Source organism: Frederiksenia canicola, from assembly GCF_011455495.1.
Taxonomy (GTDB): Bacteria; Pseudomonadota; Gammaproteobacteria; order Enterobacterales; family Pasteurellaceae; genus Frederiksenia; species Frederiksenia canicola.
This window is the reverse complement of record NZ_CP015029.1, coordinates 1960827-2017868: the sequence shown is the minus strand read 5'-3', so window position 1 is coordinate 2017868 and position 57042 is coordinate 1960827. Positions and strand designations below refer to the sequence as shown.

The window sequence follows — 57042 nt, the reverse complement described above, 5'->3', positions numbered from 1 at the left end:
CAAACGTCGTTATGAACGCTATAAATATGCGTTATCGTTATTAGATAAAGAGCCTGATTTAAAAAGCAATGATCAAATTGAAAATGATCGTGAGAAAGCCCCGTTTCCAAAGACGATTGCTGAAGCGGATGAGTTGTGGCAACAACGTGTGAAAAACGATGTTATCAATCTTTATCTGAAAGATAAAAAATGGCCTGAAATTAAAAAAACATTGGTGAAGCGCTACAATTTAGCGATTCGTCGTTTAACCCAAAACAAGGCGGATGATATTTTACAAACTTATCTCAACGCCTTTTCACGTGAAATTGATCCTCACACTAGCTATTTATCTCCACGCTCCGCTCAACGCTTCCAAGAGAGTATGAATTTGTCTTTAGAAGGGATTGGTGCGACATTGGAAATGGAAGATGATGTCACCAAAATTAAGTCTTTAGTGCCTGGAGCTCCAGCGGCATTAAGCAAAAGACTGGCTGCAGGCGATAAAATTGTGGGGGTAGGTCAGTCAGCAGATAAAATTGAAGATGTTGTTGGTTGGCGTTTAGATGATGTTGTCGATAAAATCAAAGGCAAAAAAGGCTCCAAAGTTTATCTTGAAATAGAACCAGCTAAAGCAGGCAAAAATAAAGTAGTGACGTTGGTTCGCGATAAAATTCGCTTAGAAGACAGTGCTGCGAAGCTAACTTTTGATAAGGTTAATGGTAAAAATATTGCCGTCATTAAAATTTCGACATTCTATATTGGCTTAACTGCGGATGTTCGTAAGTTATTAACCCAGATGAAAGAGAAAAAAGCAGATGGGTTAATTATTGATTTACGTGATAATGGTGGCGGATCCTTGACGGAAGTTGTGGAATTGACAGGGCTTTTCATTAAAGATGGGCCTGTGGTACAAGTGCGTGATGCATTTAACCGCATTAAAGTTCATGAAGATCCTGACAACAAGGTTGAATATGATGGTGACATTATGGTGATGATTAATCGCTATAGTGCATCAGCTTCTGAGATTTTTGCTGCGGCAATGCAAGATTACAATCGAGCGATTATTGTTGGGCAACAAACCTTTGGTAAAGGGACTGTGCAGCAAAGCCGTTCATTGAATTTTGTGTACGATCTAGATTCAAGCCCACTTGGCTTCATTCAATATACCATTCAGAAATTCTATCGAATTAATGGTGGAAGTACTCAGCTCAAAGGGGTTGAAGCCGATATTCGCTTCCCTGAAATCATCAATGCGGAAAAAAATGGTGAGGGCTTTGAGGACAATGCCTTGCCATGGGATAAAATCCCAGCTGCACCTTATGTTGAAGTTGGTAATGCTCGCAAAGCGGTTGCAGTGTTAGCGAAAAAACATCAAGAGCGGATTGCGAATGAACCAGAATTTATTACGCTTAATGAAGATATTGCGATCCGTAATGAGCTTGATAAACGTAAATACACATCGTTAAATCTTGAAGAACGTAAAAAAGAGCATCAAGAAGCAGAAGCAAAACGGTTGAAAGATCTCAATGCTCGTTTTAAACGTGAGGGCAAAAAGCCATTAAAGAATCTCGATGCTTTACCGAAAGATTATGAAGGTCCAGATTTCTTTTTGAAAGAAGCAGAAAATATGATGGCCGATTGGTTAGTCATGGATAAACGATAAAAATCATTTATAATGCACAATTTTTAGACCGCTTGTTGGCTACAAGCGGTCAGTTTTATGAAAAATTTTACTTGGAACTTGAATGAACACAATGAAGAAATTATTTACCTTGCCTTTAGTTATGTCGGCTAGCTTTGCGGTGGCAGAGACTCAAATGAGTACTCAGGATAATGTGTTGCCTCAGCTAAGTTTTGAATTACAACAAGAACGGGCAGCGGAATTAGCTAAACAAGCGGAAGAACGCCTAAGAGTTGAAGAAGAAAAACGTATTGCTGCAGAAACGTTACAGCAAGCTCAGCAACGAATCTTACAAGAAGTTGGTGAGAACTCCCTACAACTTTTGCAAGCAACGGCAAATGTTTATTCAAAATTGGATTTTAAACCGATTTGGCAAGATGCAAGTACAACAAAACTTTTTCTCAAAGAATATGCGTTATTTGCAGCAAGTGGTGTATCAGCGAAATCTGCAAATGCTTTACAGCAGATTTTAAATACACCAGAAAGCGTTGCTCGTGATATTTTACTGACAGATAGCTTTTTAGACTATTTATATTACAACAAGGGGGTTAGCCAGTCGGCTAATCAATGGTTATATAAATTAGGTAGCTATAAACCAAAATCACCAGATGAAAATAGTATCGAGCAGTGGGTGTTTGCCATTAATAATCATACAACCCATCAGTTTATTGATACCCTGATTCCGAAAAACCATATTTATCAAGAAATGGCAAATATGCTGTTTACAATGTCACCGACTAGTGAGATTGAACAATCAGGACAAAAGTCTCAGAAAGCAAAATCAGGTAAAAGTAAGTCAGATAATGCTCCAGTTTCCTTCCAAAAATTGGCGTTAAATGCACAGAGATTACGAATTATTCCAAGTTTTAACAATGGGATTTTCGTGAATATACCAAGTTATCAACTGTACTATTTTCGTGATGGAGAATTAGTTCTTCAATCAAAAGTGATCGTTGGACGAAATGAAAGACGGACACCCGTAATGTTTAGTAAATTAAGCAATGTTGTTGTCAATCCACCTTGGAACGTTCCTCCAACGATTAAGAATAAAGATCTTGTTCCTAAAATGCGTCGTGATCCAAGTTATGCAAATTCGCATAGCTATGAAATTATTGACTCTGCAGGTCGAAAAGTAGATCCATATAGCATTAACTGGGCCGCTTATGATAACCCAAATAAAAATTTTCCTTATCATATTCGCCAAAAAGCCGGTGATGATAGTGCATTAGGACGTTACAAATTTAATATGCCGAGTTCAGACGCTATTTATTTACACGACACACCAAATCGTGGCTTATTCAGCAAAACAAATAGAGCGTTAAGTTCTGGTTGTGTTCGTGTAGCGAAATCAGATGAACTAGCAACTTTATTACTTAAAGAAGCTGGTTGGTCAGAACAACGTAAAAAAAGTGTATTGGCGAGTAAGAAAACCACATCGGCTCAAATTCGCTCAGATAATCCAGTTTATCTTTACTACGTTACGGCATGGGTTGAAAATGGAAAGATTCATTCATTACCGGATATTTATCGTTTTGACACGAATTTGCCAAAGGTGCGAATTGATTGGGATCAAGTTAAAAACGTGATCTAATTCACAGAATAAAAAAATTCTCCCTTTTTATTTAAGGAACAAGGAACTTTTCTATTTTATAAAAAACTAAAATTGCTCAAAATATAGTGCTTATAATTTTGGGGATTTATTTCTAGGATAACAAATGGAACAGACTAATTTAGAACGCCGCAGATGGCTATCATTAGGTGGGATCATATTAGGAGCGACCTTGTTGCCTAATTATGTAAAGGCTGCAGTATCAACCCCTAAACCATTTATTTTACGATTAAGAAATATTAACACTGGCGATGCGTTTACCGCTAGTTATGCAACGGGACGTTTTTCAGCCAAAGATCTTGGAAAACTGAACTACTTAATGCGAGATCGTCATACTAATCAAGTTAAAGCGATTGATCCTAACTTATTTATGAAATTAACAAGAATTTTAGCGAAGTTAGGTATGCGTAATTCTGAAATTCAAGTGTTGAGTGGATACCGTTCTGCTCAAACAAATGCCAGAATGCGTCGTCGTAGTCGCGGTGTTGCGAGTAATAGCTACCACATTTTAGGTAAAGCGGTTGATTTTAATATCCAAGGTGTACCACTGGCACGTATTAAAATGGCTGCAGAGAGCTTAAGTAATGGTGGGGTTGGTTATTACCCTCGCAGTAATTTTATCCACGTTGATACAGGCCCTGTCCGTACATGGCGTGGCTAGCAAGCGGTAAGATTTGATGTTTAATTTGCAAATTGTGCCTGTCACACCATTCCAGCAAAATTGTTCAATTATTTGGGATGAGCATAAAGATGCCGCAATTATTGATGCGGGTGGTGAGGCACAAAAAATCATTCAGTTTGTCGAAGGGCAAGGGCTGAATGTTAAAAAATTATTGATTACTCATGGTCATCTTGATCACATAATGGCAGTTGCTGAATTACGTCAGCATTTTGGTGTTGAAGTATTTGGATCTCATCAGGCCGACAAACCACTTTTTGAACAGCTTCCAGAAATTTGTCGTAGTTATGGTTTTCCAGAAGTCCCAGCCTTTTTACCCAATCATTGGCTAAATGAAGGTGACCAAATTCAAGTCGGTCAATTAAACTTTACGGTTCGTCATTTACCAGGACACTCTCCAGGCCATATTGGTTTTTTCGACTTTGAGAATAAGATTACTTTTAGCGGTGATGTATTATTCCAAAACAGCATTGGTAGAACAGACTTATATCAGGGAAGCTTTGATCAATTAATCACAACGATTCGTTCAAAAATGTTTGATTTAGCAGATGATTTTATTGTGGTTTGCGGTCATGGTCCCCATACAACGATTGGCCAAGAAAAAATGTCTAATCCGTTTTTAAAGTAAAGGAATAACGATGATGCATCAATTAAAAGTCATTTTATTTACAAGTCTTTCTCTGTTTCTGACCGCTTGTTCTTCGTCCATTAATCCAGAAACGGGGCAACGCAATGATCCTCTTGAAGGTTTTAACCGTGCAATGTGGAAGATCAATTATGACTATCTTGATCCTTATGTCGTTGAGCCTATTGCAAAAGGTTGGCGAGATTATGTACCAAGCCCCGTGAAAACAGGCTTAGTGAATGTGGCAAACAACTTAGATGAGCCAGCAAGTTTTGTAAACCGTTTACTTGAAGGAGAAGGACAAAAAGCCATGGTGCATTTCACCCGTTTTTGGTTTAACTCCATTTTCGGCTTAGGTGGACTCATTGACTTTGCTAGCCTTACCCCAGATCTAAAATTAGAAAATGGTCATCGAGATTTCGGTGATACGTTAGGGACTTACAATGTGCCAACAGGTGCTTATGTAATGTTACCTGCGTATGGTCCAGCAACGCCACGTCAAGCCGTTGGGGATATCGTTGATACGACCTACCCTGTACTTTCTATGCTCACAACGCCTTGGGCTATTGCAAAATGGAGTGTACAAGGGATTGACGCACGTTCAAAACTGATTGGTAAAGACGAAATATTGAAACAATCGCAAGATCCGTATGTGACTTTCCGCGAAGCTTATTTCCAACATCTTGATTTCAAAGTAAAAGATGGTAAAACGGAAAATGAAGGAAAAGAGACTTTGTCTCAAGAAGAATTAAAAAATATCGACTAAAAAAGAACCCCAAACATAGTTTGGGGTTCTTTTAGATTTCATTAACCGAACAATTTACCAAGTACTGCTTTTGCACCTTGTTGCAAAAAAGCCATTTTGTTGACATTTTTCGATCAGACCTTGCACACCGCCTTGCGATTGTCATAATGCTTGAATGAGCTGAGTTGCTTTGTTTTGACCTTCGCCACCACCGAATACTGATGATGTCATAGCACCTAAAATACGGTTTAACATTGTTTCTCCATAAAGGTGTTTCCATAAAGTTGCAAGCGGTGAGATTTGCAAAAAATGTTGCGAATCTGACCGCTTGTCGTTATTCATCCGCTAAAATTTGGCGGACACGTTCGAGATCTTCAGCGGTATCTACGCCCACTTGCGGGGCTTGTTTGGCCAAGTCTAAATGAATTTTTTCCCCATACCACAAGGCACGCAGTTGTTCGAGGGACTCCAACTGTTCTAATGCTGTTGGCTGCCATGCCACATATCGCTTCACAAAACCTGCACGGTAAGCGTAAATCCCGATATGGCGTAAATAGTTTTGCTGAGAGACAAACTCATCGTCAAGGGTAGCGAAGTGATCCCGTGGGAATGGAATTGGGCTGCGAGAAAAATAGAGCGCCATTCCGTTTGTGTCGGTTAAGGTTTTGACCACATTGGGATTAAGCAACTCTTCTTTGCTGGTGAGTTTGACTGCAAGTGTAGCAAAATTGACGTGATGGCGGTCTAAATTTTCGGCAACTTGAGCTACGATTACGGGGGGGATAAGTGGTTCATCACCTTGAATATTGACGATAATTTCATCATCGTTAATTGCCATTTTTTCGATCACTTCAGCTAAACGTTCCGTGCCAGAGTTATGTTTATCAGATGTTAGGCAAACTTCACCACCGAAATTTTTCACGGTCTGCTCAATTTCGGGGTGATCGGTAGCAACAATCACACGCTTTGCCCCCGCTTGTTGTGCTTTTTCCCAAACGTGTTGGATCATCGGTTTGCCTACAATGTCTAGCAATGGCTTGCGAGGCAAGCGGGTAGAGGCATAGCGAGCAGGAATGATAACGGTAAAATCCATAAAATCTCCTAAATGCGAGAAAGATCAAATTTGGTAAGGTCAATGCTGTTTGGCGTGCCATAAAATTCGCTCAAGGCTTGGCGAAGCTGCTCGGCACGTAAGGGTAATCCGTTTGCTGCGTAATGTTTCACTTGGGCATAAACGGCATTTTTGAAAGCCGTATTATCGCCTGCATTGCCCGTGAGATTGTCGGCACTTGCAAAATAACGGAAATTGGCAGCCGTGGCCAAAATCCATTCGATGGCTTGCGGTTTGACTTCCACCTGCTCAAATTCCCGTTGGCGTTCTTCGGAACGTCCGTCTGGTTCATACCAGTAGCCAAAATCTTCTAATTTACGTCTCTCTTTGCCAGCGACTAGCCAGTGTGAAATTTCGTGTAATGCACTACTGTAGAAGCCGTGGGCGAATAAAATAACATTATATGGACGTTCGCTTGGCACATTGTCTTCATCAATAAATGCAGGCAAGTAAATGGGATAATCGCCACCCCGTTCTAAGCGGGTGTTATAACTTTCGGCAAAGCAGTCGTCAAAAATTTGAATTAAATCGTGGTAGTTATGGTTGTCTTGATTCATTGGGTTGATTGTTTAGTTAAATAGAGCATACAAGCGGTCGATTTTTAAGGATTTTTTGCAAATTAACGAATATAACTCACAACATTGCCAATCTCTTCCGTATGGCTGGCGAGAGAAATGCCGCATTCATCGTCTTGTGGTGAACCAATCATCACTAGGGCTACGATTTTGTCAAATTCACCGCAGCCAAACGCGTTACGTATTGCGGAACCGTTTACCCATTTTCCACTGATCCAGCAAGTTTCAAACCCTTGAGCATTGGCGGCGAGTTGCATCGCATAGGTGGCACAGCCTGCAGTAAGCATCTGCTCCCAAGCGGGTACTTTGGCGATATCTTTTGCAATTTTTGCCACTACACCGATCACCATCGGAGCACGTTCGCTCAATTTACTGGCTTTTTTATACATTTCATCGTCTAAACCAAATTCGTCTACCACCGAACGTAGATATTGATGGAAGGTCTCCATGCCACTTTTTTCGATCACGACAAAATGATAAGGCTTAAGATGTCCATGATCAGGCACTCGCAAACCAGCTTTGAGAATGGCTTCAAGTTGCTCTTTGTTTGGGGCGATGTTGCCGAATTTTTTGCTGGAGCGGCGGTGTTGAAGTAGGTGTAGGGCGTCGATTGAAGATTTCATGTTTTTATATTGAGTTTCGGTTGAAAAAATTGCACGAAGAATAGCATATTTGCCCCTTTTTATGGTAGCTTACGCAGTATTTTTTGTGTGGTCAAAAACAAAAGAGAACAACAATGTTAGTTATTTTTAAAAGTATTTATAAGGTGTTTCGTTGCATTCGAGAGTTTGTAATGAGCCTGTTCTTTATTTTATTTGTGATGATTTGTTTTGCCGTGGTGAGTTTGCTACAAACAGACACTAAAATGGTAAAGCAACCTGTGCCTGTTGAGAAAGGGGCGTTGTTACTGAATTTAGATGGCTATTTGGCGGACAATCATGATGAGTTTGGTGATTTTCATCGCTTTGTTCAATCAGAGTTAGGCGGTAGCAGTGATCCCGTTAAAATTTCAGTATTTGATGTGGTAAGGGCGATTAAAGCGGCTGAGTATGACGATAAGATTACGGGATTAGTTCTCGATCTTCGCTATTTTGAAGGCGGTGATTTAGCATCGCTTCATTTTGTGGGAGATGAAATCACTCGTTTTAAAAAATCAAATAAACCTGTCTTAGCGATTGGTGAATATTACACTCAAAAGCAGTATTTCTTAGCCAGTTTTGCGGATAAAGTGTATTTAAACAAAGCTGGGTTTGTTGATCTTCACGGTTTAAATTACTCAACACTCTATTTCAAAAGTTTATTTGAGAAAATCGAGGCCATCCCACATGTTTTCCGTGTTGGTACCTATAAATCTGCCGTTGAGCCATTTTTGCGGGATGATATGTCACCAGAAGCAAAAGCGAATGCAAGTTTATGGTTAGAGCAACTGTGGGGGCAATTTAGCCAAAAAGTGGCGGAAAACCGCCAAATCAATGCAAAAACGATTGTACCTGAAATTTCCCAATATCTTGCAGATTATAAAAAAGCCAAAGGCGATGATGCTCAATATGCGTTGCAAAAAGGGTTTGTGACAGAATTAGTTGATAATCAGCAATTACAACAAATTCTACTTGAACAGTTTGGTAAACATGTTGATGGTGATTACAACTATGTGAGTTTCTTTGACTATGTCGCCACGCTTTCTGATCGCTTTGATGTGCAAGATAGCAATAAAATTGCTGTTGTGAACGTTGAAGGCGAAATTATTTTAGGTGAAAGCGATGAAAGTAGTGCAGGGAGCGATACCATTGTGAATTTGTTGCGTAAGGCTCGAGAAGATAATGATGTGAAAGGCGTTATTTTACGAGTAAACAGCCCAGGTGGTAGTGCAATGGCGTCTGAATTGATTCGACAAGAAATTGATGCCGTTCAGCAAGCAGGTAAACCCGTAGTGGTTTCGATGGGCGGAATGGCGGCATCGGGCGGATATTGGATTTCTGCAACCAGTGATAAGATTGTCGCCAGCCCGAATACCCTAACCGGCTCGATTGGCATTTTTGGTTTAGCGGTTAGCTTTGAGCAAACAGCCAAAAATTTGGGTATTTCCGAAGATGGCGTTGCCACCTCGCCACTTGCCAAAGATATTGGATTCAAACCCGTTTCCAAGGCACAGGGTGAAATCTTACAAATCGGTATTGAAAATGGGTATGACCGTTTTATTGAATTGGTAAGCCGCGGACGTAAGATGAGTAAATCGGAAGTAGATAAAGTTGCACAAGGTCAAGTTTGGACAGGACAAGCCGCTTTCGAAAGAGGATTGGTTGATGAATTAGGTGATTTCAATCAAGCCTATCAAAGTGTGGTGGAGCTTGTAAATCAGCAGCGTAAAGCAAAAGGCGAGTCTGAAATCGAAGGGTTTTCAACGCAATGGATGATTACTCAAGATGATGACTTACTGAGCCAATTTATGCGTGATTTCAAGTTACAGTTACCATTCAAAGTGAGTACATTATTTGATTTACCGCTCGTTAAGTCAGCTGAAAAACCACTTGAATTATTGAATAAATTTAACGATCCAAAACAGATGTACCTTTACTGCTTAAATTGCGGCACGGTGAAGTAACAACAAGCGGTCAGATTCTCATGGAAATTTGCAAAAAATGCTTAGAAGCGGACCGCTTGTAAATCAATAAAATTTAGGGCAAACGGCGTATTCTAGATTGCAAAATACCCCGTTGCCCTTTAAACTTCCTAACTTATTTTGACCCGAAAATTGACAGCAATGACCGAAAATACTCAAACTTTATCGTTAGGACAACAATTTAAAACGGCTCGAGAAGCTTTAGGGCTTTCGTTAGTTGAAGTCGCTCAACAGACAAATTTAAAGCGTAATCATTTAGAGTCTTTAGAAGACGATGTTTTCATCCTACCGAATATTCCTCCTGCTTTTGTGCGTGGCTATGTCAGAAACTATCTCCGTTTTTTACGGTTGCCTGCGGAATTAATTGATTCTGTTAATTATGGTGAAGTCACCCTTCCTAAGGAAATGAAAAAAGTTGCTGTTTCAGTGCCAGTTAAAACGAACTACAAATCTCAAACTCGTTGGGTAAAAGGGCTTACTTGGTTAATTCTGCTTTGTGCAGTCGGAATGACATTAGCGTGGTGGTGGCAAGAGCATAAAAAAGATCAAGCAAGTAGCGAGCAACTCGTCAATCGTTCGGTTGAAATGGTGCAAACTAATGCGAATGAAGGCAGTGTGGTGATTCCTGTTTCCACAACGACGGAGCCAATGCTCGTAACGCCTGAAGCTCAAACAGTGCGACAACAACCTCAAACGCCCGTTGCTACTGAGATTCCTTTGGTTATTGAACCAACGCCACCAACAGTGGCTGTGAATGTATTACAACAACCCGAGGCCGTTGAGCAAGTGACAACAGAACCAACGAAGCAACCTGAATCTGTGGTAATCAATGATGAATTACGTATTGAAATCACCAACGCAAATAGCTGGATTACTGTGCGTGATGCGAAAAACAAAAAACTTGCTGAAAAACTCTATAACGCAGGTGAAGTACTAACATTTAACGGCAACGAACACTATCGTTTAACCGTTGGGGCACCAGCAAACGTGAAAATTTATTACAAGGGCGAACAAGTGCCATTAAAAGTAGATGGCCGTGTTGCTCGTTTCAAACTCCCTTTAGCGAATTAACTATGTTACAAGAACCGAATATCAAACGTCGTGAATCGACCCAAATTTTTGTGGGAAATGTACCCATTGGTGGCGGTGCACCGATCGCCGTACAATCTATGACCAACACTCGAACCACCGATGTGGAAGCAACGGTTGCTCAAATCAAAGCCCTTGAACGTGTTGGGGCGGATATCGTGCGGGTTTCCGTACCGACAATGGATGCTGCCGAAGCGTTCAAATTGATCAAACAACAAGTGAATGTGCCGTTGGTGGCGGATATTCACTTCGACTATCGCATCGCCTTAAAAGTGGCAGAATATGGCGTAGATTGCTTACGCATCAACCCAGGCAATATCGGCAAAGAAGAGCGGATTCGAGCGGTGGTCGATTGTGCTCGCGATAAAAATATCCCGATCCGTATCGGTGTGAATGCGGGATCACTTGAAAAAGATATTCAAGAAAAATTTGGTGAGCCCACACCAGAAGCGTTATTGGAATCGGCATTACGCCACGTTGACATTTTAGATCGCCTTAATTTCGAACAATTCAAAGTGAGTGTGAAAGCCTCAGATGTCTTTTTAGCGGTGGAATCTTACCGCTTGCTTGCGAAAGCGATCAAACAGCCGATCCACTTAGGTATTACGGAAGCAGGCGGGGCGAGAGCAGGAGCGGTGAAATCAGCAATCGGTTTGGGTTTACTACTTTCAGAAGGTATCGGTGATACCTTACGTGTGTCGTTGGCGGCAGATCCTGTGGAAGAGATCAAAGTCGGCTTTGATATTTTGAAATCGCTACGCATTCGTTCTCGTGGCATCAATTTTATCGCGTGCCCAACGTGCTCACGTCAAGAATTTGATGTGATCGGCACGGTAAATGCCCTTGAGCAACGTTTGGAAGATATCATCACGCCAATGGATGTGTCGATTATCGGTTGCGTAGTAAATGGACCGGGTGAAGCGTTAGTTTCTGATCTCGGCGTAACGGGTAGCAACAAAATGAGTGGCTACTATTTGGATGGCGTTCGCCAAAAAGAGCGTTTCGATAACGACAAGTTGATCGATCAATTAGAAGCTAAAATCCGTGCCAGAGTGGCACAGCAGCATAATCGAATTGATATTGCCCAAGTTTAATTTTTCATTCAGGAGAGCAGATGAAAGTCGCTGTATTTGGTACTAAAAATTACGACCGAAAATATTTAGAACTGGTCAATGTGAAATATCATTTTGACTTGGAGTTTTTCGATTTTATGCTCAACGAACGCACAGCAAAAATGGCAGAAGGTTGCGATGTGGTCTGTATTTTTGTGAATGATGACGGCAGCCGTAAAGTGCTAGAAAAACTGGCAGAAGTGGGCGTGAAAATGATCGCTTTACGTTGTGCTGGTTTTAATAATGTCGATTTAGATGCGGCAAAAGAATTTGGTATTGACGTGGTGCGGGTGCCAGCCTATTCGCCAGAAGCGGTAGCGGAACACGCTGTTGGCTTGATGCTTACTCTCAACCGCCGCATTCATCGGGCTTACCAACGTACCCGTGAAGCCAATTTCTCACTAGAAGGCTTGATCGGATTTAATATGCACAAACGCACTGTAGGTGTGATTGGAACAGGCAAAATCGGTATTGCAACAATGCGAATTCTGAAAGGATTTGGCATGCATATTTTAGCCTACGACCCGTTTAAAAATCCTGAAGCTGAAGCCTTGGGGGCGGAGTATGTTAGCTTTGATGAGCTGTATGCGAAATCCCACGTGATTACCCTGCATTGCCCAGCGACCCCTGAAAATTATCATCTGCTCAACAAAGACACGTTCGCTAAAATGAAAGATGGGGTGATGATCATCAACACTAGCCGTGGTTCATTGATCAACACCCAAGATGCGATCGAAGCGTTGAAACAACGGAAAATTGGAGCATTGGGAATGGACGTATATGAAAACGAGCGGGATTTGTTCTTTGAGGATAAATCCAACGAAGTGATTTTGGATGACGTTTTCCGCCGTTTATCATCGTGCCACAATGTTTTGCTCACGGGGCACCAAGCGTTCTTAACCGAAGAAGCATTGATGAGTATCTCAGATACCACATTATCTAATATCAACTGCTTGGCAAAAGGGCAGCATTGTCCGAATAGCGTGCTAAACGGCTAAACAAGCGGTCAGATTTTCAAAAAGTTTTACAATTAGGAATAACACAATAATGTCAAAAACAATCAAAGCCCTACGGGGTATGAATGATCTTGCCCCAACGGACACACCATTATGGCAATGGGTAGAAGGGCAAATTCAGGCGACCTTCGCCAGCTACGGTTACACTGAAATGCGTAGTCCAATTATGGAGTCAACCAACCTATTCAAACGTGGTGTGGGTGAGGCGACTGACATTGTGGAAAAAGAGATGTTTACTTTCTCGCGTGATGAAGAAGCGGGCGAAAGTTTCACTCTGCGCCCTGAGGGTACGGCTGGTTGTGTGCGTGCTGCCATTGAACATGGCTGGATCTACAATCAAGAACAGCGTTTGTGGTATATCGGGCCAATGTTCCGCTATGAACGTCCGCAAAAAGGTCGCTACCGCCAATTCCACCAAGCAGGTGTAGAAATTTTCGGCATTCCAAACGCTGAGGCCGATGCCGAATTGATTATTTTAACCGCTCGTTTATGGGAAAAACTGGGCATTCGTGAACATGTTACCTTGCAATTAAACTCGATCGGCGGCTTGGAAGTTCGTACGAAATATCGTGAAGCTTTGGTCGCATTCTTACAGAATCATTTAGATGTGTTAAAACAAGATCCAGATAGCGAACGCCGTTTAACCACCAATCCGCTACGCATTTTGGATACCAAAAATCAAGCATTGCAAGCGGTGCTAAACGAGGCACCAAAATTGCACGATTTCTTAGACGAAGAGTCCAAAGCGCACTTCGCCAAACTCTGTTCGATTTTAGATGAAATGGGTATTGCTTACGAAATCAATCAAAAACTAGTACGTGGCTTGGACTATTACAACAAAACGGTATTTGAATGGGTAACCACTGCCCTTGGTGCACAGGGCACAGTATGTGGCGGCGGACGTTACGATGGCTTGGTTGAACAACTAGGTGGACACGCCACTGAAGGTGTGGGCTTCGCGATGGGCTTAGAGCGTTTGGTATTGTTGGTGCAAGAAGTGAACCCAAATATCAACTTGCCAAGAGCGGTAGATATTTATGTCGTTCACACTGGCGAAGGCGCGACTGCTGCAGCATTTCGTTTAGCTGAAACCTTACGCACGGCCTTTCCACAGTTACGCACAATGTTGCACACAAGCGGTGGCAATTTCAAAAAACAATTTAAACGTGCCGATAAGTCAGGGGCAAAAATCGCCTTGGTATTAGGTGAAAGCGAAGTCGCAGAAAACAGCGTGGTGATCAAAGATTTGTTTGGTGAAGCGGAGCAAGTCACTATCGCCCAAGCGGATTTAATCGCCGAACTGGGCAAACGTTTTGCATAAGAGAGGATAGAATGAGCGAATATTACAACAGCACTGAAGAACAACAGTTTAATGAAGCAAAAAACTGGTTTAAAAAGAACGGCACCCCAATTTTACTTGCTATTTGCGTCGTCGCTGGTGCAAGTTTCGGCTGGCAATTTTGGAAAAAGCACCAAATCGAAGTAGCACAACAAACCTCTGAAAACTATCAACAAGTGCTCGACAGCTACTTGCAAAATCCTGACAAAAACGCACCGCTTGTGGAGAAATTCATCAGTGAAAACCAAGGAACATATGTGGTTTTTGCTCAGTTGGAACAGGCTCGCCAAGCAGCCAATAAAGGTGATTTTGTTGCAGTCAAAAGCCAGCTAGAAAAAGCTTTAGCAGCGAGCGAAGATGCCACTTTGCAAAACGTGATCCGCTTCCGCTTAGCCTTAGTGGAATATCAACTTGGCAATTTCGACGGCGCCTTAGCGGTGTTAGCCAATTTGAAAGACAGTGCATGGGATTTACGTAAGCAAATTTTAGTGGGCGATGTGCTAACCGCAAAAGGCGACAAAGCTGCCGCAAAAAGTGCTTATGAGCAAGCGAAAGCGAGCGCCAGCGAGCAAGATAAAATACTAATCGACATTCGCTTGAATAATTTATAATTAATCTTAACTGCTCCTTATTCACTCAGTGTAGTATTTGAGTGTTAAGGAGCTATATGATTGGTTGAATTCCTTGCAGTGGTAGTGGTTCAATTTTCATATAAATTGGAAGCATTGTAGCTCTCAAAATACAATAGGATCACAATCTATAACCGTCATCCGAATAATTACTTTTTTCATTGAACACAAATGGAAACGATAACTTAACCAAAAGAGTTTGTTTCGAATAGAAACGTGCAAAATTTCCCGAAAATCCAACCGCTTGTAAGCCATTTCCGCTATAATTCCCCCAATTTTTTCCAAGAAAAGCAATAATGACCACTTATACCACTTATTTTGCCACCACTGCACGTGGCTTTGAAGAATTACTTAAAACGGAGCTCGAGCAAATTTGTAGCGCAGAATGCAAAGTTGCTCAAGGCGGCGTGCATTTCAAAACCACCCAGAAAGGGATGTATCAAGCCTTAATGCATAGCCGCTTGGCATCTCGCATTTTGCTGCCGTTGATTTCCACCAACATTTTCAGCGACAGCGATTTGTATGCCGCGATTGTGTCGTTTAACTGGCAAGAGCTGTTTGATGCTCGTGATAGCTTTTTTGTCGATTTCAACGGTACGAATCGTGAAATTCGCCATACACAGTTCGGGGCGATGCGGGTCAAAGACGGCATTGTCGATTACTTTGAACGCAAAGGTTCACCACGTCCAACAGTAGATAAAATTTCGCCAGATATTCGCATTCATGTCTATTTAGAACGTGAAAATCTGGTTGTTTCCTTAGATTTAAGCGGCGATGCGTTGCATATGCGGGGCTATCGTGAAGAGACGGGCAAAGCCCCTCTGCGTGAAACCTTAGCGGCGGCGATTGTACTGCGTTCAGGCTGGCAAAAAGGCACGCCGTTTATCGATCCAATGTGCGGTTCGGGCACCTTGCTGATTGAAGCGGCACAAATGCAAGCGAATATTGCTCCGCAGCTCACTCGCAAAAAATGGGGCTTTGATTTCTGGAAAGGACATCAGCCTGCGATGTGGCAGGAAGTTGTACAAGAAGCCAAACAAGCGGTTAATTTAAGCAAAGATTTTGCACATTTCTACGGCATCGATCTCGACCACCGTGTGCTACAAAAAGCGAAGCAAAATGCCGAGAATGCAGGTGTGGCGAGTTTGATCCAATTCCATCAGGGCGATATTGCGACGTTAAAGAATCCGACAACAAGCGGTGAGATCGGAACGATCGTTTGCAATCCGCCTTATGGTGAGCGTCTAGGCACAACGCCTGCGTTGATTGCATTGTATTCGGTCTTTGGGCAACGCCTGAAACAACAATTTGCGGGTTGGAATGCCTCAATTTTCAGTGGTGAACCTGAATTGCTCAACTGCTTGCGGCTGCGTTCTTCTCGCCAATTTAAGGCGAAAAATGGACCGCTTGATTGTGTACAGAAAAACTATTTGATTAGTGAACGCAGCCAAGAGCAAACGGAAGATATGAAATTCGAGCAAAATGCCCAAGTGGCGACTGATTTTGCCAACCGTTTAGCGAAAAATATCAAAAAAGTCGAAAAATGGGCGAAACAGCAGGGCATTGATGCCTACCGTTTATACGATGCGGATTTGCCAGAGTACAATTTAGCGGTGGATCGCTATGGCGATCATATCGTGGTACAAGAGTATGCTGCACCGAAAAACATTGATGAACAGAAAGCTCGTCAACGCTTGTTAGATGCTGTTTCGGCAACCCTTTATGTAACAGGTGTGGAAACCAATAAATTGGTCCTCAAAGTTCGTCAAAAGCAGAAAGGTACCAACCAATACGAAAAATTAGCCAACAAAGGTGACTATTTCTTTGTGAATGAATACGGGGCGAAATTGTGGGTGAATTTAACCGATTATCTCGACACGGGGCTGTTCCTTGATCACCGGCTCACTCGCAAAATGGTCGGTGAAATGGCGAGGAGCAAAACCTTCTTGAATTTATTTGCCTACACGGGGTCAGCAACAATTCACGCTGCGTTAAATGGGGCGAAATCGACCACCACCGTAGATATGTCGAACACCTATCTCAACTGGGCAGAGCAAAATTTAGAGTTAAATGAATTAAACGGCAGAAATCACCGTTTGATCCAGGAAGATTGCTTACAGTGGTTGGTAAATTGCCGTGAGCGTTTTGAGCTGATTTTCGTCGATCCGCCAACCTTCTCCAACTCCAAACGGATGGAAAATACCTGGGATGTACAACGAGATCATATTGAGCTAATGAAACAGCTCAAACGGATCTTAACTGCCAATGGCACGATCATTTTCTCCAACAACAAACGGGGTTTTAAAATGGATTTTGATGGTTTAGCGGAACTTGGTTTAACCGCTGAAAACATCTCGCATAAAACGTTGCCATTGGATTTTGAACGCAATCCACAAATTCATAATTGTTGGATAGTGAAACATATCGAAGGATAGAAAATGTTAGATATTGTGTTATTTGAACCCGAAATTCCGCAAAATAGCGGCAATATTATTCGACTTTGTGCCAACTGTGGTTTTCGTCTGCATATGATTGAGCCTTTTGGTTTCACTTGGGATGATAAAAAACTCCGTCGTTCAGGGCTGGATTATCACGAATTTGTGGATATTAAAAAGTACAAAAATGTTGATGAGTTCTTAGCCACGGCAAAGCCAAAACGCCTTTTTGCACTCACGACTAAAGGTGAGCCAAATCACAGTGATGTGCAATATGAGTTGGGCGACTTTTTGATGTTCGGCCCTGAGAGCCGAGGCATTCCAAAACCGATTTTAGATAGTTTGCCGATGTCGCAAAAAATCCGTATTCCAATGGTGGCGGGCAGCCGTAGTATGAATTTATCGAACTCGGTTGCCGTCGTGGTGTATGAAGCGTGGCGACAATTCGGTTATCAAAATGCCGTGCCACGAGAGCCAATTTAACAGGATAACAAGCGGTCAGTTCCGCATAAAATGTTGCAAATTTTTGTACGGATCTGACCGCTTGCTGTAAATGTAAAGCCCTTAATCCGTAGATTAAGGGCTTTGTTTATTGCAAGCTGAATTTAACTGGCACAGTTAAATCAGTTGGGAAGCCTGCGGGTGGCGGTGAGTTCATCTTCGTGCTTTGTGCTGCACGGCTGGCAGCAGCATCGAGATTGCTGTTGCCTGAAGATTTTACTACGCTGACATTGGTGACCTGCCCGTTGCCAGAAAGTGTGAATCTCAGGGTAACTATACCCGTTTTACGCATCATCTTTTCCCGTTGAGGATAAGCGTTATTGGCTCGTTGCTGTAACGCTCGCTGCAGCTGAGCCTTATAAGCATTGATTTCACCGCTTGCAGCCGCATTATTACTGTTTCCACTGCCTGAAACAGCGGTCTGTAATTTTGAGCCTTGTACAGCATCAGGAATGGCTTTTGCGACAATACCTTGTTTGACTTCTGGCCCTTTTTCCACGGCTTTTATCGGTGGTTTGGGTTTGTCGGCTTTTGGCTTCTCTTTTGGTTTATCCTTTGGCTTTTCCTTCGGTTTCTCTTTTGGTTTCGGCTTTTCTTTCGGTTTCTCGATAGGTTTTGGCTGTTCAACTGGTTTCGGTTCAGGAATGGGTTCAGGTTCAATTTCTGGTTCTGGCTCTTTTATTTCTTCTGGCTCAGGTTCTTTTACTTCTTCTGGCTCTGGCTCAGGCGCGACCGCCACTTGTGGCTGCTCTAAAATTGCCGTCATCATTTCCATTGAAATACTTGTCACTTCCTCAACCGCTTTTGTTGGGCGAGTGGCGTGCATCGCCCACCAAATGCCTGCGAACAGGGCACTGTGTAGGGCTAACGAACCGAGCAAACCAAGGCGAGAATGGTGTTTCTGCATTATCTATCCTACTTTGCTCGTTATTTCGCGGTTTCTTTTTTGGTAACGATTGCCACGTTTTTAATTTCGTTGGCAGCCAAAATATCAGTCAGTTCCACAAATTTCTCAAACGCAACAGCCCCATCAACTTTCAACGTCACTTTTTGCGTTTTATCCCAAGTGGCAATTTCAATTTTGAGCTGATCTTGGTCGATTAGTTTATCGTTGTAGAAAAATTCGTTGTTTTCGGTGATAGTTAATAATTTAGCTAATTCATCGGCTTTGATCGCTTGCGTCGTGGAAGCTTTTGGCACATTAACTTGAATTTTACCTTGCGAGATAAAAGAAGCAGTCACCAGCACAATCGCAAGCAATACCAACATAATGTCGATGAACGGAATAATGTTAATTTCGTCAAACTTTTTCATTGGGAGTCCATTGGTAAAATGTTCGCAGGAAGTGACCGCTTGTTAGCCACGTTTGGCGGCAAGGGCTTGCCATTTGAGTTTGTTTTCTTCCACTTTACGACCGAAACCGTTGTAGAACATCATCGCAGGAATGGCAACTAAAATCCCCACTGCCGTCGCTTTTAATGCGAGGGATAAATGTACCATAATAGACGCAGCATCAATGTCGCCGCCTGAGTGCCCCAATTCATAGAAGGTCAGCAAAATACCGATTACGGTACCGAGCAAACCGATGTAAGGGGCGTTTGAGCCGATAGTTGAAATGGTGGTGAGATTGTGAGTGAGATCGATTTCTAGCTCTTGTAGTGTGTCGTACTGACTCACATTCACTTTTTTATAGAACAGCACTCGTTCAATCACTTTGGCGAATAAAATGACGCTCATTAAGGCGAGCAAACCTAGAATGATGTAGTCGATGTATTGTTGTAAAAATTGAAAAAGCTGTTCCATAAAAGCAATCCTTAAAGCCTAATAAAAATAGGGGTAATTTTTGATAATGGTTCGTATTATAGAAGTTAATCATAAAACTGCAATAAAATTCATCATCACAATACCTGCACAATGAGCGATTTGATGATATATTTCGCACTTTATCTGCAAGCTTAGAGCAAAAAATGGAAGAAACCTTTAAAGAAATCACTCCACAAGAAGCATGGGAGATGATGCAAAACGAAGATGCGGTATTAGTCGATATTCGCGACAGCATTCGCTTTAGCCACAGCCATCCGCAAGATGCGTTTCATTTAACCAATCACAGCTACGGCAAATTTTTAGATGAATACGATTTTGATCAACCGATTTTAGTTAGCTGTTATCACGGCATCAGTAGCCGTAATACCGCCCAATTTCTTGTCGAACAAGGCTTTGATCGTGTGTATAGCGTCAAAGGTGGCTTTGAGGGCTGGGTGAGAGCGGAGTTACCTGTAGAAATGGGATATTGATTAAATAAGTAGGATGGGGGTTGCCCCACTATGATGATTTGCAAATGTTTAATCAAAACTAACCGCTTGTCATCGTGATGAGTGGGGCAAGACCCGCGCTACACCGTAAAGCAATAGGTGGATACAAAGGTTCCCCCCTACAAGTTTAAAGAAAAAGGACAAAACAATGTGGAAAGAAATTTTACTTAACTACGGCATTTTCTTATTGGAATTGCTGACGGTGTTTGGCGTGGTTGCGGTTATTGTGATGTTGATTCTAGATAGCCGTAAACAGCCTGAAAATGGGTCAATTACGATCACTAATTTAACCGAGAAATATAAAGATCAGGTCAAAATTTTATCGAGTTTTTTCTTAAGTGAAGCAGAGCTGAAACACCAAGAAAAGTTAGACAAAAAAGCAGAAAAAGAGAAAGCGAAAGCAGAGAAAAAGCGTTTAAAAGAAGGCGAAGAAAATCTCGAACAAAGCAAATCTCGCCTGTTTGTGTTGGATTTCCATGGCGATATTCATGCAAGTGATGTCAGTGCATTACGCAAAGAAATTGATGCGGTGATTAGCCTTGCGAACCCAGAAAAAGATGAAGTGTTGCTCAAATTAGAAAGTCCAGGTGGCGTGGTACACGGCTATGGCTTAGCGGCATCGCAATTACAACGTTTGAAAGCGCATCAAATTCCGCTTACCGTTGCCGTGGATAAAGTCGCCGCAAGTGGTGGCTACATGATGGCGTGCGTGGCGGATAAAATTGTCTCTGCACCTTTTGCAGTGATTGGGTCGGTCGGTGTGGTCGCTCAAGTGCCCAACATTCACCGCTTGTTGAAAAAGCACGATGTTGATGTGGATGTAATGACAGCGGGGGAATATAAACGTACTGTCACCTTAGTGGGCGAGAATACCGAAAAAGGCAAACAAAAATTCCAGCAAGAATTGGAAGAAACGCACGAGTTATTCAAACAATTTGTGGCAGAGCATCGCCCACAATTAGATGTGGCGAAAATTGCGACAGGCGAACATTGGTTCGGGCAGCAAGCGATCAGTTTGCAACTCGTTGATGCGATTTCTACCAGTGATGATTTAATTCTTGACGCGGTGAAGGAAAAAGACGTTATTGAATTGAAATATCGCCACAAAAAGAAACTTCGTCAACGATTAGGCGATCAAATCGAAAGCCATTTAGAACGTTTAATTGCAAAGCTCTTGCATAAGAGCCATTCGCCAATGTTGTAAAATAGTATGAAAATGACAATAATTTTGTAAATTTTAATATTTCTTAAAATTGTCGAATAAATAGACTTCCAAAATACGCAAAAAATGCGTATCATACGTCCCCTTAGGTGAAAAAGCTTTGGCTTTTTTACTGTTGGAAAGAAATGAGAAGTACGGTTTTTGACCGTACTTTTTATTTGGGGACGTCTCTCATTAAATCTGTATTAAACTTAATCAATGGAACTTCGATGCGTATAGGACAGTATGAAATTAAAAACCGTATTTTCCTCGCACCGATGGCAGGAATTACTGATCAGCCGTTTCGTCGATTATGTAGCCAACTTGGTGCAGGTTTAACCTTTTCAGAGATGATGTCCACTAATCCTGATGTATGGCATACCGAGAAATCGAAGTTGCGATTGTCGCATCATCAAGAAATCGGAATTAACGCTGTGCAAATAGCAGGATCTGATCCCACAGAAATGGCGATGGCGGCAAAAGTAAATGTGGAATATGGGGCAGAGATTATTGATATCAATATGGGCTGCCCAGCTAAAAAGGTGAACAAAAAAATGGCTGGATCAGCCTTGTTGCGTGAGCCTGAATTAGTGAGTCGCATTTTAGATGCTGTCGTAAATGCTGTTGATGTTCCTGTGACGCTAAAAATTAGAACGGGTTGGGATCCTGAAAACCGAAATTGCTTAGAAATCGCTAAAATTGCAGAACAAGCAGGCATTTCCGCTCTTACTATTCACGGACGAACTCGTCGCTGTCTGTTTGAAGGAGAAGCAGAGTATGACTCAATTAAGGCAGTGAAGCAGGCAGTTTCGATTCCAATTATTGCGAATGGTGATATAACCACTGCGGAAAAAGCTCAACAAGTATTAGCTTATACTCAAGCTGATGCAGTAATGATTGGACGTGGAAGTTATGGTCGCCCTTGGCTGTTTGAGGAAATTGGAGACTTTCTAGAGCACGGACAGATTAACGAGTTACCGCTCGAACAAAAATGCCAATTGATGTTGAAGCATATCGAAGATCTTCATCAGTTTTACGGTGAAGAGAAAGGTTATCGAATTGCACGTAAGCATGTCGGTTGGTATAGCGAAAACTTAAGTCCAAACTCAAATTTTAGACGTACTTTTAATGCTTTAGAGACGACAAAAGATCAACTTAAGGTGTTAGAAGATTTTGTAAAATCGATTCGCTAGAATCTCAAAGTTGGATAAATAACAATGTTAGAACAAGAAAAAACAAGTCCATTAACAGTGTCAATGTTAAATTCACATGCACAACAAGTGAATAAACCATTGCGTGACAATGTTAAACAAGCCGTAAGAAATTACTTAGCACAATTGAATGGTGAAGATCCAACTGAATTATATGAGTTGGTACTTTCTGAAATTGAACATCCAATGTTAGATATCGTAATGCAATACACTCGTGGTAACCAAACCCGTGCGGCAACAATGTTAGGCATCAACCGTGGGACATTACGTAAAAAGCTAAAAAAGTACGGTATGGGCTAATTTTTGACGATTAGTCTGCAAGAATTACAAAAAAATCTCACTGAAAACAGTGAGATTTTTGTTTTTACAAGCGGTTAGTTTATCGAATTTTTTTGCAAATGAGCATTTGCAAAATTTGGTGAGAATCTAACCGCTTGTTTATTTATTTCACTTCCCGAATCATAATTTCTGACGGAATGACGGAACCTTGCCAGTAAAGTTCGGCGGCAACCTTGGCAGCGAGTTCAGCGTAGGCTTGGCTAATTTCGTGAGTTGGATCCGCGACCACTGTAGGGGTGCCGTTGTCTAAATCTTCACGCAGACGAATGTGGAGCGGTAGCTGCCCTAACACGTTAGTATTATATTTTTGAGCAACTTTATTCGCTCCACCTGTACCGAAAATATGTTCGTGGTGTCCACAGTTTGAGCAAATATGCACACTCATATTTTCGATAATTCCCAACACGGGGACTGACACTCGTTCGAACATTGCAATGCCTTTAATGGCATCGAGTAACGCAATATCTTGCGGCGTGGTAACTACCACTGCTCCAGTGACTGGAATTTGCTGCGATAGGGTGAGCTGAATATCGCCCGTACCTGGTGGCATATCGATCACCAAATAATCCAAGTCAGGCCACCACGTTTCTTGCAATAATTGGCTTAAAGCACTACTCGCCATGGGGCCACGCCAAATCGTTGCGTTGTCAGGCGACATTAAATAGCCGATGGAATTTGAGAATAACCCGTGGGCTTCAATCGGCACGATGTGTTTGTTATCGGGCGACGTTGGACGTTGATCAGCCGCACCTAACATATGTGGAATAGACGGACCGTAAATATCCGCATCTAAAATGCCCACTCTTGCTCCTTGCGCTTTTAATGCAAGGGCTAAATTGACTGAGGTTGTCGACTTGCCTACACCGCCTTTACCTGATGTTACTGCAATGATGTTTTTCACCCCATTTACCGCAGGGTGATTATTCGCCCGTTTAAGCGTAGCGATTTGGTAATTCATCACCCATTTTACCTCACTGACTTGGGCAATCTGTTTTAATTTTTCTTCGGTCTCCGCTTTTAATTGCTCAAAACCGCTGTTCCACGCAAACGGCATAGCAAGTTCAATGCGTAAGATCGTACCGCCGATCTCGGCTTTCTTGAGTGCATTTAATGCGACTAAATCTTTTTGTAGGGTTGGATGTTGGAATTGCTGTAAAATCCCTTTAATTTCAGCAAGTTGCTGTTCATTAAGTTGGTTCATTGGTTTATCCTTATTGTCGGTATAAATCTTTGCTATAAATCACTTCGCTGCTGTTATTGGGGTCTATGCCACGTATGTCAGGTGCAATAGTGAGACGTCTTTGATATTGGAAAAGCGGTAAAATGGCGACGTCATTTTCTAATTGTTGCACAATTTTGGTAATAAGTCGTTCCCGCTCTTTCACTGTTTGTGTTTGTTGAAGCTGTTCAAGTAGTTTATCGACAACTGGATTTGCATAGCCACTTTTATTATCAGGGCTTGTGGAATGGAACGGCATCAAAAACAAAACTGGATTTGAATAGTCTCCACACCAGCCTGAGCGAATCAACTGGAAGTTATGTTGCTGACGCTTTGTTAAAAGCTGTTTCCACTCAACCGCTTGCAACTGTACACGGAAAAGATCCGAACGGCTTAACGTAAGAGCCATACGGTTAGCAATGATATTGTGCTGACCATGATTATCATGCGTTAACGTGAGCTTCAGTGGATTATGAGCATCAAAACCGAGTTGGTGAAGAAGCTGCTCGGCACTATATGATGATGGATGATGATCATCACTGACCGCCAGCGATTTTGGCAGCACGGAATGTATTGGAATTCCTATACCACGGCTAATTTCAGAAGGCGAAATCATCGCTCGAATTGCTTGGCGAATTTCTTTTTTTCGTAGCAGTGGATCTTCAAAATTGAATTCATAGAAATAATTACACAACTTCGGTAAATGAACGATATCTCGTCCGTAGTTTTCTAATGGATTTTCAACCAGATCAAACCGATCAACATTTTGCACTGTGGTTAATAGCCGATAACGAACAGTTTGGAATCGTTGTTCAGGGAAGCGAGCCTCTAGCAATAGTAATAATTTTTCATGGGTACGAACTTTATAATAACCATTACTGATAAAGGCTTGATTTGGCTGTGGTTTTTTACCTTGATACGTTGGCAACAATGCCAAGTGAGCTAACATTTTCGGAAGCTGAAAATTGGCTGTGTGTAACGTAATTTGCAAACTGGTTGGATTTAATGCTGTGACACCAAGTTCCGTTGGTGGTAATTCGCCTTGCAAAATAGCTTTTGCATTTTGAATGCCCATATAGTTCAAATAAGGGGAAAGTGGGGAGGCATTAGCAGGATCAGCAAGACGTTGCCAACTTGCCACAAAGTCTTGAGCAGTTACTGGTTCGCCATTCGACCATTTGGCTTTCTCGTCCAAAATAATCAACCAATTTTTCCCATCCTCACTGAAAAATTCTCGTCCAATGGCAGGAACCACTTCGCCTTGTGGATTGAACATCATCAATCCAAGCAAAAGATCACGAACAGGGGCCGCATCGGCAATCGCTTTGACAAAATGTGGATCAAGCTGTATGTGGGCAGAGTAGATAGCACGGGTCAGCTCCGTAGGCGAATGCAATTCAACTAACGGTTTTTGATGACGAGTGACTGACTCTTGCTCGCAGCTGACGGTAACGAGCAAGCAAGCACTCAGATAAAGCCAATTTTTTGCAAAAGATTTCACGGATCTAACCGCTTGTGATAATAACATCATGCTTAATTCATCGAAGTGAGTCCAGGAAACAGATTGCTCAGCCCTGCGACAATAATTTCAATACCAAGTGCCATCAAAATCAAGCCCATAATACGCGTAACGATATTTGAGCCTGTTTTACCTAAGCGTTTAACCAACGGTGCTGAGAAGCGGAATAGCACATAACAGATCGTCGCAAATAGAATAATAGCGATGCTAAAGCCGATATAATCAACCCACGAATGATAGCGAGTCCCCCACACAATCGTTGAACCAATTGCTCCGGGGCCTGCCATAATTGGCATGGCTAATGGCACCACTCCGATATTTTCATATTCAGATAAATCGGCATTTTTTTCTTCTTTATTTTGTTTATGTTCACCGAGTTTGCCGCTGATCATCGTCATCGCAATACTCACAATTAGAAAGCCACCGGCAACGCGGAAAGAGTTTAGCGAAATACTGAAGGCATCTAAAATCACTTTTCCGAAATAGAGACTGACCAACAAAATCACCCCCACGGAAACGGATGTGATCAAATTGGTGCGATGGCGATCTGCCTCGTATTGATGGGCAGTCATACTAAAGAAAATCGGCAAAGTGCCGAACGGATTGACGATTGCAAACAGCCCGATAAAGAACTGCAAATAAATCGCAAAGTTGATAACGAGATCCACAACAAACTCAAAATAAAGCCAAAAATAGTTGGCTATTATATAGGGAATCTTTCTTGAATAATGTAAGGCTTGCAAAAATTTACAAGGTGGTAAACGAAATTGGAGTATAATTCTCAGCATAATTCAGTACGAGCTTGGTAAAGGAAAATTATGCGTTTAGATAAATTTATTGCCGAAAATACGGGGCTGACTCGTTCCCAAGCAACTAAAGCGTTGCGGGCGGGGCAAGTCACTGTCAATGGCAAAATGGAAAAAAACAGTGCATTGAAAATCAACGAGCAAGATGAGATTTGCTTTGATGGCGAGCCGTTGGCGTGGGTAGAAGATGGGCAATATTTTATGCTGTATAAACCGCAAAATTGCGTTTGTTCTCATGATGATGGCGAGTATCCAACGGTGTTTCAGTTTTTCGACTATCCGCTGACCACTAAATTACATTGTGCGGGACGGTTGGATGCGGATACCACTGGTTTGGTGCTGCTTACTGATGATGGCAAATGGTCACACCGTATTACATCCCCTAAACATCATTGTGAAAAAACGTATTTAGTGACCTTGGCGGATCCCGTTGAAGAGTGCTATGCGGAAAAATTTGCCGAGGGAATTATGCTACGGGGCGAGAAAACGCCAACTAAACCAGCTCAGTTAGACATTTTGGATGATTACCATGTTAATCTCACCATCAGCGAAGGCCGTTATCATCAGGTAAAACGCATGTTTGCGGCGTTAGGAAATAAGGTTGAGGCTTTACATCGTTGGCGGATTGGTCATGTGATTTTAGATGAAAATTTAGTGGAGGGGGAGTTCAGGCCTCTCACCGTAGAAGAGGTTGAGCGTTTTAAATGAAAATAGCACTTCGCCCAAATACCTTTTTTGTTGTGATTCTCGGAATGCTATCAATGTTTCCGCCGTTAGCGATTGATATGTATTTACCTTCTTTTTTAGATATTGCTCGAGATCTCAATGTTTCTCAAGAAAAAGTGCAAGCCACTCTTGCGGTGTTTACTTTTGGCTTTGCAACAGGCCAACTTTTTTGGGGACCCGTTGCGGATAGTTTTGGGCGTAAACCTATTATTTTATGTGGCTTAGCAGGTGGAGCGGTTGCATCTTTTTTCTTAACACGATTAGCAGATATTGATACCTTCTATCTACTACGATTCATTCAAGGGCTTTTTGGTGCTGCACCGACAGTGGTTGTTGGTGCTCTGGTTCGAGATTTATTTGATCGAAATCAGTTTGCCCGCATGATGTCAACGATCACTATTATTACCTTAGTTGCTCCTTTACTTGCTCCGATTGCAGGGGGCTATATGGCGAAATGGTGGCATTGGCACTCCATTTTTTATGCTTTAATGGCGATGGGGGTGATTTGCTTTGGTTTATTTGCTTGGCGTGTGCCAGAAACATTAAAAGCGGAACATCGAATGCCACTCAGTTTTGGGAAGGTACTACGTAACTTTGTACGTTTAATTTCTCATAAAGCTACCTTGGGCTATGTATTAGTTGGTGGGCTTTCTTTTTCAGGGATGTTCACTTTTTTAACCTCAGGCTCATTAGTCTATATCGGACTATATGATGTAGCGCCACAGCATTTTGGTTATTTCTTTATGCTCAATATTGCCACCATGGCAACAATGACGTTAATCAATGGACGTCTTGTCATGAAAATTGGCTCAGAGAAGATGTTACAAGTAGGCTTAGGGCTTCAACTGATCGCAGGTATTTGGCTGATGATAGTTGGCATCTTTCAACTAGGTTTATGGCCTATGGTGATTGGGATTGCAGTTTTTGTCGGAATGATCTCAACGATTGGCAGCAATGCATCAGCAGCGATTTTAGATCGCTATCCTGAAATGGCGGGAACCGCCAATGCACTCGCAGGGACCGCTCGTTTTGGATTAGCCTCCTTAATTGGGTTAGGGGTATCTTCTATTCCGCTTACTACCGAGCGACCAATGGTATTTACAATGGCAATCTGTACATTGTTAGCGTCAACTCTCTATTATTTTCTCTGCTTACGGGGACAAAAGTCGTAAAGATTAATAGGATTTTCCTGTTAATTTTATTTTAAATAAAAATTTTCTTGTCCATAAATCGACTGTAAAGCCTTTAAAGCTGTGGATAATTTTCTACCTAATTAGATAAAAACAGAATAATTCACTTTTTTGATTCTGTTTTTATCTATTTTCAGCTTTTTACATAGAATAATAATATGAAATTTAGCTAAAAATAGCATTTTACTTTTATTTTGAGAGTCGTTATAGTCGAGCCATTCCACAAGCGGTGAGATGGTTTTGTTATTTTGCAAAATGTAATCCAGAACTGACCGCTTGTATTAGCTTTAAATATAATGAGTTGGCATACCTATGAAAAAGACCCTATACGAAAAATTGTTTGATGCACATATCGTCCACGAAGCACCAGGCGAAACGCCATTGCTTTATATCAATCGCCATTTGGTACATGAGGTAACTTCTCCACAAGCCTTTGACGGACTACGTGCAATGGGGCGTGAAGTTCGCCAGCCGAGTAAAACTGTGGCAACGATGGATCATAACGTACCAACGGACAGCCGTGATCTTGGCGGTTCTGGCGAAATGGGGCGGATTCAAATGGTCGAGCTTTCAAAAAATACCGACCAGTTTGGCATCCAACTTTATGATATTAACCATATTAATCAAGGGATTGTACACGTGATGGGGCCTGAGCAAGGCTTAACTTTGCCAGGTATGACGATTGTTTGTGGCGATTCCCACACGGCAACCCATGGTGCATTCGGAGCATTAGCTTTCGGGATTGGTACATCCGAAGTAGAACACGTTCTCGCCACACAAACGGTCAAGCAAGCTCGTGCTAAAAAGATGAAAATTGAAGTGCGAGGCAAAGTGCGTGAAGGTATCACTGCCAAAGATATTGTGTTGGCGATTATCGGCAAAACCACTATGGCAGGCGGCACTGGCCATGTTGTTGAATTCTGTGGAGAAGCGATTCGGGATCTCTCCATGGAAGGACGAATGACGGTTTGCAATATGGCAATCGAATTAGGGGCAAAATCGGGCATTATCGCACCAGATGAAACCACCTTTGCGTATTTAAAAGGTCGTCCCTCTGCACCGAAAGGACAAGATTGGGAAGATGCTGTCGCGTACTGGAAAACTTTGCATACTGATGATGGTGCAGAATTTGATACAGTCGTGACGTTAGAGGCGAGTGAAATCGAACCGCAAGTAACTTGGGGAACCAACCCTGGACACGTTATCGGCGTGAACGATGTGATTCCAAATCCAGCAGAAATGGCCGATCCGATTGAGCGTCAATCAGCGGAAAAAGCCTTAGCCTATATGGACTTACCGCACGGCATTAAATTGACCGATGTGGCTATTGATAAAGTCTTTATTGGCTCTTGCACGAATTCCCGCATTGAAGATTTGCGAGCAGCAGCGGCTGTGGCGAAAGGTCGCAAAGTCGCTAACGGCGTGCAAGCCTTAGTCGTGCCAGGTTCAGGTTTGGTTCGAGCTCAAGCGGAAAAAGAAGGCTTAGACAAAATTTTTATCGAAGCGGGCTTTGAATGGCGTCAGCCTGGTTGCTCAATGTGTTTAGCGATGAACAATGATCGCTTAGCTCCAGGTGAACGTTGTGCTTCCACTAGCAACCGTAATTTTGAAGGTCGCCAAGGCAGGGGCGGACGTACTCACTTAGTGAGCCCCGCAATGGCAGCCGCTGCTGCAGTTTACGGTAAGTTCGTCGATATTCGTAAGGTAGAACTGCATTAACGTACAAACAAATTGATATGCATTGTAGGGGAGGGGTTGTGTCCTCCCGAACAAGCGGTCATTTTCACCAAATTTTTTGCAAATGACAAACGGGTGGAGACATCAGTCCGCCCTTAAAAGAGATAAGAACTTATGGCACGAGAATTCAAACAACACACGGGCTTAGCCGTTCCATTAGATGCGTCACACGTTGATACGGATGCAATTATCCCCAAGCAGTTTTTACAGAAAGTCAATCGCACTGGCTTTGGGGCACATTTATTTCACGAATGGCGATTTTTAGATGATGAAGGTAAACAGCCAAATCCCGATTTTGTGCTGAACTTCCCTCGCTATCAAGGGGCGAGCATTTTATTAGCTAGGGAAAATTTTGGCTGTGGCTCTTCCCGTGAACACGCCCCGTGGGCATTGGACGATTACGGTATTCGGGTGATTATCGCCCCAAGTTTTGCGGATATTTTCTACGGCAACAGTTTAAACAATCAGATGTTACCAATCCGCTTAAGTGAAGAAGACGTTGATGAACTGTTCAAATTTGTGGTAGCAAATGAAGGGGCGGAAATTACGGTTGATTTAGAAGCCCAAACCGTCGTCGCAAACGGCAAAACCTACCTTTTTGAAATCGATAGCTTTCGCCGCCATTGTTTGCTAAACGGCTTGGACAATATCGGTTTGACCTTGCAACATGCCGATAAAATTGCGGAGTTTGAAAGTAAAATTCCTGCATTTTTACGATAAGTGAAAAAGGCGAGAATATTCTCGCCTTCACGCTTTACTCTTTGGTGAGCAACTTATTCAACGCTTGTGCGTAATCCGCAGACAGGGGGCCAAAAATGGCTTGAACACCTGATGAAACGTTTACCACTTCAGCGGCACCCAGTGTTTTCAACGCTTCACTATCGACTTTCGACAAATCTTTCAATTTGGCTCGTAAACGAGTGATACATGAACTGATTTGTTCAATGTTTCCTTCTCCTCCAAGGGCTTTCAAGAGGTCTGCAGGATCTATCGGCAATGTTTCGTTGCTTTCAGTTTTTGTCGTTTTTTTGAATAAACCAAACATAATGGCTCCTATTAAAAATGAAAAATTGATGGCGATATTTTACGCCTTTTTGCCTAACCCCGCAGCGTTTTTGCAAATTTTTTGCCGAAACTGACCGCTTGTAAGTGCTTGAACTTTGCTCTTCCACAAGATTTTATGCTAAAATTTGGTCACTTTTGATCGTTCATTGTGGGAACGAGCGTAGAGTAAATTTGCAAAATTTTGCAAGAATCCGACCGCTTGTAGGCGGTTTTTTATTTCATCAACTATTTAATGAACAAGTAGCCTCTCGTATGGGCTACCACTGTAAAGGAAACATTATGCCAATTATTACCCTTCCAGATGGCTCACAACGCCAGTTTGATAATCCAGTTTCAGTCTTAGACGTTGCTCAAAGTATCGGTGCAGGTCTTGCCAAAGCAACCATTGCTGGGCGTGTGAACGGTGTACGTCGTGATGCATCAGACATTATCAGTGAAGATGCAACCCTTGAAATTATTACCGCCAAAGATGAAGACGGTTTGGAAATTATCCGTCACTCAACGGCTCACTTATTAGGTCATGCGATCAAACAGCTTTTCCCAGATGTGAAAATGGCGATCGGCCCGACCATCGACAACGGTTTCTACTACGATGTGGATTTAGACCGTTCGTTAACCCAAGAAGATTTAGATAATATTGAAAAACGGATGTTGGAGTTGGCGAAAACCAACTACGATGTGGTGAAAAAAGTCGGCAGCTGGCAAACTGCCCGTGATACCTTTGAAGCCCGTGGCGAGCCGTACAAAATGGCGATTTTAGATGAAAATATCGCTAAGGATGATCAACCAGCCTTATATCATCACGAAGAATATATTGATATGTGCCGTGGCCCACACGTGCCAAATATGCGTTTTTGCCACCACTTCAAAATTATGAAAGTGGCGGGAGCTTACTGGCGTGGCGACAGCAAAAACAAAATGTTACAACGCATTTATGGTACCGCTTGGGCAGACAAAAAACAGCTTGCGGACTATTTGCATCGCTTAGAAGAAGCCGCAAAACGTGACCACCGTAAAATCGGTAAAGCGTTAGATTTATTCCATATGCAAGAAGAAGCACCCGGTATGGTGTTCTGGCACAATGATGGCTGGACAATTTTCCGCGAACTTGAAACTTTTGTGCGTACCAAGTTAAAACAGTACGATTATCAAGAAGTGAAAGGTCCATTTATGATGGATAGAGTGTTGTGGGAAAAAACCGGTCACTGGCAAAACTACGGTGATTTGATGTTTACCACTTCATCAGAAAATCGTGAATATGCGATCAAACCGATGAACTGCCCTGGTCACATTCAGATCTTCAACCAAGGTTTAAAGTCTTACCGTGATTTACCGTTGCGTATGGCGGAATTTGGTTCTTGCCACCGTAATGAGCCATCAGGTTCATTACATGGCATTATGCGTGTGCGTGGTTTCACTCAAGACGATGCCCATATTTTCTGTACCCCAGAACAAGTAGAAAGCGAAGTGACTTCGTGCATCAAAATGGTATATGACATTTACAGTACCTTTGGCTTTGAAAATATCAAGGTGAAACTTTCCACTCGTCCAGAAAACAGCATCGGTACCGATGAAATGTGGGCGAAAGCGGAAGCTGACCTAGCGGCTGCATTAGTGGCAAATGGCTTGGAATATGAAATCCAAGAAGGAGAAGGGGCATTCTATGGGCCGAAAATTGAGTTCACCCTACACGATAGCTTAGATCGTGCTTGGCAGTGCGGTACGATTCAGCTCGACTTCTTCCTACCAGAGCGTTTAAATGCGTCTTATGTGGCAGAAGATAACGATCGCAAAACGCCTGTGATGATCCATCGTGCGATTTTAGGCTCACTAGAGCGTTTCATCGGTATCATCACCGAAGAATATGCAGGTTTCTTCCCTGCGTGGCTTGCCCCAACTCAAGCGGTCGTGATGAACATCACCGACAGCCAAGCGGATTATGTTCAAAGCGTGGTGAAAGCCCTTTCTGATGCAGGTATTCGTGTTAAAGCCGATCTGCGTAACGAAAAAGTGGGCTTTAAAATCCGTGAACACACCCTACGCCGTGTGCCGTATATGTTAGTCTGTGGCGATAAAGAAATCGAAGTGGGCAAGGTGGCAGTGCGTACTCGTAAAGGTGCGGATCTCGGCACCTTCACCGTGGCAGAGTTTACCGAAATGCTCAAAAATCAAATCAAACAGCGTGAGTTGAAACTGTTTGGTGAGGGAGAAGAGTAAGAAAAATGCGGTCGTTTTGACCGCATTTTTTATGGAAATGTGTGACTGACTATTGCATAACCAGTCGAAATTTCGTAGAATTTCGCCCGTTTTTTGTCTTGCTGGACAGTAAGCAAACCCGAAATCATATCTTCTGCAAGCGGTATGATCGTAATAAAAATTTACTAGAGGAATAGTACTATTAAACCTGTAAAACGTGTTCAGACAAATCGTGCACATCGTCTCAATGATGAGATTCGTGGTGTAAAGGAAGTTCGTTTAACTGATCAAGATGGCGAACAATTGGGAATCGTTTCATTGCAAGTGGCTTTAGCTAAGGCGGAAGAAGCAGAGTTAGATTTAGTTGAAATCAGCCCAAATGCCGAGCCGCCTGTTTGTCGCATTATGAACTATGGTAAGTTCATTTACGAGAAAGAAAAAGCCGCGAAAGAGCAGAAGAAAAAACAGAAAGTTGTGCAAGTGAAGGAAATTAAATTCCGTCCAGGCACAGACGAAGGGGACTATCAGGTAAAACTACGCAGTCTGATTCGCTTTTTAGAAGATGGGGACAAAGCCAAAATTACCGTTCGCTTCCGTGGTCGTGAAATGGCTCACCAAGATATTGGTTTAGAGGTATTAGAGCGTGTTAAAAACGATTTAGCCGACATTTCTATCGTAGAATCTGCACCAGGTAAATTGGAGGGGCGTCAAGCCGTCATGGTGTTAGCCCCTAAGAAAAAATAATAAAAAAGTACAAAAGCAGCCTATCGGCTGCTTTTGCTATTTAAGTTCTTTTGCTTCTCTACATGCAGCTTTTTCTCCCCATTCACAGGCTTTTTGGTAATAATATTTTGCCTTTTTAGTGCTATCTTCTTCATTATAATAAAGCACAGCCAAATTATAAGCAGCTTTAGGGTGTTTATATTTGAACGCTTTTAAATACCATTCTTTTGCTTTAGGAATATTTTGGGGAACAATGTCGCTTTCATAATGAATCAAACCAGCCATTACTTGACTATCTGTATCGCCCTCTTTTCCTAATTTTTCAAATGTATCTAAAGCTTTAGCGTGTTCACCTTTATGATATTGCGATAGTGCTACACTATAAAAATGTGCAATATGCATGCTATCTGGGGAGTATGGCGTTCTATGTTTTTCAGCATAGAGATTGCGATATAATGTTTCTGCCTCTTTGGATTTTGGTGCATATTCTTGTTTTTTATCTATTACCACACTTAAAATGTCTAGTGCTTTATCAGGATCTTTTTTTACCCCATTGCCCTGATAATACATCATTCCATAAGTGTAGATAGCTTTGCCGTATAACTCCTCGAAACCTGATATTTCATGAGAATGGTGATCGAGATATTGATGCGTTTTTTCTAACAAAACCTTGGCTTGCTTAAAGTTTTGTTGGGTGCCTTTGCCTTCAGCATAAAGCAAACCAAGTAGGGGACCTGCAAAAAAATAGCGTCCATCTTTATAACGAACTCTTTGTTTTTCGTAAGATTTTTTTGCCCATTCAAATGCTTTTTGGTCATTTTTGTTGACTAATTTGCCGTCGTAATAAGCTTTAGCTAATAAAAATTGAACATAATCAGAATCAACTTGTTGAGCCGTTTGCTCCAAAACTTGAAAGCTAGGGTAATCGTATTCTGTCTTATAATTCCAAGATTGGCGTTCTAATGGATTTTGTGGTGTCCAATACTCTACATCTAGCCCACCTTGTGCATTTTTCTGACCATAAAAATAAACGTTTTCTCCTTGATAAGGGGTAGGACTTACTCCACACACAATGTTATTACTTAACACCACATTCAAACTTTCTTCTTCATCTTTGAGTAGCAGTTCATTCCACAAAGCATCAGCCACAATGCTATTTTGAGGAAATACTTTTCCTTTTACCTTTAATCTAGCTCCTTTAGAAGCCGATTTTGCTTGCTTAAGTGTGGATGTCGATAAGTTGAGATACGGTGATTTGACTTCCATCGCATTAAATTCTCTATCGGCAAAACGACATTTTGCTTCACTTACCGATCCCATTACTATCACGCCACCGATAACGGCCCCAGCACGAATAGGATCAACATTAGCTTGGCTAGGCATTACACAAGATAGTCCTAGGGCCATAATAGCTATGAATTTAGTTTCCATAAGGATTCCTCTAAATAGACTTCAGCATAATACATATAAGTAGTATTACATTCTGATATTTTTATCACATCATTTCTAAAAGAACGACAAATTTTTGTAATTATATTGAAAAAATAAAAAAAAACAGTATACTTCTCAAGTTTCCCTTTAAAGGGAAATTAAGCAATCCACAGGCATATTTCGCAGCCTGATTTGCTTTGCAAGTTTCGACTTGCCGTGATGAAAATCGCTTTCATTGTGTCATTAGTGCAGTCAAGTAAACAAGCGGTTAAATTTCAATATTTTTTTGCAAGTTTCGCCTAATGGCTAATTTTAAACAAACAATGCGGAGTTATTAAACAATGCCAAAAATCAAAACAGTACGTGGTGCTGCTAAGCGTTTCAAAAAAACAGCTTCAGGCGGTTTCAAACGTAAACAATCTCACTTACGTCACATTTTGACTAAGAAAACCACTAAACGTAAACGTCACTTACGTCATAAATCCATGGTAGCGAAAGCAGACCAAGTTTTAGTAGTTGCGTGCTTGCCATACGCATAAGCGTTTGATTAAGTACAACGTACGGTTAGTTAATTTTAGTTTTAAAAATGTGGGCAAACGCCCAATAGACAATTAGGAGATTTAATAATGGCTCGTGTAAAACGTGGTGTTATTGCAAGAGCACGCCATAAGAAAGTTCTTAAGGCTGCTAAAGGTTATTATGGTGCACGTTCACGCGTGTATCGCGTTGCTTTCCAGGCAGTAGTTAAAGCTGCACAATATGCTTACCGTGACCGCCGTCAGCGTAAACGTCAATTCCGTCAATTATGGATTGCTCGTATTAACGCAGCAGCTCGTCAAAACGGTTTATCATACAGCAAATTCATCAATGGCTTGAAAAAAGCATCTGTTGAAATCGATCGTAAGATCCTTGCTGATATCGCAGTATTTGATAAAGTCGCTTTCGCAGCATTAGTTGCTAAAGCAAAATCTGCTCTTTAATTTTTAAAGAATAGAGAATAAGGACGTTTTTTAAACGTCCTTTTTTTATTTTAAGGTATAAAATGAACGCACTTATTTTAATTGATGTCCAACAAGCATTCTTTGATCCAAAATGGGGGAAAAGAAATAATCCATTAGCGGAACAAAATATGTTGTGTTTACTCGATTTTTTTCGCCAACAGAAGCTACGGGTGATCCATATTCAGCATATTTCAGATAATCCTCTGTCTTGCTTTCATATCACAACTGGGCAGGGCTTTAAGCAAGGTTTTACACCGCAAATAAATGAAAAAGTATTTCGAAAACGAGTCAATAGTGCATTTATTGGTACTGATTTAGAGCAATACTTGAAACAACAGGGGATTACGGATTTAACCATTGTAGGCTTAACACTCCCACATTGTGTTTCAACCACTACGAGAATGGCATCAAATCTAGGTTTTAATGTAACCTTAATTGAAGATGCAACAGCCTCTTTTCCATTAAAAATGCCAAATGGGGAAGAGATCTCAGCAGAAGATATTCATAAAATCAATATTGCGACATTAAATGACGAATTTGCAACAATTCTTTCAACTGCGGAGTTTTTAGAAAAATTGAATAGATAGGAGTTAAGAAGATGAACAAAATAATAGTGACTTTGTTCGTGTGCGGTTTATGTGCGTGTTCTACCCCCCCACAACAGAGCAGTGTACCAATGGATATGAAAGCAGTTGAAGAGTACCAACAAAAAATTGCTAGTGGGAAAACCGTTGGACCAGCGACACATTTTGATGACAGTGATTTAAATCACAGTGATCGTAAGCCAAAAGTGCAGGTGTATCACCACTATGAAAGAGTGCCTGTTTTAGTTCCCCACATAGGATATGAAAGGGCGTGGGGAAATCCTCGCTCAGGTGGAAGTATTGGCATTGGATTTGGCGGGTTTTATTAATCACAAAATGGACGCAACTGCGTCCATTTTAGTATCACAAGCGGTCAGTTACTGTGAGTTTTTTGCAAATCAGCTAAGTAGCAAGCCGTCATCACTCAGCTTTTCATGCCGATTCTGTTCAAATAAATGCAATAAATCAGGCACATCCATTTTCTGCCGTTCTTCTCCTGCCACATCAAATGCGACTTGCCCTTGATGCAACATCACAGTGCGATCGCCATAATCCAATGCTTGCCGCATAGAGTGTGTGACCATCAGGGTGGTAAGTTTTTGCTCTCGCACTATTTTATTAGTGAGTTCCAACACAAATGCGGTGGTTTTGGGATCCAACGCGGCGGTGTGTTCGTCCAACAATAAAATACTAGAAGGCTGTAGCGATGCCATCAATAAACTAACGGCTTGGCGTTGCCCGCCTGAAAGACGTCCCATTTGATCCGTGAGACGATTTTCCAAGCCTAAACCGAGCAGAGAAAGCTTTTCTCGAAACAGTTCACGCCGTTTGCGATTTAACGCAAAACCTAAATCCCGTTTTTGTCCACGTTGATAAGCTAACGCCATATTTTCTTCAATGGTGAGCGACTCACACGTACCAGCCATTGGATCTTGGAACACTCGAGCAACCAAGTTCGCCCGCTGCCAGCTACTTTGTTGGCTGACCTCTTGCCCTTGAATTAAAATGTTGCCCGCATCAATCGCACAATCACCGCTAATTGCATTGAGCATCGTCGATTTTCCTGCCCCGTTGCTGCCGATCACACAAACAAATTCGCCTTCTTGAACGGTCAGCGAAAGTCCTTTTAACACAGGATTTTCGATTGCTGTACCACGATTAAAGGTGATAAATAGATTATCCAATTCGATCATTATCGCCCCCGTTTTTGTGCGAATTTGTGTTTAAATTTCGGAAAGACAAGCACAGCCACCACGAGCAAAGCGGTGATTAAATTGAGATCTTGCGGACCTACGCCAATACCGTTTAATGTGTCATTATTTAACGCTAAAGCGATGAAGAAGCGGTATAAAATCGAGCCGATAATCACCGCCAAAGTGAGCCAGACAATCCGTTTGGCGGAGAAAATCGCTTCACCGATAATCACGGCAGCTAAACCAATTACGATAGTACCAACACCAATCGAAATATCAAAACCGCCATTACTTTGCACATACAAAGCTCCTGCTAAGGCAATTAAACCGTTAGAAATCGCCATGCCGAGTAGTGTCATTTTATTCACCGCAATGCCTTGTGCTTTTGCCATTCTGGCGTTCGTGCCTGTTGCTCGAATCGCCAAGCCCGTTTGTGTCGCAAAAAAGAGATCGAACAACAATTTTGCAATCACTACCACAAAGATGGCAATCAACAAGCGGACAATCGCTAGTTGTAGATCGTCATTTGCAGTGATACTGTCATAAACAGTGGGATCGCCAAGCAGAGACACATTCGGCTTGCCCATAATGCGTAAGTTGATCGAATAGAGTGCGATCATCATCAAAATACTCGCTAACAATTTTTCGATCTTAAAACCAATGTGTAAGCTTGCAGTGAGCATGCCAGCTATCGAACCTGCCAACATACCGCACAATGTTGCCAGCCAAGGATCGACATGATTCAAAATACAAAGTACGCATACGCCTCCACCTAACGGAAAGCTACCGTCCGCAGTTAAATCAGGGAAATCGAGAATTTTATAAGAGATCAGTACGCCAAGTGCAACTAAGGCGTAAATCAGTCCGAGTTCTAAAGCACCAATCCAAGTGATGTTGGTGAGAAAGGAAGATAAATATTGCAGTATAATGTCCATAAATACTACTTAACTAGTACAAATATGAATGCATTGTACGTCATTTATGCCAAAAAAACAGTGTTTTTTGTAAATTTTTTTCACGCAAACCTTTGCGTTCAGTACCACCTGCCGACAAGCTAAAAAAGAACAGGTAAAATACGACCAATTTTATTTTTTAATAAGAAGGGCATAAAATATGAATGTAGTTGAAATCTTAGGCTATGTAGCGATGGTACTTGTTGCAACGTCTTTTTTACTTAAAGATATGATTAAATTACGTTTAATGAATGCTGTAGGAGCAATTTGTTTCGTGATTTATGGATTTTTAGTCGGCTCTTATCCCGTTGCAGGATTGAATGTTTTTGTCACCTGTGTCAATGCCTACTATATTTGGAAAGGCTTGCAAGAGCGTAAAGCCTAAAAAAATCGCCTAGAAAGTGATTTCTAGGCGATTTTTGTTTCTACAAGCGGTCACTTCCTTCCTATTTTTTGCAAATTTCTGGCAGGAACTGACCGCTTGTTATTAGTAGTCAACAAGGGATTCTTGTTCCGCCCCTTCTTTTTCTACCACTGGCGGTGTCATATGTTCGCGTTTCAAACCGAGTTGTAACGCTACGCCAATGGCAATATAAATCGAGGAGTAAGTCCCAAATCCAATACCAATTAATAAGGCAAGCGAGAAGCTGTGTAGTGTTGGACCACCAAGCCAGTATAGTGCTAATACCACGAATAACGTTGTTACCGAGGTCATTAATGTCCGAGAGAGCGTTTGGCTAAGTGAGATGTTGATCACTTCTACCGCAGTACGACGACGAATTTTAGGGAAGTTTTCGCGTACACGGTCGAAAACCACGATACTGTCGTTCAACGAGTAACCAACTACGGATAAAATCGCCGCAACGAAGGTGAGATCAACCTCAATTTGTAATAATGAAAACACGCCAAGCGTGACGATGACATCGTGGAAAAGCGCTAAGATCCCGCCAACAGCCAAACGCCATTCAAAACGAATGCCCACATAGAGTAATAACATGGCAAGAGTGGCTAGGGTGGCATAAATGGCACCTTGAGTTAATTCTTCACCCACATTTGGACCCACAAATTCAATACTCTTAATCGTAGCATCGGCATCGAGTTTTTGATGGATCAAGCCCATGACTTGGTTACCAAGTTTGGTATCTCCCGCAGAGGCGGGCAAACGAATGATGACATCTTTTTGTGAGCCAAAAGTTTGCACCGTCGCACTGTGATAACCATTCTCGTCCAAAATAGCACGCATTTTGCCAAGATCAGCGGGTTGTGAAAATTGCGTTTCAATAACGGTTCCGCCAGTGAAATCTAATCCCCAATTGAACCCTTTGGTTGCAATAGTGAAAATACACGCTATCGTCAGTAAGATAGAGAATACAAAAGCCGCCATTCTGAATTTCATAAATGGCACCAAACGGTATGGTAGTTTGAATTCTACCTCTTTTTCAATTTGTTGCATTTTGCCTTGTTCCTCTTAAATCCAAAGTTTTTTCACTCGTTTGCCGCCATATACCCAGTTCACGAGCATTCGTGTTCCAGTAATTGCGGTAAACATGGAAATAATGACGCCTAATGCAAGCGTAATAGCAAAGCCTTTGACAGGGCCTGTACCCACGGCATAGAGAATAAAAGACGTGAGAACAGTGGTTAAGTTCGAGTCAAAAATACTGGTAAACGCCCCGTTGTAGCCTTCATGGATGGCTTGTTGGATCGAGCGGCCATTGCGAATTTCTTCTTTAATTCGTTCATAAATCAAGACGTTTGCATCAACAGACATCCCAACAGCAAGTACGATCCCTGCAATCCCTGGCATTGTTAAAGTCGCACCAATAAGCGACATCAGCCCAATAGTTAGTATAAGATTGGTGATTAACGCCATTGTGGCGAAAATACCGAAGACTTTATAGAACACCAAACAGAAAATAACCGTAAGCACTAAACCTAAAATACCCGCTTGCATGCCTTGTTCAACGTTATCTGCACCAAGAGATGCCCCAATGGTACGCTCTTCCACAATGACAATCGGGGCAATTAATGCACCAGAGCGAAGTAATACAGCTAGGTTCTGTGCTTCTGCTGGGCTATTAATGCCAGTAATTTGGAATTGGCTACCTAAGCGAGCCTGAATGGTCGCTACGTTGATGACTTCTTCATGTTTTTCCAAAATCACTTTACCATTCGCATCTTTACGGCCACTATCTTTATATTCGCTATAAAGGGTTGCCATTGGTTTACCTACGGCACTTTTGGTCGCTGCCCCCATTAAATCACCGCCAGCACCATCAAGATTGATGCTAACTTGTGGTAAGCCTTTATCATCAAGACCTGAGCTTGCATTAATAATATGCTCACCGCCTAAAACGGCTTTACGGAATAAGACGGTTGGCTCGCCATTACGAGTGAACTTCACTTCAGAATCAGCAGGAACAATGCCACGAGCGGCTGAATCTGGGTTTGCTGTGGTATTGACTAAACGGAATTCTAAGGTTGCCGTTGCACCGAGAATTTCTTTTGCACGAGCCGTATCCTGAACACCAGGCAGCTCCACCACGATTCTGTCCGCACCTTGACGTTGAATAGTAGGTTCCGAAACGCCCAATTCTTCTACACGCTTACGCAAAATGGATAAGTTTTGCTCAATAGCAGCATCACGAGAGGCTGCCAATGCAGTGGCAGAAGGCGTAAAAGAGACGACGGTTGGATTGATGAAATTCGCTTCTAAATCGGTATGGGTACGGCGAACAAAGCGAACCGCTTTCTCAGCCGTATCTGCATCCGCAAACGCAATGTCAGTTGCAAAATTTTCCCCTTTATTGACCGCTTTATATTGCAATTTTTCACGACGAAGTTCAGTGCGTAGCGTATCTTGCAATTGTTGTTGCTGTTTGGTTAATGCGGTGTTCATATCCACTTCCATTAAGAAGCGAACGCCACCACGCAAATCCAAACCTCGCTTCATCGGTTCACCACCGATTGAAGTGAGCCATTCAGGTGTTGCTGGGGCAAGATTGAGAGCAACGGAGAAATTGTTGCCGAGGGCTTCAGAAATTTTATCTTTTGCTGGCAGTTGTTCTTCATCTTTATTTAAACGCACTAAAATTGAGCCATTTTCAAAGCTCATTGCTTTAGGCGTGATATTGATAGAACTGAGTACAGTTTGTACTTTAGAAAGGGTTTCCGCAGTTGCTTGTTGTCCACGGGTACCAGAAATTTGTACGGAAGGATCTTCACCATAAAGATTTGGCAAGGCGTACAAAACGCCGATGGCGACCGTAAAGATCACCATCAGATTTTTCCAAAGAGGGAAACGGTTTAACACAATAAGTCCCTATATTTGAAAGGAAAGAAAATTACATTGATTTCAATGAGCCTTTTGGTAACACAGCAACCACGAATGCACGTTGAATTGTTACTTCAGTGGTATCGTTTAATGCGATAACGATGTTTTCGTCATCTGGAGATACTTTGGTAATTTTGCCAACTAAGCCGCCATTGGTAAGCACTTCGTTACCTTTTGCAAGGCTTGCCAATAATTCACGTTGTTGTTTTTGGCGTTTTGCTTGTGGACGGTAAATCATAAAATAGAAAATTAAACCGAAAATAACCAAAATAAAGATCATTTCCATTCCGCCGCCTTGTTGCATATAAGCTCCTTATAATAAAAATAAATGTAGATAAGACAATTTCCGTTTTAAGCGGAAAAACAGTCGATAAAATAGCATAAATTCAATGATTAAACGAGAAGAAATTCCATTCAAGCAGAGAGATCGGCTTTGTTGATTTTCTTTTTTCGTTATAGACTGACAGATATTGTTGCCAGCTAGGCGAAATTCAATCATAAAAAGGAAAAAAGATGAAAAAATTTTTATTACAAGCGGTCACTTTAGGCGTGTTTTTTGCAAATGGTGCTTGGGCTCATAATGTGCAGCTAAATCATGCTTTACCTGCTGTGAGCGTTGCAACAGATGGAGAGCTTGTCGTTCAAGGTAAAAGTGTGAGCTATAAAAATTGGTCATCTGCGACATTGGCTGGAAAAGTGTGGGTGCTACAACATATTGCAGGCAGAAGCAGTGTGAAAGAGAAAAATGAGCCGCTGATGAATGCGATCCGCCAAGCCAATTTTGATCGTTCAAAATACCAAACCACGACGATCATCAACGCAGATGATGCGATTATTGCGACAGGATCTTTTGTAAAAAGCTCAGCAGAAGAAGGTAAGTTGAAGAATCCACATACCTTAGTGGTGTTAGACCAAGCCAGTGCGGTAAAAAAGGCGTGGGCGTTGAAAGAAAAAGAGAGTTTTATCGCCGTATTAGATAAAAACGGCAAAGTGCAATTTGTGTCGGAGGGAAAATTATCTGCCGATCAAATTCAGCAAGTAGTTGATTTAACTAAAAAATTGATCGAGCAGTAAGATTTTTGCAGTAAGTTGAAGGCAAGTGGTCACTTCCGAGACAAATTTTGCAAATGGCAAAAAAGGCGACGGAAGTAACCGCTTGTTGCTATCTGGCGATTGGGTTCACCTTCGCTTTCTGTACTTTTTGGTAAGCACCAAGCAATTTTTGGTGAGCGGCGAGACTTTGCAAACTTTCGTCTGCGGCTTGTAAGCCGTGGAATGGGTTGCCACCTTGAATGGCTGACCACGCCAAATCGACCGCATCGATGCCGTACATTCGTTCAAAGACCTTGCGATATTGGGCTGGTTCACGGCGTTCATCTAAGAACAGTTCAAGGGATTGAATTAAGCAGCGGTAGTAGTTATTGCGTTCGGCACTAAACACGCTGGCATTCATATTTGCCGTCCAGTTCGACCAATCTAATGCCTGTTCCAAATTACCCAGAGCTAAGTGCAACATTGATTTCAACTCGCCAATGCGTAAGGTTTGCATTGCTGAGCCTTTTTCTGCCACGATGCCGATAAATTCACGCACACGGGTCATATCATCAATGCTTTGTTCGTCGAATTCATCCAGCAACTCTTGGTAGGTTTCCGCATCGTGATGGAAATGTGGTAAATCAAGCAGAATTTCTCGCCAGTCCATTCCCATATTATTGTTGGCGTAGATCAAATCATCGGAAGGATAAATGTTAGACATTCCTGGAGCAAGAATGCGGCAAGCGTACACACCTAAATGTTCGTAATCCATAATGTACACTTCTTGTTCGTATTTGTTAAAAATCGCCATTAAGTTGGCAAATTCCTGTTCGGTAGTGCCAGAGAAATCCCAATGCACGAAGCTGTAATCGGCATCAGATTTGAAAATATCCCACGAAATCAGACCGCTTGAGTCGATGAAATGGGTTTCTAAGTTGGCGTGATCGGCAACATCGTCATTGTTAAAGGATGGCGGAGCGAAGACATCCAAATCTTTCAAACCACGCCCTTGCAATAATTCAGTTACGGTGCGTTCAAATGCCACTTGGAAATTCGGGTGGGCTCCAAACGACGCAAAACAAGTACCGTTATTGCGGTTGAGTAAAATCACACAAATCACAGGAAATTCACCGCCGAGAGAAGCGTCATAGCAGAAAATCGGGAAGCCTTCTTCTTCCAATTTCTCGATAGAGGCTTTGATGGTTGGATAGCTATCAATGACCCTTTGTGGAATTTCAGGCAGGCTGATCGCTTCGGTGATGATGCGGTTTTTTACAAAACGCTCGAACACTTCCGACAAACCTTGCACTCGGGCTTCATTCTTACTGTTGCCCGCCGACATTCCGTTTGATACAAACAAATTCGCCACAATGCTTTGCGGAATATAAACTGTTTGTTGATCCGACTGGCGAGTGTAAGGCAATGCGACTATACCACGATCGTAGTTACCCGACTGCAAATCGACTAACAAATCAGGCGTGAGATCGCCATTTGGATCGAAATAGTCGAGCAAAAAAGGATCGAGAATGCCTTCAGGCAAGGCTTCTTCATCTTCAATTGGAAACCATTTTTCAGACGGATAATGCACAAATTCGCTCTCCGCTATTTCGCTGCCGAGATAGAAATCCGACCAAAAATAGTTAGTGGAAAGACGCTCAAAATATTCGCCCAACGCCGAAGCAAGTGCTGCTTTTTGCGTTGCTCCTTTGCCGTTGGTGAAACATTGCGGGCAGTCTTTATCACGAATATGCACTGACCACACATTCGGCACAGGGTTGAGCCACGAGGCTTCTTCAATATTAAAACCGAGCTGCTTCAACTTGGTTTGAAAATTCGCAATACTGTCTTCTAACGCAGCATCTTTGCCGATGATAAAGGTTTGTTGAGACATTGGTGTCCTTGTAAATGGTGAGATAAGAAAAGTCGGCTATTCTAACAAAGAAAATGGAAAGATTTGCAAAATTTTAGGCGGAAGTAACCGCTTGTTATGGTTTTTTAAACAGTGTTGTGTAAAATTGAAAGGCAAATTTTTATCAAAAAAACGAGTTATTGAGGAAAAGAGATGAAACTATTTTTATGCTCTCATTTTGCGAAAGTCGGAACCTTGTTAAAAGAAGATGTAGTAGGTAAAAATGTGCTGTTTATTCCAACTGCCTCCATACATGAAAGTTATAAAGGATATGTAGATGAAGCTCGAGCCGTTTGGCACAATCTGAATACCCATCTGATTGAGCTTGAAATTTCAACGGCTTCTCTTGAGGACATTCAGGGGGCCTTTGATAATGCAGACATTCTTTATTTTACGGGAGGAAATACCTTTTTCTTAATTGATCAAATCAGAAAAACAGGTGTGGATAAATTGATTAAACAGCATGTGGAAAGCGGAAAATTATATGTGGGGGAATCGGGCGGTGCCATTATTTGTGCTGACGAACTCTCTTATATCAAGCCAATGGACGAGGTGCCGAGCGATTTTTCCCAAGCAGACTATTTGGGATTAAATTTGATCGATTTTTATGTTGTGCCACATTATTTATGTTTCCCGTTTGAGAAATGCTCGCAGCAAATTGTTGATGAAAATCCTGATTTGGCAATTTGGGTGATCAATAACGAACAAGCGATTTTGGTTGAAGGAGATATAAAAAGGGAGCTTTGCATATCAGAATAGCCGATTTGCAAAATGTTGAGCGGAAGTGACCGCTTGTAGTGGAGAAAAGATGGGCTTTTGCCCATCTTTCGGTTGATTATTTTTCAGTGTATAACCGATTTAAATCGGTTTTAAGTAGCACCAGCCCTGCACCGATCAATAAAATATCTTTAAAAATAAAGCCATTAAAACCGAGTTGAAGCATCATACTCAACGTTACAAAGCCAGTTCCTAATACGGTAATTGCCCCCACGATTCCCCATTTAGGTTGCCAAAATCCAACGAACAATCCTACATACGCAATTCCTTCGACTACACCAAGAAAATAGCTGGCGCCGTGATAACCAAACCAATCGTACAGAAAATTGAGCCACGTTGGCGAAATGAGCGGTTTGAGTAATTGCACTTCAAATTCAAACCATTTTGCCACTCCAAAGGCTAAGAAAACGATAATGACGCTTAGGCGTAATACGGCGATGTCAATTTGTGAGTGTCGGAAAGCGTTGATTAATTTCTGCATACAATATCCTATCAAAATCAAAAAAATCCTTATTAAAGTCGGTAAATTTAGGTTTTTCTTACATTGAAATTGACGTTAGTGATAGAATTTCGCCATTTCTAGCTGAAAAACAATGGAATTGAAAATGGCTCAAGCAGAATTATTAGTCAATGTGACCCCAAGCGAAACCCGTGTCGCTTTGGTGGAAAATGGGATTTTGAAAGAAGTCCATATTGAGCGAGAAGCGAAGCGGGGGATTGTCGGTAATATTTATAAAGGAAAAATTACCCGGGTGTTACCCGGGATGCAGTCGGCATTTGTCGATATTGGCTTGGAAAAAGCTGCATTTTTGCATGCGTCCGATATTGTTTCACATACGGAATGTGTCGATGAAAATGAGAAAAAACAGTTCGTGGTGAAAAATATCAGCGAGCTGGTACGGGAAGGACAGGATATTGTGGTACAAGTGGTGAAAGATCCCCTTGGTACAAAGGGGGCAAGGCTCACTACCGATATTACGTTGCCTTCTCGTTATTTAGTTTTTATGCCTGAAAATAGCCACGTTGGCGTGTCGCAACGGATTGAAAGTGAAGCGGAGCGGGAGCGATTGAAATCCCTTGTTGAGCCTTATTGTGATGAGCTAGGTGGCTTTATTGTGCGAACAGCAGCAGAAGAGGTGAGTGAAGAAAGTTTGCAACAAGATGTGGCATTCTTAAAACGCTTATGGCGAAAAGTATTGGAGCGCAAGGCAAAATATCCTGCAAAATCAATGCTATATGGTGAGCTGGCACTGGCCCAGCGAGTGTTGCGAGATTTTGTCGGTACGCACATTAAATCGATTCAGATCGATTCCAAAATGACGTACGAACAAGTCAAAGAATTTTTGAGTGAATTTATGCCTGAATTGACCGATAACGTCAGCCTGTACAGCGGGACACAACCGTTGTTTGATGTTTATCGAGTTGAAGACGGCATTCAAAAAGCCTTGGATAAACGAGTCGATCTCAAATCGGGCGGTTATTTGATTATCGAACAGACAGAAGCGATGACCACGATCGACATCAATACAGGGGCATTTGTGGGGCATCGCAATCTCGCCCATACCATTTTCAACACCAACATTGAAGCGACCCAAGCGATTGCTCACCAACTGCAACTTCGCAATTTGGGGGGGATTATCATCATCGACTTCATTGATATGCAGGAAGAAGAGCATCGCCAACGCGTGTTAGAATCGCTCGAACAAGCGTTAAAAGGCGACCGAGTGAAAACCAATGTAAACGGTTTCACCCAGCTCGGTTTGGTGGAAATGACCCGCAAACGCACCCGAGAAAGCCTTGAGCGTGTGCTGTGCTGCGACTGTGCATCGTGCAAAGGGCGAGGCACAATCAAAACGGTCGAAACCGTCTGCTACGAAATTTTGCGGGAAATCGTGCGAGTGCATCATCTCTACCGTTCCGAGCGTTATGTGGTGTATGCCTCTCGCTCTGTGGCAGAGTATCTGATTAACGAAGAATCTCACGCCTTACTTGCTGAGCTGGAAGTTTTCCTCGGCAAAAAAGTCGAAATCAAAATCGAACCTTACTATCATCAGGATCAATTTGATGTGGTGGTGATGTAATAAGCGGTCAGATCCTTAAAACGTTTTGCAAATAGAAATTTGCAAAAAAATAGCCTGAAGTGACCGCTTGTAAGTGAAATATACGTCGATTTTTTCGTCTTGATAGCCTAAAAAATCACCACTTTTACAATAAAAGGCTTGCAAAATGTAGGGGGGGGCTTAGAATGCCCCCGTTCTTTTTTGTGAAGAACTTGTAAAACTTTGGAGTAATCCAACCGCTTCTTTTTACTCATTATTTGGAGAAAACTTAAATGAAAAAATGGGCTGTGGCTTTAACGTCAGGTATGGTTATGTTCAGTGCAAACACAATGGCAGCAAATGAAACTGTGCACCTTTACACTTGGACTGAATATGTGCCTGAAGGTTTGTTAGACCAATTTACCAAAGAAACTGGTATTAAAGTTGAAGTTTCTACCCTTGAATCAAATGAAACAATGTATGCAAAATTAAAGATTCAGGGCAAAGATGGTGGATATGATGTTATTGCACCAACAAACTATTTCGTTTCAAAAATGGCTCGTGAAGGAATGTTAATGGAACTTGATCACAACAAATTACCTGTGATTAAAGAACTTAACCCAGATTGGTTGGATAAACCTTACGATAAAGGTAACAAATATTCACTGCCACAATTATTAGGTGCACCAGGTATTGCATTCAATACTAACGATTACCAAGGTAGCAAGTTCAGTTCTTGGGCAGATTTATGGAATCCAGAGTTTAAAGATAAAGTACAACTTTTAGATGATGCTCGAGAAGTGTTCAACATTGCATTGTTAAAATTAGGTAAAAATCCGAACACGACTGATCCAGCAGAAATCAAAGCGGCTTACGAAGAGTTGTTAAAATTACGTCCAAACGTATTAGCGTTCAGCTCAGATAATCCTGCAAATTCATTTATTGCTGGCGAAGTAAGTGTGGGTCAATTATGGAATGGCTCAGTACGCATTGCAAAAAAAGAGCAAGCTCCAGTCGATATGGTATTTCCGAAAGAAGGCCCAGTTTTATGGGTAGATAACCTTGCAATTCCATCGAATGCGAAAAATCCAGAAGCTGCGCACAAATTAATTAACTATTTATTAAGTGCCCCTGTTTCTGAGAAATTAACATTAGAGATTGGTTATCCAACATCGAATGTGAATTCTTTACCGAATCTTCCGAAAGAGATCACAGAAGATCCTGCGATTTACCCAACTTCTGAAGTGCTACAAAAAAGCCACTGGCAAGATGATGTCGGTGATGCAATCGAACTTTACGAAAAATATTATCAAGAGTTAAAAGCGGCAAAATAAGCCTTTAACGAACAACGTTAAAACCCTTGGGCAAGGCTCAAGGGTTTTTTTATACTTAAATCCTACAATCAGGAGAACTTTATGAAAAAATGGGCGGCTCTTTTAGCTGGTATTGTAATGTTTGCCACGGCGAATGTGAAAGCGGACGATAACACCGTCTATCTTTATACTTGGACAGAATATGTGCCAGAAGGCTTACTGGAAGAATTTACCAAACAAACGGGCATTAAAGTGATGGTTTCTAGTATGGAGTCGAACGAAACGATGTATGCCAAACTGAAAACAATGGGTAAAGACAGTAGCTACGATATCGTAGCTCCAACTAGCTACTATGTGTCAAAAATGGCTCGTGAAGGGATGTTAAAAGAGTTAGATCATTCCAAACTTCCTGTTTTGGCAGAGCTTGACCCGCAAATGTTGGATCGCCCGTTCGACAGGGGCAATAAATTCTCCATTCCGCAATTATTTGGCGCAACGGGTTTGGCGTATAATAGTGAAACGCAAAACCCAGCGAATTTGCAATCGTGGGCGGACTTATGGAAACCTGAATTTAAGGACAAAGTACAGATTTTAGACGACCCACGTGAACCGTTTAATATCGCCTTACTCAAAATGGGTCAAGATCCAAACACACAAGATCCTGAAGTGTTGAAAGCCGCTTATCAAGAGTTACTCAAATTGCGTCCAAATGTTTTATCGTTTAACTCAGACAACCCAGCGAGCTCATTTATTTCAGGCGAAACAGAAGTCGGTTTGCTGTGGAATGGTTCGGTGCGAATTGCCAAAAACGAAGGGGCGAAAATTGGGATGATCTATCCAAAAGAAGGTACAACGTTATGGATAGACAACTTAGCGATTCCAGCCACGGCGAAAAACCCAGAAGGGGCGTATAAGTTGATCAACTATATGTTGTCAGCCCCTGTTGCCGCTAAGCTCACAGAAGCAATTGGTTATCCAACTTCAAACAAAGAAGCATTGAAATTGCTACCCAAAGAATTAACGGAAGATCCTGCTGTGTTCTTAACACCTGATGTCATTGAACGTAGCGTATGGCAAGTCGATGTTGGTGATGCTGTTGAGATCTACGAGAAATATTATCAAGAACTCAAAGCTGCAAAATAGTCTCTACAAGCGGTCCGTTACGGGTAATATTTTGCAACTCGAAAACCCTAAGGTACCCTTAGGGTTTTCGCTTTTTACAAAACTTTTTTGTCGGTAGCTGTTCTATATTCGCATTAAAAACTGTGCTAGAATTCAGCGTTAAATTTGAATAAAGTAGAGAAAAAATGAACATTCGTTTAACCATCATTTTGTTGGTGATTGCCGCTATTTTAGGTGGCTGGTATTTCAGTCAACAACATAAAGAGAATCATGATTTAGCGGATTTGATTAAACGTGAAGGTTCGCCAGAGTACGTTGGACAGCAAATTTCGACAATGGTCTATGACCTAAAAGGTAAGCCGCAATATTTTGCAAAAGCACAAGAAATAAAACGTTTTGAAACTACGGAACGAACAGAATTTTTAAAGCCTTTGCTCGATTTATTTGATACCGAAAAGCAATTAAAACAGTGGCAAGTTACTGCAGATATTGCTGAAATTACCAAAGACAAAATGTTGCATTTAAAAGGCAATGTCAGAATCGAAAATGTAGAACCCAACTCTCGTTTAAGTTTCATTGAAACAGAAGAATTGTCGATTAATTTAGCAACTTATGATATTTCAAGTGATAGCGTTGTAAAATCTCAAGGAATGGGATTTACGACAACAGGCACAGGTTTAACGGGCAATTTGAAAAAGCAAGTTGCCACCTTGACGAAAGATGTCAAAACATATCTTGAACCAACCATTATTCAAAAAACCAAGAAACAAGCTGAGCCATCAAGCAATGCTGCACAATAAGGAACATACAATGAAATTTGTGAAAAACGTATTACTGCTCACTGCGTTATGCTCAATGAGTGTATCTGTGTATGCGTTAAAAGGTGATACGGATCAGCCGATTGATATTTCATCAGGTAGCCAATCATTAGATTTGGAAAAAAATATTGTCGTTTTAACTGACAATGTGTTGATTACCCAAGGTTCTATCAAAATCCAAGCGGCTAATGTGACTATCACTCGCCAAGAAGGGAAAAAGGAAAAAATCGAAGCGAGTGGCTCGCCCGTGACTTTTCAACAGACTCTAGATAGTGGAAAGCCAGTAGATGGAAAGGCAAACAGCGTGTCTTACGATCTTAATCAAGAATTTCTCACGCTGACTGGAAAGGCTGAGTTAAAGCAGATAGATAGTTTTGTTAAGGCCGATAAAATTACTTATGACGTTAAAAAACAACAGCTTAAAGCAACAAGTAGCACACAGGGCAGAGTAAAAACTGTCTTAATTCCAACCCAATTACAAGAAAGTAAACCGAAAAAATAGGTATGGTAATGCCAATTCTTTATGCAGAACATTTAGCGAAAAGTTATAAAAATCGTCAAGTAGTCAAAGATGTTAGTCTGAATGTGAAATCAGGCGAAATCGTTGGTTTGCTTGGTCCAAATGGTGCAGGGAAAACCACGACTTTCTATATGGTTGTCGGTTTAGTTCGCCACGATCATGGCAAAATTCGGATCGATGACCACGATATCAGTGTACTACCAATGCACGATCGAGCTAAACAAGGTATTGGTTACTTGCCACAAGAAGCATCAATTTTCCGTCGTTTAAGTGTTTACGATAATCTGATGGCGGTGTTGCAGATTCGTAAAGATTTGAACGAACAGCAACGCAAAGATCGTGCTAATGAATTGATTTCAGAATTTCACATTGAACATATTCGTAATAGCCTTGGGCAGTCCTTATCTGGAGGCGAACGTCGCCGTGTTGAAATTGCACGAGCATTGGCGGCAAACCCGAAATTTATTCTCTTGGATGAACCTTTTGCAGGCGTCGATCCTATTTCGGTGATAGACATTAAAAAGATCATCGTCAATTTAAAAGAACGGGGCTTAGGTGTCTTGATTACCGATCACAATGTGCGAGAAACGTTAGATGTGTGTGAGCGAGCGTATATTGTTGGTAGCGGACAGATGATCGCAAGCGGCTCACCAGAAGACGTACTTGAAAATCCAGATGTAAAACGTGTCTATTTAGGCGATCAATTTAAACTTTAATTAGCAAGCGGTGAGTTCCTTGCAGAAATTTGCAAATTTTTCTTAGGAAGTGGCCGCTTGTTTAGCAACATTATGAAACTCACCGAATTTTTACAGCCTGAAAATATTCATACAGGTGTATTTGCCTCAAGTAAGAAACGTGCCTTAGAGCTAATTGGTAAAATGGTTGCGGATTCACTCAATCAACAGATTGAATGCGAGTCTGAGCAACAAATCTGCTCTGTCGCTTGTTTTAGCCATCTCTTTCAACGAGAAAAGTTAGGCACAACCGCACTTAATAACGGCATCGCCTTACCGCATGCAAAATTGCCCTATCATCCAGATGTCCGAATTGAAAAGCCGATAGCCGTCTTTTTGCAATTAGATAATCCGATTGATTTTGAAGCCGATGATCACAAAGAAGTGGATTTGATTTACGCTATTTTGTTTCCTGAACAAGTGTGCAGTGAGTTAAAAGGCTGTTTGGTGGATTTAGCTGAGCGTTTAAGTGATAAAACATTATTGAAGCATCTCCGATCAGCAGAAAATGCAGAAGATATTTGGCAAATTTTGAGCTATGCTGATCAGCATTCAGAACAGAGTCAGGAGTCATAATGGAATTAGTGATTATTAGTGGACGTTCTGGTGCAGGTAAGTCAGTTGCTTTGCGTGCATTAGAAGATGTGGGCTACTATTGTGTGGATAATATTCCGTTAGCGTTGATTCCCCAGTTAGCGGAATACTTTTCTAAATCAGATCAAGCGACGGTAGTCAGCCTTGATGTGCGAAATTTACCGGATGATCCCACATTATTGGAAAGCGTTTTGAATCAGCTACCTGACTCTATTCAAACAAAACTGATTTTCTTAGATTGCGGACGTAAAACATTGATCCGTCGTTATAGCGATTCTCGCCGCTTACATCCACTCTCAAATCACGATCTTTCTCTGGAAGCGGCTATCGATCTTGAAAGCAAACTTCTTGATCCGCTTATCCAACAAGCCAACTACGTGATTGATACCACCTATCTTTCAGCCCATGAACTTGCGGAAAACTTACGCGAGTTATTGCGTGGGTCCGCAGAAAAAGAGTTGCAAATTGTGGTTGAATCTTTTGGGTTTAAATATGGATTGCCACCAGATGCTGATTATGTGTTTGATGTTCGCTTTTTGCCAAATCCCCATTGGAATCCCGAATTACGTCCAATGACTGGGCTTGAACAGCCCGTGATTGATTTTTTAGAACGGCAAACAGAAGTGCATAATTTCATTTATCAAACTCGCAATTATTTAGATATGTGGTTGCCACTTCTCGAGAAAAATAATCGCAGTTATCTCACTATTGCGATTGGCTGTACGGGTGGTAAACATCGTTCCGTCTTCATTGCGGAACAGCTCGCTCAATATTTTGCAAGCCGTAATAAAAAAGTGAAAGTTCGCCATCGCAGTCTAGAAAAGCACCATAAAAAAGCGTAATGAAAGGATAAATGAATGAAACATGCAGATCTTGTCATTGTGGGTGGTGGTATGGTTGGTTTGGCTTTGGCAGCATTATTAGCGGATGCTAACTGCCAAATTAAAATGCTGGAAAAACATCCGCCCAAGCCACTTGATGATGCCTTTTCTCATCGTGTCAGTGCGATTAATTTTGCCAGCCAGCAGATGCTACAAGCGGTCGGTTCTTGGCAAAAGATTGCAGCTGAACGTCTCTCACCTTACACTCAAATGGCAGTTTGTGAAAAGGACAGTTTTGCTAAAATTCATTTTGATAATCATGATCCACTGATTAAGCAATTGGGATTGGAGCAACTTGGTGTGATTGTTGAAAACGATCGCATTCAAACCGCCCTTTGGGAAACGGTCAGCCAGCAAGCGAATGTGGAATTATTGCAAGATAGCCCTAAAACGTTAGGCGTTAGCGAAACAGGGGCGTTTTTAACCCTTGAATCAGGTGAAATGCTTTCGACTAAATTAGTGGTTGGGGCTGACGGAGCGAATTCTTGGGTAAGAACGCAGAGTCATATGCCACTTATCAGCCAAGATTATCAACATACGGCATTAGTGTGTAATGTCAAAACCGTAGAGCCCCATGAAAAAACCGCTCGTCAGATTTTTTCGCCAGACAGCATATTGGCATTTTTACCAATGGCAGACCAGCATCTCTGTTCAATTGTTTGGTCTTTGCCGCCAGAGCAGGCTCAAGCTCTGCAAACGATGGATGAAACATTATTCAACCAAGCAGTAACGATTGCATTTGATAACCAGCTAGGTTTATGTGAGTTGCAAAGTTCTCGTCAGATCTACCCGCTTGTTGCACGTTACGCACGTGATTTTGTCAAACCGCGTATTGCATTAGTGGGAGATGCAGCACATACTATTCACCCTTTGGCGGGACTTGGTGTCAATTTAGGATTTGCAGATGCCATGACACTGGCGAGTGAGCTAAAACACCATTTAGCACAAGGTCATGATATTGGTGAGCAACGCCATTTACGCTATTTTGAGCGGAAACGTAAGACAGAAGCAATTAAAGTGTTAGCGGCAATGAAAGGGTTAAAAGAACTCTTTCATGGCGATAACCCACTCAAAAAGTTCGTGCGTGGCGTGGGGTTATCACTCACGAATCAAAATGCCCTCGCGAAAAAGTTTTTTATTGAACAGACATTACATTTCTGATTGTTTTTTATTCAGTTGGTGCCTGTTTAGTGAAAGTCGTTGAACGAATAGGAATTTTACCTGTCTATCAGCGAGCAAATTAGCCTGCTTTTTTAAGCAGTTTTTCTTTATATTTGAGGATTCTTAAATGACTAAATTTACTAAAATCAGTGCGGCAGCACTTTTTGCTCTTTTCTTAACCGCTTGCGACAAACCAGCAGATAAAGCCGCCGAGCCAGCAAAACAAGAAACCAAGCAAACAATGGAAGCACCGAAACCTGAAGCGACACCAGCTCCAGCAGCAACGGTAACAGAAACACCAAAAGCAGAAGAGGCGAAAGCAGATATGTCTGCGGATGCACAAGGCGTGGAAGATTTCAAAAAATTACTTGAGTGGAACCAATCTCAAGAAGTGATGCTAGCTCAGGCACAAGCTGAACTTCAACAAAGTGTGGCATCACAAGATAAAGCGAAAGTAGAAGAAGCCTTCAAGGCATTCAAAGGCAAAGTAGATGAAGTCCTAAAAAGCTTAGATTCACTTGAAATCAAAAACCAAGAAGTGAATGCATTTAAAGCAAAAACTAAAGAAAGCTTAATGTTATCAAGCGATTTAATCACAGACTCAGTGAAAGTGATGACCGCTCCAACACCAGAAGCTCAAGCGGCAATTCAAGAAAAAGCTCAAAAATTGATGCTTTTAGGGGCAGAATTACAAAAATCGCAAATCGAATTACAAAATAAATTCGCAAAATAATTTCTGATTAAACGAAATATGAAAGGTTAGCAGTAATGCTAACCTTTTGTTTTATATAGCCAGTTTAGTAATAAACGGGCTGTTTAGATCGGCAATCGGCAAATCACTACCTTGCCAGGATCGCAAGAGTTGTGATTGCATTAAATTGAGCGTATCTAATCCAGGTGTTGTATTCGGGGTATATTGATGAGCAAGGCGGGCGAGTTGCGTCAGTCCAAGGCTTGATTCAATACTTGAGCTAATCACTGCGGTCATTCCTTGCTGATGAATCTGTTCGATCAGCTTGACACATTTTTCGATAGATCCAACTAAGGTTGGTTTGATAACACAAGCGGCCAGATTTGGCTCTTTTTTTACCACAAAATCAGGCTCTCGCACGCTTTCGTCCCACGCAATCGCAATGCCAGTTTCTGCGGCAAATTGGCGTGAAAGATCAGCGGTTTGGCAAGGTTCTTCAATAAATTGAATGCGTTTTCGATTTTCCAGAGAAATTTTACGGGCGAACAGCAACGCTTTTTCGAGCGTCCACATTCGGTTGGCATCAAGGCGTAATTTCAAATCAGGAATAGCGGTTAAGCACATTTCCGCCAGTAAGCCATCACGATTCGCCTCATACAAGCCGACTTTCATTTTGGCGACTTTTTCACCTTCTATTCGGTTTAATTTGGCATAAAGTGCATCAGGATCGCCATAGCAGAGCGGTGCGGTGCGATAATTGCCGTGGTCGCCCAATGTATTCCGCAATTCCGCCAACGCACAGCTAATCCCAAAGGCGACACTCGGTGCAAGCGGTTCGATCTCGGCCTTTTTTTGCAAAAGCCAGTCTGCGATCCAAGTTCGAGTTTGTTGCTCTGCGGTGATCAAGTCTTCTTGGCTAAATTCAGGCAACGGAGCAATCTCTCCCCAGCCGGTATTACCATT

Annotated in this window: 59 protein-coding genes (2 of these 59 running past the window's edge); 40 read left to right on the top strand and 19 right to left on the bottom strand. The window is 41.8% G+C overall.

Annotation, left to right across the window (positions count from 1 at the left end; genetic code table 11):
• The 5 genes from prc to A4G17_RS09625 form a co-directional block, all read left to right on the top strand.
• Nucleotides 1–1642, top strand: partial view of a carboxy terminal-processing peptidase gene (gene prc / locus A4G17_RS09645; RefSeq protein ID WP_123955801.1) — the 3' portion only. Its footprint begins 365 nt before the window's first position; 1642 of the gene's 2007 nt are visible here — the last part of the coding sequence; its start codon lies off the left edge, out of view; it ends in the stop codon at nt 1640–1642.
• Nucleotides 1643–1733: 91 nt separating this feature from the next.
• A complete protein-coding gene (locus A4G17_RS09640) occupies nt 1734–3251 on the top strand; it encodes a L,D-transpeptidase family protein (protein ID WP_207948580.1) in 1518 nt (505 codons plus the stop codon).
• A 124-nt stretch (nt 3252–3375) separates the two neighbouring features.
• Nucleotides 3376–3930, top strand: a complete 555-nt coding sequence (mepK, locus tag A4G17_RS09635; protein ID WP_123955803.1) for a peptidoglycan L,D-endopeptidase MepK — start codon at nt 3376–3378, stop codon at nt 3928–3930.
• Between the two features lie 16 nt (nt 3931–3946).
• Nucleotides 3947–4576 carry an MBL fold metallo-hydrolase gene (locus A4G17_RS09630; RefSeq protein ID WP_123955804.1) on the top strand — a complete coding sequence of 210 codons (630 nt, stop codon included), beginning with the start codon at nt 3947–3949 and terminating at the stop codon, nt 4574–4576.
• Between the two features lie 13 nt (nt 4577–4589).
• Nucleotides 4590–5339 (top strand): MlaA family lipoprotein, encoded by a 750-nt coding sequence (locus A4G17_RS09625; protein ID WP_123956675.1) that lies wholly within the window; start codon nt 4590–4592, stop codon nt 5337–5339.
• Nucleotides 5340–5652: 313 nt separating this feature from the next.
• Here A4G17_RS09625 and kdsB read toward each other — a convergent pair whose 3' ends face one another.
• The 3 genes from kdsB to A4G17_RS09610 all read right to left on the bottom strand — a co-directional run bounded on the left by kdsB (nt 5653) and on the right by A4G17_RS09610 (nt 7627).
• Nucleotides 5653–6411, bottom strand: a complete 759-nt coding sequence (kdsB, locus tag A4G17_RS09620) for a 3-deoxy-manno-octulosonate cytidylyltransferase (RefSeq protein ID WP_123955805.1) — start codon at nt 6409–6411, stop codon at nt 5653–5655.
• An 8-nt stretch (nt 6412–6419) separates the two neighbouring features.
• Nucleotides 6420–6986 (bottom strand): elongation factor P hydroxylase, encoded by a 567-nt coding sequence (locus A4G17_RS09615; RefSeq protein ID WP_123955806.1) that lies wholly within the window; start codon nt 6984–6986, stop codon nt 6420–6422.
• Nucleotides 6987–7048: 62 nt separating this feature from the next.
• Nucleotides 7049–7627, bottom strand: coding sequence for an NAD(P)H nitroreductase (locus tag A4G17_RS09610; protein ID WP_207948550.1), 579 nt, complete (start codon nt 7625–7627; stop codon nt 7049–7051).
• A gap of 113 nt (nt 7628–7740) precedes the next feature.
• Between A4G17_RS09610 and sppA the strand changes: the two genes are divergently transcribed.
• The 8 genes from sppA to trmL all read left to right on the top strand — a co-directional run bounded on the left by sppA (nt 7741) and on the right by trmL (nt 17727).
• Complete coding sequence (sppA, locus tag A4G17_RS09605; RefSeq protein WP_123955807.1) at nt 7741–9606, top strand: signal peptide peptidase SppA; 1866 nt, start codon at nt 7741–7743, stop codon at nt 9604–9606.
• Between the two features lie 138 nt (nt 9607–9744).
• Entirely contained in the window at nt 9745–10695 is a 951-nt protein-coding gene (locus tag A4G17_RS09600) for a RodZ domain-containing protein (RefSeq protein ID WP_418886390.1), read from the top strand.
• Nucleotides 10696–10697: 2 nt separating this feature from the next.
• The gene (gene ispG, locus A4G17_RS09595) at nt 10698–11807 is read left to right on the top strand and encodes a flavodoxin-dependent (E)-4-hydroxy-3-methylbut-2-enyl-diphosphate synthase (protein ID WP_123955809.1); all 1110 of its coding nucleotides are present in this window, start codon (nt 10698–10700) and stop codon (nt 11805–11807) included.
• Nucleotides 11808–11827: 20 nt separating this feature from the next.
• Nucleotides 11828–12823 (top strand): 2-hydroxyacid dehydrogenase, encoded by a 996-nt coding sequence (locus A4G17_RS09590; protein WP_123955810.1) that lies wholly within the window; start codon nt 11828–11830, stop codon nt 12821–12823.
• 49 nt (nt 12824–12872) lie between these two features.
• Entirely contained in the window at nt 12873–14162 is a 1290-nt protein-coding gene (gene hisS / locus A4G17_RS09585; protein ID WP_123955811.1) for a histidine--tRNA ligase, read from the top strand.
• 11 nt (nt 14163–14173) lie between these two features.
• Nucleotides 14174–14791 (top strand): YfgM family protein, encoded by a 618-nt coding sequence (locus A4G17_RS09580; RefSeq protein WP_123955812.1) that lies wholly within the window; start codon nt 14174–14176, stop codon nt 14789–14791.
• A gap of 314 nt (nt 14792–15105) precedes the next feature.
• On the top strand, nt 15106–17244 hold the full coding sequence (gene rlmKL / locus A4G17_RS09575; protein ID WP_123955813.1) for a bifunctional 23S rRNA (guanine(2069)-N(7))-methyltransferase RlmK/23S rRNA (guanine(2445)-N(2))-methyltransferase RlmL: 2139 nt from the start codon (nt 15106–15108) through the stop codon (nt 17242–17244).
• A 3-nt stretch (nt 17245–17247) separates the two neighbouring features.
• Complete coding sequence (trmL, locus tag A4G17_RS09570) at nt 17248–17727, top strand: tRNA (uridine(34)/cytosine(34)/5-carboxymethylaminomethyluridine(34)-2'-O)-methyltransferase TrmL (protein WP_123955814.1); 480 nt, start codon at nt 17248–17250, stop codon at nt 17725–17727.
• 106 nt (nt 17728–17833) lie between these two features.
• On the opposite strand, the gene A4G17_RS09565 is transcribed toward trmL, so the two are convergent.
• The 3 genes from A4G17_RS09565 to exbB are packed head-to-tail and all read right to left on the bottom strand — an operon-like array spanning nt 17834 to nt 19548.
• The gene (locus tag A4G17_RS09565) at nt 17834–18652 is read right to left on the bottom strand and encodes an energy transducer TonB family protein (RefSeq protein ID WP_123955815.1); all 819 of its coding nucleotides are present in this window, start codon (nt 18650–18652) and stop codon (nt 17834–17836) included.
• A gap of 20 nt (nt 18653–18672) precedes the next feature.
• Entirely contained in the window at nt 18673–19059 is a 387-nt protein-coding gene (gene exbD / locus A4G17_RS09560; RefSeq protein ID WP_123955816.1) for a TonB system transport protein ExbD, read from the bottom strand.
• A 42-nt stretch (nt 19060–19101) separates the two neighbouring features.
• Complete coding sequence (gene exbB / locus A4G17_RS09555; RefSeq protein ID WP_123955817.1) at nt 19102–19548, bottom strand: TonB-system energizer ExbB; 447 nt, start codon at nt 19546–19548, stop codon at nt 19102–19104.
• A gap of 164 nt (nt 19549–19712) precedes the next feature.
• Here exbB and glpE point away from each other — a divergent pair, with 164 nt between their 5' ends.
• The 4 genes from glpE to fis all read left to right on the top strand — a co-directional run bounded on the left by glpE (nt 19713) and on the right by fis (nt 22769).
• Entirely contained in the window at nt 19713–20039 is a 327-nt protein-coding gene (gene glpE / locus A4G17_RS09550; protein ID WP_123955818.1) for a thiosulfate sulfurtransferase GlpE, read from the top strand.
• Between the two features lie 166 nt (nt 20040–20205).
• Complete coding sequence (gene sohB, locus A4G17_RS09545; protein ID WP_123955819.1) at nt 20206–21261, top strand: protease SohB; 1056 nt, start codon at nt 20206–20208, stop codon at nt 21259–21261.
• Nucleotides 21262–21488: 227 nt separating this feature from the next.
• Nucleotides 21489–22451, top strand: coding sequence for a tRNA dihydrouridine synthase DusB (gene dusB, locus A4G17_RS09540; RefSeq protein WP_123955820.1), 963 nt, complete (start codon nt 21489–21491; stop codon nt 22449–22451).
• 24 nt (nt 22452–22475) lie between these two features.
• Nucleotides 22476–22769, top strand: coding sequence for a DNA-binding transcriptional regulator Fis (gene fis, locus A4G17_RS09535; protein WP_123955821.1), 294 nt, complete (start codon nt 22476–22478; stop codon nt 22767–22769).
• Nucleotides 22770–22911: 142 nt separating this feature from the next.
• On the opposite strand, the gene apbC is transcribed toward fis, so the two are convergent.
• From apbC to A4G17_RS09520, 3 genes are read right to left on the bottom strand one after another with little or no spacing between them, the layout of a single operon-like run.
• The gene (gene apbC / locus A4G17_RS09530; protein ID WP_123955822.1) at nt 22912–24009 is read right to left on the bottom strand and encodes an iron-sulfur cluster carrier protein ApbC; all 1098 of its coding nucleotides are present in this window, start codon (nt 24007–24009) and stop codon (nt 22912–22914) included.
• Between the two features lie 10 nt (nt 24010–24019).
• A complete protein-coding gene (locus A4G17_RS09525) occupies nt 24020–25558 on the bottom strand; it encodes a peptide ABC transporter substrate-binding protein (RefSeq protein ID WP_123955823.1) in 1539 nt (512 codons plus the stop codon).
• Between the two features lie 2 nt (nt 25559–25560).
• Nucleotides 25561–26214, bottom strand: coding sequence for a YchE family NAAT transporter (locus A4G17_RS09520; RefSeq protein ID WP_123955824.1), 654 nt, complete (start codon nt 26212–26214; stop codon nt 25561–25563).
• Between the two features lie 150 nt (nt 26215–26364).
• On the opposite strand from A4G17_RS09520, the gene rsuA reads away from it, so the two are divergent.
• The 4 genes from rsuA to leuD all read left to right on the top strand — a co-directional run bounded on the left by rsuA (nt 26365) and on the right by leuD (nt 30725).
• A complete protein-coding gene (gene rsuA, locus A4G17_RS09515; RefSeq protein ID WP_123955825.1) occupies nt 26365–27060 on the top strand; it encodes a 16S rRNA pseudouridine(516) synthase RsuA in 696 nt (231 codons plus the stop codon).
• A complete protein-coding gene (locus A4G17_RS09510) occupies nt 27057–28250 on the top strand; it encodes a Bcr/CflA family multidrug efflux MFS transporter (RefSeq protein ID WP_123955826.1) in 1194 nt (397 codons plus the stop codon). Before rsuA ends, A4G17_RS09510 begins: the two co-directional genes overlap by 4 nt.
• Before the next feature lie 330 nt (nt 28251–28580).
• The gene (leuC, locus tag A4G17_RS09505) at nt 28581–29987 is read left to right on the top strand and encodes a 3-isopropylmalate dehydratase large subunit (protein WP_123955827.1); all 1407 of its coding nucleotides are present in this window, start codon (nt 28581–28583) and stop codon (nt 29985–29987) included.
• Between the two features lie 132 nt (nt 29988–30119).
• The gene (gene leuD / locus A4G17_RS09500) at nt 30120–30725 is read left to right on the top strand and encodes a 3-isopropylmalate dehydratase small subunit (RefSeq protein WP_123955828.1); all 606 of its coding nucleotides are present in this window, start codon (nt 30120–30122) and stop codon (nt 30723–30725) included.
• A gap of 34 nt (nt 30726–30759) precedes the next feature.
• Here the strand turns inward: leuD and A4G17_RS09495 are convergent, their stop codons facing one another.
• Nucleotides 30760–31050 (bottom strand): PTS sugar transporter subunit IIB, encoded by a 291-nt coding sequence (locus A4G17_RS09495; protein WP_123955829.1) that lies wholly within the window; start codon nt 31048–31050, stop codon nt 30760–30762.
• A 299-nt stretch (nt 31051–31349) separates the two neighbouring features.
• On the opposite strand from A4G17_RS09495, the gene thrS reads away from it, so the two are divergent.
• Together thrS and infC are read left to right on the top strand one after the other, a co-directional pair.
• On the top strand, nt 31350–33287 hold the full coding sequence (gene thrS / locus A4G17_RS09490; RefSeq protein WP_123955830.1) for a threonine--tRNA ligase: 1938 nt from the start codon (nt 31350–31352) through the stop codon (nt 33285–33287).
• A 180-nt stretch (nt 33288–33467) separates the two neighbouring features.
• Nucleotides 33468–34010 (top strand): translation initiation factor IF-3, encoded by a 543-nt coding sequence (gene infC / locus A4G17_RS09485; RefSeq protein WP_123955831.1) that lies wholly within the window; start codon nt 33468–33470, stop codon nt 34008–34010.
• 36 nt (nt 34011–34046) lie between these two features.
• Here the strand turns inward: infC and A4G17_RS09480 are convergent, their stop codons facing one another.
• Entirely contained in the window at nt 34047–35420 is a 1374-nt protein-coding gene (locus tag A4G17_RS09480) for a tetratricopeptide repeat protein (protein WP_123955832.1), read from the bottom strand.
• Between the two features lie 341 nt (nt 35421–35761).
• On the opposite strand from A4G17_RS09480, the gene rpmI reads away from it, so the two are divergent.
• The 4 genes from rpmI (at nt 35762) to A4G17_RS09460 (ending at nt 37334) form a co-directional block, all read left to right on the top strand.
• Nucleotides 35762–35959: a 50S ribosomal protein L35 gene (rpmI, locus tag A4G17_RS09475; RefSeq protein WP_005596065.1), complete on the top strand. Its 198-nt coding sequence runs from the start codon at nt 35762–35764 to the stop codon at nt 35957–35959.
• A gap of 87 nt (nt 35960–36046) precedes the next feature.
• On the top strand, nt 36047–36400 hold the full coding sequence (rplT, locus tag A4G17_RS09470) for a 50S ribosomal protein L20 (protein WP_005714486.1): 354 nt from the start codon (nt 36047–36049) through the stop codon (nt 36398–36400).
• 62 nt (nt 36401–36462) lie between these two features.
• Nucleotides 36463–37008, top strand: coding sequence for a cysteine hydrolase family protein (locus tag A4G17_RS09465; RefSeq protein WP_123955833.1), 546 nt, complete (start codon nt 36463–36465; stop codon nt 37006–37008).
• An 11-nt stretch (nt 37009–37019) separates the two neighbouring features.
• On the top strand, nt 37020–37334 hold the full coding sequence (locus A4G17_RS09460; RefSeq protein ID WP_123955834.1) for a hypothetical protein: 315 nt from the start codon (nt 37020–37022) through the stop codon (nt 37332–37334).
• A gap of 69 nt (nt 37335–37403) precedes the next feature.
• Here the strand turns inward: A4G17_RS09460 and A4G17_RS09455 are convergent, their stop codons facing one another.
• Both A4G17_RS09455 and A4G17_RS09450 read right to left on the bottom strand, forming a co-directional pair.
• Nucleotides 37404–38198: an ABC transporter ATP-binding protein gene (locus A4G17_RS09455; protein WP_123955835.1), complete on the bottom strand. Its 795-nt coding sequence runs from the start codon at nt 38196–38198 to the stop codon at nt 37404–37406.
• Entirely contained in the window at nt 38198–39133 is a 936-nt protein-coding gene (locus tag A4G17_RS09450; RefSeq protein WP_123955836.1) for an ABC transporter permease, read from the bottom strand. Before A4G17_RS09450 ends, A4G17_RS09455 begins: the two co-directional genes overlap by 1 nt.
• Before the next feature lie 178 nt (nt 39134–39311).
• On the opposite strand from A4G17_RS09450, the gene A4G17_RS09445 reads away from it, so the two are divergent.
• The gene (locus A4G17_RS09445; RefSeq protein ID WP_123955837.1) at nt 39312–39536 is read left to right on the top strand and encodes a YgjV family protein; all 225 of its coding nucleotides are present in this window, start codon (nt 39312–39314) and stop codon (nt 39534–39536) included.
• A 102-nt stretch (nt 39537–39638) separates the two neighbouring features.
• Here the strand turns inward: A4G17_RS09445 and secF are convergent, their stop codons facing one another.
• Genes secF through yajC form a run of 3 tightly spaced genes read right to left on the bottom strand, consistent with a single transcriptional unit; the run spans nt 39639 to nt 42789 of the window.
• The gene (gene secF, locus A4G17_RS09440; protein ID WP_123955838.1) at nt 39639–40604 is read right to left on the bottom strand and encodes a protein translocase subunit SecF; all 966 of its coding nucleotides are present in this window, start codon (nt 40602–40604) and stop codon (nt 39639–39641) included.
• 15 nt (nt 40605–40619) lie between these two features.
• The gene (secD, locus tag A4G17_RS09435) at nt 40620–42464 is read right to left on the bottom strand and encodes a protein translocase subunit SecD (RefSeq protein WP_123955839.1); all 1845 of its coding nucleotides are present in this window, start codon (nt 42462–42464) and stop codon (nt 40620–40622) included.
• A 31-nt stretch (nt 42465–42495) separates the two neighbouring features.
• Nucleotides 42496–42789, bottom strand: a complete 294-nt coding sequence (gene yajC, locus A4G17_RS09430) for a preprotein translocase subunit YajC (protein WP_123955840.1) — start codon at nt 42787–42789, stop codon at nt 42496–42498.
• Nucleotides 42790–42998: 209 nt separating this feature from the next.
• Between yajC and A4G17_RS09425 the strand changes: the two genes are divergently transcribed.
• Nucleotides 42999–43559, top strand: coding sequence for a YtfJ family protein (locus tag A4G17_RS09425; RefSeq protein ID WP_123955841.1), 561 nt, complete (start codon nt 42999–43001; stop codon nt 43557–43559).
• A gap of 88 nt (nt 43560–43647) precedes the next feature.
• Here the strand turns inward: A4G17_RS09425 and ycaO are convergent, their stop codons facing one another.
• A complete protein-coding gene (gene ycaO, locus A4G17_RS09420; protein WP_123955842.1) occupies nt 43648–45411 on the bottom strand; it encodes a 30S ribosomal protein S12 methylthiotransferase accessory factor YcaO in 1764 nt (587 codons plus the stop codon).
• A gap of 171 nt (nt 45412–45582) precedes the next feature.
• Here ycaO and A4G17_RS09415 point away from each other — a divergent pair, with 171 nt between their 5' ends.
• Nucleotides 45583–46188 (top strand): Type 1 glutamine amidotransferase-like domain-containing protein, encoded by a 606-nt coding sequence (locus A4G17_RS09415; protein WP_123955843.1) that lies wholly within the window; start codon nt 45583–45585, stop codon nt 46186–46188.
• A gap of 76 nt (nt 46189–46264) precedes the next feature.
• On the opposite strand, the gene A4G17_RS09410 is transcribed toward A4G17_RS09415, so the two are convergent.
• Nucleotides 46265–46687, bottom strand: a complete 423-nt coding sequence (locus A4G17_RS09410) for a DUF417 family protein (RefSeq protein WP_123955844.1) — start codon at nt 46685–46687, stop codon at nt 46265–46267.
• Nucleotides 46688–46811: 124 nt separating this feature from the next.
• Between A4G17_RS09410 and rng the strand changes: the two genes are divergently transcribed.
• The 10 genes from rng (at nt 46812) to A4G17_RS09360 (ending at nt 56121) form a co-directional block, all read left to right on the top strand.
• Entirely contained in the window at nt 46812–48287 is a 1476-nt protein-coding gene (rng, locus tag A4G17_RS09405) for a ribonuclease G (RefSeq protein WP_123955845.1), read from the top strand.
• Between the two features lie 284 nt (nt 48288–48571).
• Nucleotides 48572–49579, top strand: coding sequence for an extracellular solute-binding protein (locus A4G17_RS09400; RefSeq protein ID WP_418886409.1), 1008 nt, complete (start codon nt 48572–48574; stop codon nt 49577–49579).
• Nucleotides 49580–49660: 81 nt separating this feature from the next.
• The gene (locus tag A4G17_RS09395) at nt 49661–50701 is read left to right on the top strand and encodes an extracellular solute-binding protein (RefSeq protein WP_123955847.1); all 1041 of its coding nucleotides are present in this window, start codon (nt 49661–49663) and stop codon (nt 50699–50701) included.
• A 164-nt stretch (nt 50702–50865) separates the two neighbouring features.
• Nucleotides 50866–51480 (top strand): LPS export ABC transporter periplasmic protein LptC, encoded by a 615-nt coding sequence (lptC, locus tag A4G17_RS09390; RefSeq protein ID WP_123955848.1) that lies wholly within the window; start codon nt 50866–50868, stop codon nt 51478–51480.
• A gap of 10 nt (nt 51481–51490) precedes the next feature.
• The gene (gene lptA, locus A4G17_RS09385; RefSeq protein WP_123955849.1) at nt 51491–52000 is read left to right on the top strand and encodes a lipopolysaccharide transport periplasmic protein LptA; all 510 of its coding nucleotides are present in this window, start codon (nt 51491–51493) and stop codon (nt 51998–52000) included.
• 8 nt (nt 52001–52008) lie between these two features.
• Entirely contained in the window at nt 52009–52734 is a 726-nt protein-coding gene (gene lptB, locus A4G17_RS09380; protein WP_123955850.1) for an LPS export ABC transporter ATP-binding protein, read from the top strand.
• A gap of 72 nt (nt 52735–52806) precedes the next feature.
• Entirely contained in the window at nt 52807–53328 is a 522-nt protein-coding gene (locus tag A4G17_RS09375; RefSeq protein ID WP_123955851.1) for a PTS sugar transporter subunit IIA, read from the top strand.
• Nucleotides 53328–54188 (top strand): RNase adapter RapZ, encoded by an 861-nt coding sequence (gene rapZ, locus A4G17_RS09370; protein WP_123955852.1) that lies wholly within the window; start codon nt 53328–53330, stop codon nt 54186–54188. Before A4G17_RS09375 ends, rapZ begins: the two co-directional genes overlap by 1 nt.
• Before the next feature lie 15 nt (nt 54189–54203).
• Complete coding sequence (locus A4G17_RS09365) at nt 54204–55388, top strand: FAD-dependent monooxygenase (protein ID WP_123955853.1); 1185 nt, start codon at nt 54204–54206, stop codon at nt 55386–55388.
• A 127-nt stretch (nt 55389–55515) separates the two neighbouring features.
• Complete coding sequence (locus tag A4G17_RS09360) at nt 55516–56121, top strand: lipoprotein HlpB (protein WP_123955854.1); 606 nt, start codon at nt 55516–55518, stop codon at nt 56119–56121.
• Nucleotides 56122–56172: 51 nt separating this feature from the next.
• Here the strand turns inward: A4G17_RS09360 and menC are convergent, their stop codons facing one another.
• Nucleotides 56173–57042 carry the 3' portion of an o-succinylbenzoate synthase gene (gene menC / locus A4G17_RS09355; RefSeq protein WP_123955855.1) on the bottom strand. The gene runs 108 nt beyond the window's last position, so only the last 870 of its 978 coding nucleotides appear in the window; its start codon lies off the right edge, out of view; it ends in the stop codon at nt 56173–56175.

Bases quoted from the DNA above. Each gene is read 5' to 3' on its own strand.
- apbC (WP_123955822.1), bottom strand. From the start codon at position 24,009: ATGAACCAACTTAATGAACAGCAACTTGCTGAAATTAAAGGGATTTTA.
- A4G17_RS09425 (WP_123955841.1), top strand. From the start codon at position 42,999: ATGAAAAAATTTTTATTACAAGCGGTCACTTTAGGCGTGTTTTTTGCA.
- leuD (WP_123955828.1), top strand. From the start codon at position 30,120: ATGGCACGAGAATTCAAACAACACACGGGCTTAGCCGTTCCATTAGAT.
- lptC (WP_123955848.1), top strand. From the start codon at position 50,866: ATGAACATTCGTTTAACCATCATTTTGTTGGTGATTGCCGCTATTTTA.
- A4G17_RS09565 (WP_123955815.1), bottom strand. From the start codon at position 18,652: ATGCAGAAACACCATTCTCGCCTTGGTTTGCTCGGTTCGTTAGCCCTA.
- A4G17_RS09410 (WP_123955844.1), bottom strand. From the start codon at position 46,687: ATGCAGAAATTAATCAACGCTTTCCGACACTCACAAATTGACATCGCC.
- sohB (WP_123955819.1), top strand. From the start codon at position 20,206: ATGTGGAAAGAAATTTTACTTAACTACGGCATTTTCTTATTGGAATTG.
- secF (WP_123955838.1), bottom strand. From the start codon at position 40,604: ATGCAACAAATTGAAAAAGAGGTAGAATTCAAACTACCATACCGTTTG.
- A4G17_RS09630 (WP_123955804.1), top strand. From the start codon at position 3,947: ATGTTTAATTTGCAAATTGTGCCTGTCACACCATTCCAGCAAAATTGT.
- lptB (WP_123955850.1), top strand. From the start codon at position 52,009: ATGCCAATTCTTTATGCAGAACATTTAGCGAAAAGTTATAAAAATCGT.
- leuC (WP_123955827.1), top strand. From the start codon at position 28,581: ATGAAAAAGACCCTATACGAAAAATTGTTTGATGCACATATCGTCCAC.
- A4G17_RS09580 (WP_123955812.1), top strand. From the start codon at position 14,174: ATGAGCGAATATTACAACAGCACTGAAGAACAACAGTTTAATGAAGCA.
- A4G17_RS09455 (WP_123955835.1), bottom strand. From the start codon at position 38,198: ATGATCGAATTGGATAATCTATTTATCACCTTTAATCGTGGTACAGCA.
- trmL (WP_123955814.1), top strand. From the start codon at position 17,248: ATGTTAGATATTGTGTTATTTGAACCCGAAATTCCGCAAAATAGCGGC.
- rsuA (WP_123955825.1), top strand. From the start codon at position 26,365: ATGCGTTTAGATAAATTTATTGCCGAAAATACGGGGCTGACTCGTTCC.
- sppA (WP_123955807.1), top strand. From the start codon at position 7,741: ATGTTAGTTATTTTTAAAAGTATTTATAAGGTGTTTCGTTGCATTCGA.
- A4G17_RS09415 (WP_123955843.1), top strand. From the start codon at position 45,583: ATGAAACTATTTTTATGCTCTCATTTTGCGAAAGTCGGAACCTTGTTA.
- A4G17_RS09450 (WP_123955836.1), bottom strand. From the start codon at position 39,133: ATGGACATTATACTGCAATATTTATCTTCCTTTCTCACCAACATCACT.
- ispG (WP_123955809.1), top strand. From the start codon at position 10,698: ATGTTACAAGAACCGAATATCAAACGTCGTGAATCGACCCAAATTTTT.
- dusB (WP_123955820.1), top strand. From the start codon at position 21,489: ATGCGTATAGGACAGTATGAAATTAAAAACCGTATTTTCCTCGCACCG.
- kdsB (WP_123955805.1), bottom strand. From the start codon at position 6,411: ATGGATTTTACCGTTATCATTCCTGCTCGCTATGCCTCTACCCGCTTG.
- A4G17_RS09360 (WP_123955854.1), top strand. From the start codon at position 55,516: ATGACTAAATTTACTAAAATCAGTGCGGCAGCACTTTTTGCTCTTTTC.
- hisS (WP_123955811.1), top strand. From the start codon at position 12,873: ATGTCAAAAACAATCAAAGCCCTACGGGGTATGAATGATCTTGCCCCA.
- lptA (WP_123955849.1), top strand. From the start codon at position 51,491: ATGAAATTTGTGAAAAACGTATTACTGCTCACTGCGTTATGCTCAATG.
- rpmI (WP_005596065.1), top strand. From the start codon at position 35,762: ATGCCAAAAATCAAAACAGTACGTGGTGCTGCTAAGCGTTTCAAAAAA.
- A4G17_RS09365 (WP_123955853.1), top strand. From the start codon at position 54,204: ATGAAACATGCAGATCTTGTCATTGTGGGTGGTGGTATGGTTGGTTTG.
- mepK (WP_123955803.1), top strand. From the start codon at position 3,376: ATGGAACAGACTAATTTAGAACGCCGCAGATGGCTATCATTAGGTGGG.
- A4G17_RS09625 (WP_123956675.1), top strand. From the start codon at position 4,590: ATGCATCAATTAAAAGTCATTTTATTTACAAGTCTTTCTCTGTTTCTG.
- A4G17_RS09395 (WP_123955847.1), top strand. From the start codon at position 49,661: ATGAAAAAATGGGCGGCTCTTTTAGCTGGTATTGTAATGTTTGCCACG.
- A4G17_RS09465 (WP_123955833.1), top strand. From the start codon at position 36,463: ATGAACGCACTTATTTTAATTGATGTCCAACAAGCATTCTTTGATCCA.
- exbD (WP_123955816.1), bottom strand. From the start codon at position 19,059: ATGAAAAAGTTTGACGAAATTAACATTATTCCGTTCATCGACATTATG.
- exbB (WP_123955817.1), bottom strand. From the start codon at position 19,548: ATGGAACAGCTTTTTCAATTTTTACAACAATACATCGACTACATCATT.
- ycaO (WP_123955842.1), bottom strand. From the start codon at position 45,411: ATGTCTCAACAAACCTTTATCATCGGCAAAGATGCTGCGTTAGAAGAC.
- A4G17_RS09375 (WP_123955851.1), top strand. From the start codon at position 52,807: ATGAAACTCACCGAATTTTTACAGCCTGAAAATATTCATACAGGTGTA.
- thrS (WP_123955830.1), top strand. From the start codon at position 31,350: ATGCCAATTATTACCCTTCCAGATGGCTCACAACGCCAGTTTGATAAT.
- rng (WP_123955845.1), top strand. From the start codon at position 46,812: ATGGCTCAAGCAGAATTATTAGTCAATGTGACCCCAAGCGAAACCCGT.
- rlmKL (WP_123955813.1), top strand. From the start codon at position 15,106: ATGACCACTTATACCACTTATTTTGCCACCACTGCACGTGGCTTTGAA.
- rplT (WP_005714486.1), top strand. From the start codon at position 36,047: ATGGCTCGTGTAAAACGTGGTGTTATTGCAAGAGCACGCCATAAGAAA.
- rapZ (WP_123955852.1), top strand. From the start codon at position 53,328: ATGGAATTAGTGATTATTAGTGGACGTTCTGGTGCAGGTAAGTCAGTT.
- A4G17_RS09615 (WP_123955806.1), bottom strand. From the start codon at position 6,986: ATGAATCAAGACAACCATAACTACCACGATTTAATTCAAATTTTTGAC.
- A4G17_RS09460 (WP_123955834.1), top strand. From the start codon at position 37,020: ATGAACAAAATAATAGTGACTTTGTTCGTGTGCGGTTTATGTGCGTGT.
- yajC (WP_123955840.1), bottom strand. From the start codon at position 42,789: ATGCAACAAGGCGGCGGAATGGAAATGATCTTTATTTTGGTTATTTTC.
- fis (WP_123955821.1), top strand. From the start codon at position 22,476: ATGTTAGAACAAGAAAAAACAAGTCCATTAACAGTGTCAATGTTAAAT.
- A4G17_RS09510 (WP_123955826.1), top strand. From the start codon at position 27,057: ATGAAAATAGCACTTCGCCCAAATACCTTTTTTGTTGTGATTCTCGGA.
- A4G17_RS09495 (WP_123955829.1), bottom strand. From the start codon at position 31,050: ATGTTTGGTTTATTCAAAAAAACGACAAAAACTGAAAGCAACGAAACA.
- A4G17_RS09610 (WP_207948550.1), bottom strand. From the start codon at position 7,627: ATGAAATCTTCAATCGACGCCCTACACCTACTTCAACACCGCCGCTCC.
- glpE (WP_123955818.1), top strand. From the start codon at position 19,713: ATGGAAGAAACCTTTAAAGAAATCACTCCACAAGAAGCATGGGAGATG.
- A4G17_RS09640 (WP_207948580.1), top strand. From the start codon at position 1,734: ATGAAGAAATTATTTACCTTGCCTTTAGTTATGTCGGCTAGCTTTGCG.
- A4G17_RS09445 (WP_123955837.1), top strand. From the start codon at position 39,312: ATGAATGTAGTTGAAATCTTAGGCTATGTAGCGATGGTACTTGTTGCA.
- A4G17_RS09525 (WP_123955823.1), bottom strand. From the start codon at position 25,558: ATGATGTTATTATCACAAGCGGTTAGATCCGTGAAATCTTTTGCAAAA.
- A4G17_RS09400 (WP_418886409.1), top strand. From the start codon at position 48,572: ATGGTTATGTTCAGTGCAAACACAATGGCAGCAAATGAAACTGTGCAC.
- A4G17_RS09480 (WP_123955832.1), bottom strand. From the start codon at position 35,420: ATGGAAACTAAATTCATAGCTATTATGGCCCTAGGACTATCTTGTGTA.
- A4G17_RS09590 (WP_123955810.1), top strand. From the start codon at position 11,828: ATGAAAGTCGCTGTATTTGGTACTAAAAATTACGACCGAAAATATTTA.